We start from the raw sequence: 57671 nt of genomic DNA, 5'->3' as shown, positions 1-57671 counted from the left end.
CAACTTCAGCATCACTTGTTCGCCACCAGGGGCGCATTTATTGATTTTTTCGCCACCGCCAGATACCGCTTCAGCATAAGGCCGACAGCCGGGATAGCCACATTGCCCACACTGACTCTGCGGTAAGATGGCGTCGATTTGCTCGACAACCGGGTCTTGATCCACCTGGAAACGGCGGGCAGCAAAACCCAATACCGCACCGGAAATCAGTGCTAATGTGCTTAATGCGCCGATGGCAATCCATAACGACATCATTAGAACTTCACCAACCCGGTAAAGCCCATAAAGGCTAATGACATCAGCCCTGCGGTTATCAGTGCTATGGAAGAGCCGCGAAAAGGCGCAGGGACGTCAGCGACCGCCAGCCGCTCACGGATAGCGGCAAATAGCACCATAACCAGAGAGAAACCGGCTGCGGCACTAAAGCCATAGACCGCCGATTGCATAAAATTGTGAGATTGATTGACATTAAGCAAGGCCACACCCAACACCGCACAGTTTGTGGTGATCAAGGGCAAAAATATCCCCAGCAGGCGATAAAGCGCGGGGCTGGTTTTGCGCACCACCAACTCAGTAAATTGCACGACGACCGCAATCACTAAAATAAAGGCCAGCGTCCGTAAATAGACCAGGCCCAGAGGCAGCAAAATAAAGCTGTTAACCATCCAGGCGCAAACTGAGGCCAATGTCAGTACAAAAGTGGTCGCCAGCCCCATACCAATGGCGGTCTCCAATTTTTTGGAGACACCCATGAAAGGGCAGAGGCCAAGAAATTTGACCAGAACGAAGTTGTTTACCAAAACAGTGCCGACAAACAGGAGCAGGTATTCAGTCATTGCGGAGCCTAAAAAAATAAAAGCCGCCTATTATCCAAAATTGGCGGCCTAAGGACAACAGATGAAATACAAGGTTATTACGATTTTATCCGCCATTTTGCAAATTGCAGGCATTGCAGGAGAAAATGCGCAATGCCCTTAACGTTCGACAAAGGTGTGCTTCACTCGCTGAGAACGTTTGATATAGGGCACAAAAACAGCCGCGGCCAACAGCGGCCAACCCAATGTGCGCAAGGCGATATCATCAGTAATTGGCGAGAAAGCAAACGCCTTTAATGCTAATAATACGGTGAGTAATAACCACAGAATAAACCATTTAGGGAAACGCTGTGAGCGGCTGCAAAACAGCCAAATGACCCATAAAGTATAAAGCCACATCACCACCGTGGTGACCACCGAGAAATACCATTGCAGAGTAAATGCCTGTGAGTTGGTGGACAGATATTCTCTGGATTCTGGCGTGAAAATCGCCATGGCATAGAGCGCCAGCATCAAGCTGGCACTGAGCAATGTCACAATCAGATAGGCCAGCGGAGCCAATAGCCAGCCGCCAATTCGTTGATATTCCTGCTGTTGAGACATAATAAACCTTATTTATCTTGTTAACTTATCACTGCTGGTATCACTCTAGCTTAACCCGTGAATATGCCCTTCGTCATCTATATCAATATGATAATACGCTGGCTGTGTGCCAAGGCCCGGCATGGTCATAATATCCCCTGCATAAATGCGGACAAACCCGGCACCGGCTGATACCGCGCAGGAAGTGACCGGTAACACAAAGTCTACAGGAACATTCTTCAGGCGGGCATCAGCACTGATGGAAAGCGGCGTTTTAGCCATACACAGCGGTAAATGACCAAAACCTGCTGCGGTTATCTCATCAAGCTGCCGGCGCGCCAGTGGCGTAAAGGTGATGTCCCGGGCGCCGTAACGCTGTGCCAAAACCTGTATTTTTTGCACCAATGTGGCGTTATCAGGGTAGGGCAATGTTGGCGCGGTGGCTTGGGTGCAGGCGGCAATAACGTGCTGTGCTAAAGTGGCCGTGCCCGCACCGCCTTTCGCAAAGGCATCACTGATTTCGCAGGCAACCGCCCCGGCGGATAGCGCATAGTCATTCAAAAATGCCAGTTCCTCGGCACTGTCGTCAGGAAAACGATTGACAGCAACCACCACCGGCAAACCATAACTTTTGGCATGTTGAATATGCCATTTTAGATTGGCGCACCCTTGCCGCAATAAGGGGATATGAGTATTAAGAATTTCGGCGGGCAGCGGCTGTCCCGGTTTGATATCAAAAACACCACTATTGGCTTTCAAGCTTCGTATTGTGGCAACTAAGACCACACAGGATGGGGCGATACCGGACTGACGATACTTAATATTAAAGAACTTTTCCATGCCCATGTCAGAGCCAAAACCTGCCTCTGTGACCACATATTCCGCTAATTGTAATCCCAGCCGGTCAGCCAGCACTGAGGAGTTCCCATGTGCAATATTGGCAAATGGCCCTGCATGAATAAGCACCGGTGTTTGTTCAGTGGTTTGCATCAGTGTCGGGTGAATCGTCTCTTTCATCAGGGCGGCCATGGCACCGGCAACGCCCAAATCATCAGCCGTAATGGCCTGCCCGTCAGTGGCGTGGGCCAAAATTATCCGACCAATACGCTGGCGCATATCGCGCAAATTTTCTGACAACGCCAAAATGGCCATGAGCTCTGAGGCGGCGGTAATTTCGACATGATCAGCCCGCTCCACGCCATGAGTTCCCCCGCCAATGCCGACTCTAATCTGCCGCAGCGCCCGATCATTATGATCAACCACTCGGGGCCAGAGGATTTGTTGAGCATCAATATTCAGTCGCGGCATGCCGGTTTGTGGGCTAAAGGCCGGCCCCAAGCGCTGTTCGTGATACAACCGTGCATCCAGCGCCGCTGCCGCCAGATTATGAGCCGCACTGATAGCATGGATATCGCCTGTCAGGTGCAGGTTCAATTTCTCCATGGGCAACACTTGTGCCGCGCCGCCGCCTGCGGCTCCTCCTTTAACACCAAAAACAGGGCCAAGACTGGGCTGGCGAATACACGCCACAGCGCGAAAACCTAAGTGGTTGATTCCCTGACTTAAACCAATCGTTGTGACGGTTTTACCTTCTCCCATCGGTGTCGGCGTAATGCTGGAAACCAGAATCAGTTTGCCCTGCGGACTGCCGGGGCGCAATGCACTGATATCGACTTTCGCCATATGATGCCCGTATGGGATTAAATCATCAGCGCTTAGGCCTAATTGCTGAGCAACTCGCTGAATTGGCAGCAAATTTGCTTCAAGATTCACATCAGATAAGGGGGGGCGAGCATCGGCAGTAGGAGGTGGTGTCGGTGTCATGGTGAGGAAATTCCTGTTATCAGTGATAAAACGGCGGCGGCCAATCACAATGGCTATATGCCCGTCATGCTTCAAGTTGCATGGGCGCTGGCTATGTTCAATCACCCAAATGACTGACCACATAAGCTCATCGGGCACATTCACTTGCCGTCTTTCTGCTACTCGAATTATTTAGGCTATAAATCACCGTGAAATTATCACACAAAGCGATAAAAAATTGGCGATACAAATCAATAAATGTGAGGTGCCCGTCGCGGGTAACACTGCGGATTTTACAGTATAGCCAGTAATACCCGAGTTTTGATTTATATTTTCGACTTTATGATTACACCGCGAATTCTGTTTTTTTAATAAAATTAAAGAAATTTTGAGATTGAATTTATTATAAAACCTTACTTTATAAGACCGGTATATAAAAGGGACGATACAATTTCATGGTTATATTCTATGGCTATAGAAAGTTATTTGACTCTGACGATGAAAACATAGGCAATGCAATTTATGGAAAATCACATTCATTCTTCTTTAGTCTGTGCAGCACAGTTGCTGCGTTTAGCCGGGATTAATGCCGAACCTGTGGAAATATTTGGCCGCAAAGCTGCAATTGATATCACGATAAGGGTAACATTCACATCATTACAACGCTATTTATCACAACTGTCGCGCGCGACATCCGTTCGTTTCACCGTAAAAAAGCAACCCTTAAATAAAATTAAAACAGGGCAATTGCCACTGGCATTTCGTGATACACAAGGCCGGTTTATTTTATTGGCCCGGCTGAATGATCAGCAGGCTTTGATTCAACACGCTGACAGTGATAAGCCAAAAATAATAAGTTATCAAGAGCTTAGTTTGATGTGGGGCGGAGTTGTCCTCTATTGCAGCCATTCGCGTTTTAACATCCGCTGGTTTATCCCGGTTTTATTACGTCACCGTAAATCACTGGTTCAGGTCTTGGTATTATCAATGCTATTGCAGTTCCTGGCATTGATATCTCCACTTTTCTTTCAGGTGATTATGGATAAAGTCCTAGTCCATAATGCGCTGACGACTCTCGATGTGTTAATTATTGTATTATTAGTGGTGGGAATATATGAAGTTGTACTAAAGCTCTTGCGGGAATATATTTTTAGCCATACGACAACGCGGGTGGATATTTTACTGGGCGGCAAGCTATTTCAACACTTAATTAAGTTGCCACTAAGTTATTTTAAGCAGCGACATGTGGGGAATATTGTCGCCAGGGTGCGAGAATTAGATAGTATCCGTGAATTTATTACCGGTTCGGCCCTGACATTATGTGTGGATGTTGTTTTTACCTTGGTATTATTTATCGTGATGTGGTGTATTTCGCCGCTGCTGACATTCATTGTTTTGGGTACGCTACCGCTTTATTTGTTATTAGCCGCCCTGACCACTCGACCATTGCAAAAAAAAGTCGAAGTGCTGTGCAGTTGCGCGGCACAAAATGGCGCATTTTTAACCGAAACTGTCGCAGGAGTCGAAACCGTAAAAAGTCTGGCATTAGAGCCACAAATGCAACAGCGCTGGGAGACCCAAACTCGTGATTATGCCCAAGCCAATTTTCAAGTGCAAAACGTGCAAAGTTTCAGTAGCCAATGCGCTCAGTTGCTGCAAAAACTGGCTGGGGCGCTGGTTATAGTCATCGGAGCCTATCAAGTGATGTCAGTGCAACTCAGTATCGGCCAATTGATTGCCTTTAATATGTTGGCGGTACAGGCATTAATGCCCATGAGTAAACTGGTTGATTTGTGGCAACAAAGTATACGGGCGCAGATTGGGCTGATGCTGATATCCGATATTTTGAGCTTGCCTGTCGAGCAAGCCACGGGTGCCGCACCGTCTGACAAGCAAGTTAAGGGTGATATCACACTGAAAAATGTGACTTTTCGTTATCGTCCTGACCTTGATCCGGTCTTGCGCGATTTTTCATTATCACTGTGTGCCGGAGAGCATATCGGGCTGGTGGGGCCATCTGGCTCAGGTAAAAGCACGGTAGCTCGGCTATTACAGCGCCTTTATATTGCTGAACAAGGCAAAATTAATATTGATGGTTGCCCGATAAACCATTTTTCGCCTGAATATTTACGCCGTCAGGTGGGGGTGGTGATGCAGGAAAATTACCTGTTTAACCGAACTGTTCGTGAAAATATCGCACATTCTCGGCCAACAGCTTCGCTAAATGATGTGGTCACAGCGGCAGGTTTGGCCGGCGCACACAGCTTTATCCTCGCCTTACCATTGGGATATGACACGGTATTGTCAGAGGGCGGAGCCTCACTTTCTGGTGGGCAACGCCAGCGCATTGCTATTGCCCGGACACTGCTGGCTAACCCACGAATTTTGATTTTTGATGAGGCGACCAGTGCTCTGGATGATGAATCACAGGCCGAAGTGCAGAACAACATGGCTCGTATCATTGCTAATCGCACTGTTATCACTATCGCTCATCGTCTCTCCACGGTACGACACTGCCACCGAATTGGCGTCATAACCCAAGGCTGTGTGACCGAACTGGCCAACCACGACGCCTTATTGGCGTTAAACGGTGTTTATGCACAACTTTGGCGGCAGCAGGCTAATTTTAGCCATGGAGAATCAAAATGAAGTTGATGCAATATCTGGTTAAATTTCCGTTACTTAATGCCGTAAAGCGCCGCTGGCAACACTCTGTTTCCTCGGGCCGCACCCGTGATGAGTATGATTTCCTTCCCGCCTATCTGGATATTGTGGAGCGGCCAGTGGCACCGATGGCGCGGCGCACGGCCTGGTTCTTGGCGCTGACATTACTACTGGTATTGGCTTGGTCAATTGTTGGCAGGCTTGATATCCATGCATCAGCTCATGGCAAAGTGATCGTTTCGGAACATTCAAAAGTTATCCAACCTCTGGATCCGGGGGTGGTGGCGAGTATTAATGTGCGTGATGGTGACAGGGTAACGGCAGGCCAGGTTTTGATTGAATTAAATCCGATTGGCATTGATGCAGAGCTAGGCAATGTCAACCAGCAGTTAATTCACCGCGAGCTTGAAGTTGCGCGAATGATGGCATTGCTCACAGACAACCCGCTGGCCCATTTTACTCCGCCTCGACGTAGCCCTAACGGGTTAGTTATGACTGCTAATTCACTGTTGGCGAAAGAGAATGACGAGGTCAATGCGGAGTTAGCGCGTCAGGATAGCGAACAGGCCGTCAATCAGGCTCAGATTCAGGCCGGGATCACCAATATTATCCACCAAGAAGCCTTGATGAAAAACATTCATCAGCGGCTACAAGCATTGCAAACACTGGCTAAATCCAAGTCTATCGCTGCCGTCGAACTCTTAGTGCAAGAGCGGGAATGGCTAAATGCGGGAGCTGACGCCGGTCGATTGGCAAGTGAACAGGCCATTTTACAGGCTAAAGCGCGTCAGTTGATGCAAACTCGACTGCACTATTTGGCCGAGAAGCAGCGAAGTTATCAGGAGCAATTGAATAAAGCGCACGAAATTATCAATCAATTGCGGCAAGAACAGATCAAATTGAGAGACAAACAGCGCCAGCAAAGTTTGCGCGCACCAGTGGCCGGTGTTATTCAGCAATTAGCCGTACATACCCTTGGTGGCGTTGTCACCAGTGCTCAGCCACTGATGGTCTTGGTGCCAGAAAATCATCAGCTAGAGCTTGATGTCATGATCCTCAACAAAGATGTTGGTTTTGTTCTGCCCGGGCAGGCGGTGGAGGTCAAAGTCGACAGTTTCCCCTATACCCGATTTGGCACACTGTCTGGTGAAGTTAAGCATATCTCCCGTGATGCGATGGAAGATCAACAGCAAGGCTTAGTCTTTCCTGCGCGAATTCGGCTCAATAGTGACACGCTAACCATAGAGGGGAAACCGGTACGGCTGTCGGCGGGGATGGCTGTCAGTGTCGAGATTAAAACCGGCCGTCGACGGGTTATTGATTATTTGCTCAGTCCATTACAGCAATATCAATCAGAAGCTATGAGGGAGCGCTGAAATGACGAACTCAACATTAACTCAGTCTATTCAGCCACTTGAAGCACTGGCGCGCGCCGCGGCGTGTTTTGATCTGGCGGTCGAGGCACCGTCACTCGCCCATAAACTCGGGTTATCGCCTAATAAGATAGATAACATTGCGCTATGCCGTTGTGCTAGCTGGATTGGCTTGCGCGCCAGAACTGTCCAACAGCCCTTTGCGCGACTGGGCAATCTTATGTTCCCCATTGTGTTTAGTGATGGCGTCCAGTGGTATGTATTGCTGGCCCTCAACGAGCAAAACGCAATGGTGTATTTCGCCGCAGATGGCCGGCAACAGCAAATAAGCCAGCAAGAATTGGCCAACTTGTGGCGCGGTGAGGCTATCTTGTTGGCCAAAGCTGATCCGCAAGAGCAGAAGAAAATCGCTTTTGGTTTTAGTTGGTTTATGCCGGTTATCAGCAAATATCGCCATCAATTACGTAATATCATCTTGGTTTCATTGCTGTTACAGGGCATTTTGCTGGTGACACCGATGCTGTTTGAGACGGTGATAGACAAAGTCTTGGTCAGCCGTGGTGTGGGGAGCCTGGCGGTGCTCGGCACGGCCATGATTGCGCTGGCAATTGCTGAACCCTGTTATACCTTTTTGCGCAGTTGGTTATTCGCACATTTATCCAGCCGGGTCGGTGCGGAGCTGAATACGCGACTTTATCGCCATTTACTGGGGTTACCTCTGGGATACTTTGGCTCGCAACAAACTGGGCAGACGATTGCCAAAATGCGGGAAATGGAGCAAATCCGCAGTTTTATGACCGGTTCTGCTTTAACAATGCTGCTGGATTTGGTGTTTGTCAGTACCTTTATTGCCGTGATGTTTTGTTATAGCCAACAATTGACGTGGATAGTGCTGTTCTCGCTGTTGTGCTATCTGCTGTTTTGGTGGGCTGTGGGGCGAGTATTACGTCAGCGGGTTGAACGCCAATATGAAACCAGCGCAGATAACACCTCATTTTTGACAGAAGCCATTAGTGGGTTAGAAACCATCAAAACTTCGGCCACCGAAAGCCACTTTATCCAGCGCTGGCGGCAATCATTGGCGAGTTATGTGCGAGCCTCATTTGCTTGCGCCCGGGCTGCAAATATAGCCGAGCAGGGCATCACACTCATCAATAAAGTCACCTCTGCGATTGTCTTGTGGTTTGGCGTGACGCAGGTATTAGCGGGGGAGCTTAGCCCTGGGCAATTTATCGCCTTTACTCTGTTCTCTGGCTATGTCACTCAACCTATCTTGCGAATGGCGCAGATCTGGCAAGATTTCCAGCACACGCAAGTCGCCTTAACACGTATTGGCACCATTATGGATTATCCAACGGAACCGGGCAGTGCGGGGTTGGTTTCGCACAATAGTCGGGCGGGGAGTTTGGCCTTTAAGCAAGTCCGTTTCCGCTATCGGCCCGATACCGCTGAGGTGATACAGAATCTCAGTTTGGATATTGCCAGTGGGGAATTTATCGGCATTACCGGGCCATCGGGCTGTGGTAAATCAACATTGACTAAGTTGCTCCAACGGTTGTACACACCGCAGCATGGGCAGATTCTGGTGGATGGGCAGGATTTGGCTATAACTGATGCGACTTCATTGCGCTGCCAGATGAGTGTGGTGTTACAGGAAAGCGTACTGTTTTCCGGCACGATACGGGACAATATATGTCAGTGCCGGCCCAATGCTGAGGATACTCAAGTTGAATATATTGCCCGGCTGGCCGGGGCACACGACTTTATTAGCGCATTGCCACAAGGCTATCAAACGCAAGTCGGTGAGCGAGGGGGCATGTTATCAGGCGGTCAGCGCCAGCGCGTTGCTTTAGCTCGAGCATTAATGGCAGACCCTAAAATACTGATTCTTGATGAAGCAACCAGTGCATTAGATTATGAATCTGAGGCGGCTATTATGCGCCAGTTACCGGAAATTACCCGCAATCGGACGGTGATTTGCATTGCTCACCGTTTAAATACATTGCGCCAATGCCATCGCATTTTGGTGTTAAAAGATGGGCAAGTGTTGGAGCAAGGCAGTCATCAAGAATTGCTAACTCAGTCAGGCGCTTATGCACGTTTGTGGCAATTACAGACAGAATAAAGAAAGGGGCGGTTAAGCCCCTTGGTTTACTGATGAATGAATGTAATGTGCTGATAAACCAGACTTAACGGTTCAGATGGTAATACACTTCATTCCAGCGAATTTCGTTTTTAAATGCCGGTAATGTGGTGTCGTTATCGATAAGCAGGAATTCAATGCCGTGCATTTCGGCGTACAGACGCAATTCATCTACCCCGATGGCTTGTGAGAATACGGTATGGTGTGCGCCACCGGCAATAATCCAAGCTTCGGCCGCTGTTGCCAGAGATGGCTGTGCTTGCCAAATAGCCCGTGCGACGGGCAGTTTTGGTAACGGATGCGGTTGCTCAACAGTGTCGACCACATTGACCAACAGGCGGAAGCGGTTCCCCATATCGATAAGGCTGGCATTCAGTGCCGGGCCAGCGGGTGTCGAGAAGATCAAGCGGGCAGGGTCAGCTTTACCGCCAATACCTAAATGCTGAACATCCAACAGCGGTTTGTCTTCTTTGGCGATAGACGGGCACACTTCGAGCATATGGGAGCCGACCACCAGATCATTACCCGGCTGGAAATTATAGGTGTAATCCTCCATAAAGGAGGTGCCGCCTTTCAGACCGGTGCCCATGACTTTCAGAATGCGCAATAATGCCGCGGTTTTCCAATCGCCTTCGCCACCAAAACCATAGCCTTGTTGCATCAGGCGTTGAACTGCCAATCCGGGTAACTGTTTCAATCCATAGAGATTTTCGAAGTTAGTGGTGAAAGCTTTAAATCCACCCTGTTCCAGGAAGCGCTTCATTCCCAATTCAATCCGTGCGGCATCTAGCAGGTTTTCGCGCTTATTACCATTGAGCTTCACCGCGTCAGTCAGTCGGTAAGTGGCTTCATACTCCTCAACCAAAGTGTCAATGTCACCTTTGCTGACTGCATCCACCACCGTGACCAAATCACCAATGCCATAGGCATTCACGGAGTAACCAAACTGGATTTGCGCCGCGACTTTATCCCCTTCAGTCACTGCCACTTCGCGCATATTATCGCCAAAACGAGCCACTTTTAGTTGTTGGCTTTCTTGCTTGGCTGCGGCAACGCGCATCCATTGCCCAATACGTTGATGTGCTTCTTTATCTTGCCAGTGGCCAGTGATAACACTGTGTTGTTGACGCATTCGCGCGCCAATAAAACCAAATTCACGGCCACCATGGGCGGTTTGGTTCAAGTTCATAAAGTCCATATCCATGGTTTCCCATGGGATCTGAGCATTGAACTGAGTATGGAATTGCAATAAAGGTTTATTCAGAATGCTCAGCCCGCCAATCCACATTTTGGCCGGAGAGAAAGTATGCAACCAAGTCATGACACCGATACAGGCGGTATCATAGTTAGCCTCGCGACATAAAGCAGTGATTTCATCTGGTGTCGTCACTAAAGGTTTCAACACCAGTTTTACCGGTAAACCCGCTTCGCTATTCAGGCTATTGACGACATGATGGGCATTATCCGTCACTTGTTGCAGGGTTTTAGGGCCATACAGGTTCTGACTGCCGATCACAAACCACACTTCTGACTGTTTGAATACGTCCATCGGATACTCCATTTAATCAATTTTTATAAAGCATACAGTGATAAATCAGCCGGAGCATCAAGGTCATAACGTCGCTTCGGTTACCGGTGCGTAGTGTGGCTCAGCGGATAAACACCACTGTTGATAGCGTTGATAAAGCTGTTGATAGCGAGCCACTTGTGCAGCATTGGGTGTCAGGGTTCGTTCAATTTTGCACGCCATGTGGCGCTGTGCAGTTGGCACGTCGTCAAAGATACCGGCGGCAACCGCTGCAAAAATAGCAGCACCCAATGCACAGCATTGATCCGATGCCACAATCTGGAGCGGCCTGTTCATGACATCAGCACAAACTTGCATAATAACCGGCGATTTACGTGCAATCCCGCCTAATGCCAGCACGTTCTCAACCGGAATATCTTGCTGCTCGAAACATTCCATAATAGCGCGAGCGCCAAAGGCGGTGGCAGCAATAAACCCGCCAAACAGCGTCGGGGCATCCGTCCCCAAGTTCAGGTCAGCAATCACGCCTTTTAGCCGCTGATTGGCATTCGGGGTGCGCCGGCCATTGAACCAATCCAACACCACGGGCAGGTGGTCAAGTGAAGGATTTTTAGCCCATTCGGTTGTCAGCGAAGCCAGTAGGGTAGACTCAATCTTTTTTAACTGCGGCTGTAATTCGGGGTGTGCCAGTGCGGCCTGATGTAATGGCCAGCTCAAGAGACGACTAAACCAGGCATACATATCGCCAAACGCCGATTGCCCGGCTTCCATACCAATCCAGCCAGGGACCACGCTGCCTTCTACTTGGCCACAAATCCCTGCAATCGCTCTCTCGCCGACTAACTTTTCGTCCGCAATCAAAATATCACAGGTGGAAGTGCCGATAACTTTAACCAATGTATAAGGTTGAGCTCCTGCGCCGACTGCACCCATATGGCAATCGAATGCGCCACCAGAAATAACCACCGTAGCGGGCAGCCCTAACCGCTCAGCCCATTCCGCGGTAATTGACCCCACCGGCCGCTCAGCCGTATAGGTATCAGTGAACATCGGATAGTCAAGATTGTTGACCAAACTGCTATCAAGGGCTGCCAAAAACTCACGTGGTGGCAAGCCCCCCCACGAAGGGTGCCATAAGCTTTTATGCCCCGCACTGCACCGGCCTCGCTGAATATCCTTAGGCGCGGTGGTGCCTGAGAGTAGTGCCGGGATCCAGTCGCACAGTTCAATCCATGATACAGCCGCATCACGAACCGCTTTATCCGCGCGCGTAACATGCAGAATTTTCGCCCAAAACCATTCGGAAGAGTAAACCCCTCCGATATAACGCGAATAATCATCAAATTGACCACTGCGGCATAAGCGGTTGATTTCTTCTGCTTCTTCAATGGCGGTATGGTCTTTCCAAAGCACAAACATGGCATTGGGGTTTTCAGCAAAATCAGGGCGTAGCGCCAAAATCTGGCCTTGCTCATCGATTGGTGCAGGAGTCGAGCCGGTGGTATCCACACCAATACCAATGATGTGTTGACGTTGTTCTAAAGACAGGCGGCTGACGACTTGGCGAATTGCCTGCTCCATGGCTTCGATATAGTCGAGGGGATGATGGCGGAACTGATTTTCTGCGGCGTGGCTGTAAAGACCTTTCTGCCAGCGAGGGTAGTAGACAACTTCAGTATCTATCTCGGTGCCATGTTGACAATCCACCGCCAATACCCGGACTGAATCGCTGCCAAAATCCAAGCCGAGCGCGATAGCCTCTGGTGTCAATAAAGGGCGGTCTGCCGATATAACGTCGCCTGTCATGGTGGTTGCTCCTCACTAATTGCTGAAAACAAGAATTCATTGGCAATTGCCTATTAATTGCTAACAAAGATAGGAGTGAGTGACAGCAAGCGGTGAGGAGGCAATAGCTGGAAGTATGTACTTTCCTGCTTCCTATAGCATTTTTGTGATGTCAGTCAAAAGTTAGAAATAGGTTAATTTTGCTGAATACATGGATAAATAAACTGTAATCCCTGGATGTGATAGCGCTCTACATTCCGATACAAAATTAACGTTAAAACTGTCTCCGTCTTACCGTGTAGGGTGAGGTTAAGTCGCTTTTAATATAGGCTGTAACCTTGCATAAGTTAAAAAATACCATTGATAACGTTTCCACTAAAAATCGACTGATTGCTGTGGCTGACGATTAAATAAACAAAAATTATCTCTTCCTACAAAAAAAGTCCGGAGAACACTATGCATAAATTAACTAAGGCGCTGGCAGTGGTAGGGTTAGCGGCAGTTATGTCACATTCAGCTATTGCCGAAAGCATGAAATTAGGCTTTTTGGTCAAGCAGCCTGAAGAGCCCTGGTTCCAGACCGAATGGAAGTTTGCTGATAAAGCTGGCAAAGATTTAGGCTTTGAAGTGATAAAAATTGCAGTGCCCGATGGCGAAAAAACCCTGAATGCCATCGACAGCTTGGCCGCCAGTGGGGCGAAAGGTTTTGTCATCTGTACACCGGATCCAAAGCTGGGGCCTGCCATCGAAGCAAAAGCGCGCAGCTATAACCTGAAAGTCATCGCGGTCGACGATCAATTCGTCAATGCTAAAGGCAAACCGATGGACAGCGTGCCATTAGTGATGATGGCGGCCACCAAAATTGGTGAGCGCCAAGGGCAGGAGCTGTGGAAAGAAATGAATAAACGTGGCTGGCAACCGGGGGAAACCGCCGTTATGGCGATCACTTCTGATGAGCTGGACACCGCCCGTCGCCGCACCTCGGGGTCAATGGACGCGCTGAAAGCTGCCGGCTTCCCTGAAAAACAAATCTACAAAGTACCAACCAAATCCAATGATATTCCCGGCGCATTCGATGCAGCTAACTCCATGTTAGTACAGCATCCTGAAGTGAAAAACTGGCTGATTGTCGGAATGAATGACAACACCGTATTGGGTGGTGTGCGTGCAACTGAAGGCCAAGGCTTTAAGGCACCAAATGTAATAGGCATTGGTATTAATGGTGTTGATGCGGTCAGCGAACTGTCTAAGGGTCAGGCGACTGGCTTCTATGGCTCTTTGTTACCAAGCCCGGATATTCATGGCTACAAAAGTATTCAGATGCTGCATGACTGGGTGACCAAAGATGTTGAGCCAGCGAAGTTTACTGAAGTGACTGATGTGGTGCTTATCACCCGCGATAACTTCAAAACCGAGCTGGAGAAAAAAGGCTTGATGTAATCCGTTAAACGCTATGGCGCACTGAGGGCAAGTTACGGCTTGCCCCAATGACCACGCAGTCAGTGGTGTTGTGCAACCCAAAATCTATAAAGGAAGCCATCATGTCAGCACTCCATTCTGCGTTACAAGCCGAGCTGGAAGCCGAACAGTCACCTTATCTGGCTTTTTGTGGCATCGGAAAAAGTTTCCCCGGTGTTCAAGCGCTGGATGACATCAGTTTTACCTGTCAGGCCGGGCAAATTCATGCCCTGATGGGGGAGAATGGCGCAGGGAAATCGACCTTGCTAAAAATTCTCAGTGGCAATTACACCCCAACTCAGGGTGAAATTCGCATTAAAGGCAAAGCGGTTAATTTTACCAATACCACTGAGGCGCTGGACGCCGGCGTGGCCATTATTTATCAGGAACTGCATTTGGTTCCCGAAATGACCGTGGCAGAAAATATCTATCTGGGCCAATTGCCGACCAAAATGGGCATGGTTGACCGCAAATTGCTGCGCTATGAGTCCAGTTTGCAGCTCTCACATCTCGGACTGGATATTGACCCCGACACCCCACTGAAATATCTCTCCATCGGCCAATGGCAGATGGTGGAAATTGCCAAAGCGCTGGCCCGTAATGCCAAAATCATTGCTTTTGATGAGCCGACCAGTTCGCTCTCCGCCAGAGAAATTGAACAACTGTTCCGCGTCATTCGCGAATTACGCGCCGAAGGGCGGGTCATTTTATATGTTTCTCATCGTATGGAAGAAATATTTGCGCTGAGTGATGCCATTACCGTGTTCAAAGATGGCCGCTATGTCCGGACTTTTGAGGACATGGCTCAGGTGAATAATGACTCACTGGTGCAAGCCATGGTCGGGCGCAATCTGGGGGATATTTATGGTTATCAGCCCCGTGATATCGGGCCTGAGCGCATGACATTGCAAAACGTCAAAGCCATTGGTGTGAAATCTGCCATTAGCTTAACCGTGCATCAAGGCGAGATTGTCGGCTTGTTTGGGCTGGTTGGTGCCGGGCGCAGTGAATTGCTTAAAGGGCTATTTGGTGGCACCAAACTGACCAGCGGCCAAGTGTTGTTGGATGGCAAACCACTGACTATTCGCTCGCCAATTGATGCGATTACCGCCGGGATCATGTTATGCCCGGAAGATCGCAAAGCAGATGGCATCATTCCGGTGCATTCGGTACAGGACAATATCAATATCAGCGCCCGACGCAAAACACTGACGGCAGGTTGCCTGATTAATAATCGTTGGGAGCGGGAAAATGCGGCGATCCGCATTCAATCACTGAATATCAAAACACCTGGCCCCCAGCAGTTGATTATGAATCTCTCCGGGGGGAATCAGCAGAAAGCCATTTTAGGCCGCTGGTTATCCGAGGATATGAAAGTGATTCTGCTGGATGAACCGACGCGCGGTATTGACGTCGGGGCCAAGCATGAAATCTATAACGTCATTTATACGCTGGCGAAACAGGGCATTGCGGTGCTGTTTGCGTCAAGTGATTTACCGGAAGTTCTTGGTCTGGCAGACAGAATTGTGGTGATGCGTGAAGGGGCTATCTCCGGTGAGCTAGAACACGGTGATGCCACTGAAGAGCAAGCGCTCAGTTTGGCAATGCTACGTACCCCAAATATTGCGACGGACACCGCACCTGCGGTGGCCTGATTGTGAAGGAGATTGTAATGAATGCACCTATATCCAGCGTAACATTGAATTCAGATAAGAAGAGCCCGTCGCAGCCACCTCAAGACACTGCCGCGCGAGGGGGATTCGGCCTTTCGCGTATTTGGGATAGCTACGGCATGCTGGTGGTCTTCGCGGTGGTATTTATCGGCTGCGTCATTTTTGTGCCTAACTTTGGCTCCTTTATCAACATGAAAGGGCTAGGGCTGGCCATCTCGATGTCGGGGATGGTGGCGTGCGGCATGCTATTTTGCCTGGCATCGGGTGATTTTGACTTATCCGTCGCCTCCGTCATTGCTTGTGCTGGGGTTACCACCGCGGTAGTGATCAATATGACCGAAAGCTTGTGGCTGGGGGTCGGTGCGGGGTTATTACTGGGCGCACTGTGCGGCTTGATAAACGGCTTTGTGATTGCCCGACTGAAAATAAACGCCTTGATAACCACATTAGCCACCATGCAGATTGTGCGCGGACTGGCTTATATCATCTCTGATGGTAAAGCGGTGGGGATTGAAGATGAGCGTTTCTTTGCACTCGGCTATACCAACTGGCTGGGTTTACCTGCCCCGATTTGGATAACCATTGGCTGTCTGGCGCTGTTTGGTTTCCTGCTGAACAAGACAACTTTTGGGCGTAACACCTTGGCGATTGGCGGCAATGAAGATGCGGCCCGCTTAGCCGGCGTTCCGGTGGTTCGCACCAAAATTATTATCTTTGTGCTGTCTGGTTTAGTGTCTGCCGCTGCGGGGATCATTTTGGCTTCGCGGATGACCAGCGGCCAACCGATGACCTCGATTGGTTACGAGTTGATCGTCATTTCAGCTTGCGTACTCGGCGGGGTATCACTCAAAGGTGGGATTGGTAAAATTTCCTACGTTATCGCCGGTATTTTGATTCTGGGGACAGTGGAAAATGCCATGAACTTGCTGAACATTTCGCCGTTCTCCCAATACGTGGTGCGCGGCTTAATCCTACTGGCGGCGGTTATCTTCGACCGTTACAAACAGTTGGCTAAACGGACGGTATAAGCGCTTGAGTGACAGAAACGTCCATAAAAATCCACTCTGGCTCACAATTCTGTCATCGCTATCGGGCAGTCTGACATCTGCCCGATAAACTGAAGTATGGTGGGTATAAGCGCATATCCACCAGAAAAGGACGCTAAGGAGACTCAATGTACCATCGAATGGTTCAGGAACCGCAACCCAATCCCTTGCTGCCAGGCTACACCTTTAATGCATATCTGGTCGCAGGATTAACCCCGATTCTGGCTGACGGACCACTCGATTTCTTTATCGACCGGCCCGGTGGCATGAAAGGTTATATTCTGAATCTGACCATTAAAGGTCAGGGCAAGATTTTTGATGGTGAAAACACATTTTACAGCAACCCCGGCGACTTGCTGCTCTTTCCCCCTAAGGCGGCTCATTATTATGGTCGCTCACCCAACAGTGATTGCTGGTATCACCGCTGGGTATATTTCCGGCCTCGGGCATACTGGGCAGATTGGTTAGAATGGCACAGCAAAACCCATGAAGTCGGGCGTTTATCCTTACCTAACAACAATTTGTTGCTGGAATTCGATAGGCTGTTTGCCAATATAGAACAAACTCAAAAGTCGGGCCGACGTTTTGGTGAAGAGTTAGGCATGAATTTGCTGGAGCGGCTCTTACTGCGCGCCATGGAGGAAGACCCCCTCAGCCCGCAGCGGATTATGGACCCACGCGTTATCGAGGCATGCCAATTTATCACCGGTAATCTGGCGGGCGAATTGCGTATTGATGAAGTGGCGCGGCATGTCTGTTTGTCACCATCGAGGCTGGCCCACCTGTTTCGCGAGCAAGTTGGCATTAATATCCTGCGCTGGCGCGAAGACCAGCGGGTTATCCGGGCTAAGTTATTACTGCAAACTACGCAAGAACCCATTGCAACCATTGGGCGCGTGGTGGGGTATGACGATCAGCTCTATTTTTCCCGTGTTTTCCGCAAGCGCGTAGGGGTTAGCCCTAGTGACTTCAGGCGTCGCAGCATTGAAACCAACTACCCGCAACGCAGTCTGCGCCACCCGGAATGGCGGGATGATTCAGAAGCAATTGTGCGGGTTTAGCGCCGCCAATAACGTTAAGTAAAAAATTACCTCTTGTCGCGGGAATCATCATGGTGTCAAATCGACTAATCGAGTGATATCAATAGCGGATATTCCGGGCAAGAGGAAATACAATGTCTGAACAAATAAAAGTAGGTTTACTGGGTTATGGCTACGCCAGTAAAACGTTCCACGCGCCACTGATAATGGGGACGCCGGGGCTGGAGCTGGTGGGCGTTTCTAGCAGTGATGCTAGTAAAGTTCATGCTGACTGGCCGTCGATGACAGTTGTTTCAGACCCGCAAGCTTTATTTGATGACCCTTCTATTGATCTCATCGTCATTCCTACTCCTAATGATACCCATTTCCCTTTAGCGCAACAGGCGCTAGCAGCCGGCAAACATGTCGTGGTGGATAAGCCGTTTACCGTGACACTGTCACAAGCAAATGATCTGAAGAAACAAGCAGATGAAGCTGGGCTGCTCTTATCGGTGTTTCATAATCGCCGCTGGGATAGTGATTTCCTGACATTAAAAACGCTATTAGCAGAAGGGGCGCTGGGGAAAGTGGTCTATTTCGAATCCCACTTTGACCGCTATCGCCCGGAAATCCGTCAGCGTTGGCGTGAGCAAGCCGGTGCTGGCAGCGGCATTTGGTACGATTTGGCACCCCATTTGTTGGATCAAGCGCTGCAACTGTTTGGTTTACCAGACACCCTCAATGTTGATTTAGGGATGCTGCGCCCGGGTGCGCAATCCGTTGACTATTTCCATGCCATCCTCAGCTATCCGGAACAGCGTGTTGTGCTGCACGGCACGGTTTTGGCGGCGGCAGAAACCGCGCGCTATATTGTCCACGGCCTGCAAGGCAGCTACATCAAATTTGGTTTGGACCCACAGGAAGACCGGTTGAAAGCCGGTGAACGTCTGCCGCAAGCGGATTGGGGTTATGATATGCGAGATGGCGTAGTGACACTGTCACATGACGGTGTTCTGGCGGAGAAACCTTTACTGACATTACCGGGCAATTATCCGGCTTACTATGCTGGAGTGCGCGATGCCATTTTGGGGACTGCCGCCAATCCGGTTCCGGCATCTGAAGCCATCAAGGTGATGGAGCTGATTGAGTTGGGTATCGCCTCTGATCAACAGAAAAAAGCGCTGCCAGTGAGCGTGCGTAGCTAACACCCATGCAGTTTGAAGTATGACGGGTATCATTAAAGGAATACTGTGGCATGTCTTGGTTACAACGCTTACGGATAGATAAGTTTTTATTAGTACTGATATTGGTTGTTATTATTGCCTCAATATTCCCCTGTGAGGGGGAAGTTAAGGTGTGGTTCGAGCACCTGACAACTGCGGCCATCGCGTTATTATTCTTTATGCACGGGGCCAAGCTTTCCCGCGCAGCAATAGTTTCCGGCATGGGGCATTGGAAACTGCATTTGGTGGTATTCCTCAGCACATTCGCGTTATTCCCATTATTGGGTTTGGGCATGAATGTGTTAGTTCCTGGCGTGTTAACGCCCACGCTGTATCTGGGATTCCTCTATCTGTGTGCGCTGCCCGCTACGGTTCAATCGGCTATCGCCTACACCTCGGTGGCGGGGGGGAATGTTGCCGCCGCGATATGCAGCGCCTCGGCGTCCAGTATTCTCGGTGTGTTCCTCTCACCGATTCTGGTTGGCATGTTGATGCAAACACAGGGAGGGGACACTGATACTTTGCATGCTATTGGTTCTATTGTCATGCAATTGATGGTGCCATTCATTGTTGGTCATTTATCACGCCCACTGATTGCCAAATGGGTTGAGCGCCATAAAAAGCTGGTTAATATTACTGACCGGTCATCCATTTTATTGGTGGTTTATGTCGCCTTCAGTGAGGCGGTGGTGCAGGGGATTTGGCATCAAATCGATGGCTGGTCTTTGCTGGCAATATTGGTTTGCTCAATGGTATTGCTGACCGTGGTGTTGGTTGTCAATATATTTGCTGCGCGCTGGTTAGGTTTTAACACCGCCGATGAAATTACCATTGTGTTTTGCGGCTCGAAGAAAAGCCTGGCAAATGGGATTCCAATGGCCAATGTGCTGTTTCCTGCCTCTGTAGTGGGGGTTATGGTATTGCCATTGATGATATTCCATCAGGTTCAATTGATGGTTTGCGCGGTATTAGCCCAGCGCTACGCCAAACGAGTCGCCAGAGAGCGTGCTGAAGCCCACACGGCGGAGAGAAGCGAAACATCGTAATAATGAAAGAGAAACGCGCCGTTGGATTCACCCTTGGTTTTAAATGCCTTGGGTGAGCCGTCGACGCGTTCCTTTAATCACGCCAGTAAACATCATGCCTGCAAACATCACACCAGCAAGCGCGCAGCACTTTTTAGTCATGCGCGCTCTTTTATCTCCGGCTGCTTAGCCGCGAATTTTATCGCGTAGCGCCTGTTTCTCTGGTTCGCTGATAAATGCCATGGTCAGGCCATTTTCCTGTGCTTGACGAATTTCTTGTGCCGTTAAGCCCGCCGCGGGCGCCGCTATCTGGTATTCATTAGCAATTTCAATTCCTTGAACCGCAGGATCATCCGTATTGATTGATGCCAATACGCCATGGCGCAAGAAAGTGGCGAGGGGATGCGTGGCCAGCGATGCGACGGTGCTGGTCTGGATATTAGATGTCAGACAAGATTCAATACCAATGTTGTGCTCAGCTAAATAATCCATCAGCTTAATATCTTCTATGGCTTTAACACCGTGGCCAATGCGTTCTGCACCTAACTCACGGATAGCCTGCCAGATACTTTCGGGGCCTGCGGCCTCGCCAGCATGGACGGTAATTCGCAAACCAGCATCCCGCGCGCGGTTAAAGTGGCTGCGGAATAAACCACCGGGGAAACCCAGCTCATCACCGGCTAAATCCAGCGCAGTAATACCATCCCGATGCGCCAGTAACCCATCCAACTCTTGCAAGCAGGCTTGCTCACCAAAAGTTCGGCTGAGAATGCCGATGAGGCGAATATCAATATCAAAATCACGGCAACCAGATTGAATACCGTCAATGACCGCCTCTACAACACCGGCGACAGGTAACTGGTGTTTCATCGCCATATAAAATGGAGAGAAGCGCAGCTCGACATAATGTAAACCGGCGTTGGCAGCATCTTCGACATTTTCATAAGCCACTCGACGGCAAGCTTCCAGAGAACCTAAAACGGCGACGCCCCAATCTAATTTTTGCAGAAAACTGACTAAATCGGGTTCAGTTTGGATGATTTGGACATGGGGGCGCAAAGCCTCTAACTCATCAGCAGGAAGTGACAGATTGAACTGGCGACCCAAGTCCAAAATAGTTTGCGCACGAATATTGCCGTCAAGGTGGCGATGAATGTCAGTCAGGGGAAGGCGGGAGTCAATCATATGTGCACTCACTTTTTAAAATAGGTTCTTGTGGGTAAAGTGCAGAACATTATAAAAACAAAACAGTGAAAATATCCACCGTGTTGCATAAAAAAGTGATTAATATCTCATTTCAGCGCCTTTTACCTGATCAAAGGCGCTGAAAATAGGGCGATATTGACGGCGAATGGTTTGCTATTTTCCTTGTAAAGTCTGAATGCCGTGAATGAGTTTATCCATCCCGGCTTCAACTTTACTGCGTGAACAGCCGACATTGAGGCGCAGGAAGCCACGGCCTTCTTCGCCATAAGTGAAACCGGGCATAATGGCGACTTTTTCTTGCTCGATCAGGACATTTTGTAATTGATGGTCATCAATATTCAGTGGGCGCAAATCTATCCACGCTAAGTAAGTTGCCTGAGGTGGCAGCCAGTTTAATGCGGGAAAGGCTTCATTGAGTCGCTGTGCCACATATGCCAGATTTGCTTGCAGATAACTGCGCAGCTCATCTAACCAAGGCTCTGCCTGCCGGTAAGCGGCGATATGCGCGACAATGGCTAATACTGCCGGAGAAGAGAGGCCATCGCGGCTTTTGAGCATTTGGGTGTAGGTATCACGAGTCACGGCATCACTGATAAAACCGTAAGCCCCTGTTAATGCGGGAATATTAAATGTTTTGGAACCGGAGGTTAGCAAGGCCCACGGTGTTTGCCCCACTTGGCTCCATGGAGTATGAACCTGATTATCCCAGGTCATGTCCATGTGAATCTCATCACTGATGACTTTCACGTCATGGCGCTCACACAGTTCAGCCATTTGCGCCAACTCGCCCGGTGTCCAGACTTTACCCGTTGGATTATGCGGACTGCATAATAATAATATTTTGGTTTGCGGACGTGCCAGTAATGCTTCCAGATGTGCCATATCGCATTGCCACTGATTATCAATTTTATGCAATGGGCAGCTCAACAACTGGCGTTGATTGCCGAGGATCACTTTATAAAAAGCATCATAAGCCGGAGTGTGTGTGACGACGAAATCACTGGGTGCTGACCAACAGCGGATAAGCTGAGCCACCATATAGATAACCGACGGGCCATAGACCGCCATCGAGGTATCAATATGACACTGAAAACGCTGCTGATACCAGTGACGGACAGCACCGAGAAAATCTTCATGTTGCCAGCGACTGTAGCCCAAAACGCCGTGTTCAATTCGCTGCTTAAGCGCTTGTAAAATAACCGGAGCGGTAGGGAAGTCCATATCTGAGATGGTGAATGGCAGCAAATCAGCGGCACCAAAGCGGTCGGCAATATAGTCCCATTGGGTACACCAAGTGCCATGGCGATCAACCGGGGTGGAGAAATCGAACATCAGTATCTCGCTTATTAATCACGGGGCACCTGAGTACCCCGTAGAGGTTAATGACAAAACGGCTTAAGCTCAGTGAGTGAAGGATTGGCCTTTGACTTTATTCATCCCTCACAGCGCTTAGCGGATAACAAAATTATGCCGTGGCAAATTGGCCACTGCCTATCAGTGAGTCTAATTCATCTTTCACTGATTGCACTTGTGGGCCAATAACGACTTGAAGATTGTGGTCGTTGAGCTGAATAATGCCGATGGCCCGATTGGCTTTAAGTGCTTCTTTATCCACCAACCCCATATCTTTCACCGACATCCGTAAGCGCGTGATGCAGTTGTCCAGAGAGACAATATTATCGGCACCGCCCAACGCGGCCAAGATAGCAGGGGAGTTATAGCCGGACTTACCGGTCACTCCGCTACTGGCGGCTTTTTCCGCTTGACTGCTGGCGGTGGTTTCATTCTCGCGACCTGGCGTTTTGATATTGAAGTGCTGAATGGCAAAACGGAAAATACAGTAGTAAGCAACAAACCAGATCCCGGCAACGACGGGCACCCAATACCATTTGGTTGCTGTACCGTGCAGGATGCCAAACACCACGAAATCAATGATATTGCCATCCGTATTCCCGATGGTCACGCCCAGTAACGCCATCACGGTAAAGCCCAAACCCGTCAGGATGGCATGGATCAAATACAGGAACGGAGCCACAAACAAGAACAGGAATTCAATAGGTTCAGTAGTCCCGCCGATAACACAAGCCACCACGCCGGAAATCAACAACCCTTTAATTTTATGACGATTTTCTGGCTTAGCACAGTGATACATCGCCAGTGCAGCCCCCGGCAGACCGCCGAGAAACGCGGGCATTTTACCTTGTGACAAGAAGCGAGTGGCGCTTTCTGAGAACCCGGTGGTAGTAGGGCAAGATAATTGCGCCTGGAAGATGGTCAACGCGCCACTCACACTGTGGCCACATACGTCCATAGTCCCGCCCGCCTCGGTAAAGCGGATCAGAGCGACCAAAATATGATGCAAGCCGAACGGCAGTAATAAGCGCTCGCCGCTGCCGAAGATCATGGGGCCGAACATGCCCGCACCATTAATCAAACGGCCCAGACCATTAATGCCGGCGGCGAACCAAGGCCAGATCAACGGGATCAATAAACCCACTAATCCCAGCACCACAGTCGTGACAATTGGGACAAAACGCGTACCGCCAAAGAATGCTAATGCATCAGGCAGGCGAATGGTATTGAAGCGTTCATGCAGCAAATAGACAATGATCCCAACAATCACCGCCCCTAAAATACCGGTATCGATGGACTGAATACCTAAAATATTCTGAATGTTATGGGTTTTAAGCACCAACGGATCGGTTGTGGGTAACACACCGCTGGTGGTGAGATAAAAGTTGGTGGCCAAATTCAGGACAGCAAAACCGACGAAGCCGGAGAATGCCGCGACGCCTTTGTTTTCGCGTGCCATGCCCAACGGGATCGCGATGGCGAACATGACGGGCAAGAAGCTAAAGGCAAATGAACCGACCTTACTCATCCAGGTGAACAATAGCTGGAAAGCAGGGTGGCCAATAAATGGCAAGAGGGTAATGACATCTTTACTGCTCAGTGAACTGCCGATCCCCAGCATGATCCCGCAGAAGGAGAGCAAGGCGACCGGTAGCATGAAAGTTTTCCCTAAACTCTGAAAAAACTCCCACAGCGTAATTTTTTGTTTTTTTGCCGCTGACATAGTGACTCCTGTACTGACACACCTGATGTTAAAAACGCCGTTGCAGAATTTTGATGATAAATAACGGCGACTATTTCGTCTCCCTGTCTGGAGGTAAAATAAGATAAAACGTTTAACCGAGATAATATGAGTGACAAGTCACAATTACGGATCCTATTTCTGTATTAGAGTAAATCATCAGATTAAACGTTTAACTTAGCTTGTTTCGAGGGATAACTTGGGTGTTGTGGGTGTAATATTTGCTCAGAGATATTGGACTTCGTGCTGAGGTGCGGAGATTGACAAGGCTACGTTAACAATGCTTATCAGCGGTTATGACAACTAAAAAAATGACAATCACCGATGTGGCTAAATTGGCTGGCGTCTCCGTGGCGACTGTCTCATTAGCTATCAGTGGTAAAGGACGTATTTCCCCGGCAACCGCCGACCGGGTCAATCAGGCCATTGAACAATTAGGTTATGTGCGAAACCGCCAGGCCGCGCAATTACGCGGCGGGGAGTCGGGTGTGATTGGCTTAATTGTGCGCGATATTGGCGATCCCTTCTACGCAGAAATGACTGCCGGGTTAAGTGAGGCGATTGAGGCCGAAGGTAAATTGCTGTTCCTGACGCAAAGCGGCCGGGAAGGAAAGGGGTTACTGCGTTGTTTTGATACACTTATTGATCAAGGCGTGGACGGTTTGGTGCTGGGCGGCGGCGCAAAACGGGAGATGGGGCTGCAAGAAAAGGCCGCAGAGCATGATATTCCCCTGATTTGTGCGGCACGGTCAAATGTGTTGGATGGGGTGGATGTGGTGCGCCCAGATAATATGCAAGCCGCTAAAATGGCGACCGAGTTTCTGATTGGCCGAGGTCATCGGCAAATAGCCTATCTTGGCGGACATTCGCACTCATTAACGCGGGCTGAGCGGCTCGGGGGATTTTGTGCCACGCTGGTGCAGTATGGTTTACCGTTTCGTTCGGAGTGGGTTGTCGAGTGTGAGGGTCAACAACAGGCCGCAGCCGATGCCGCTGAGGCGCTATTACGCCATCATCCCAATGTCAGCGCCATAGTATGCCATCAAGCTTCTGTTGCGCTGGGGGCTTATTTCGGTATTTTGCGTACCGGCAGAACAATTGGCAGCGCCGGAGTGGATACTTATCTCGATCAGCAAGTTGCATTGATAGGCTTTGGTGATGTCCCTGAAGCAGAACTGACAGAGCCGCCATTAACCTTTATCACCAGTTCGGCCCGGGAAATTGGCTACAGTGCTGGGCAGCGGTTACTTCAGCGCATCGCGGGTGTCGACTTACAACTGCAAAACGTCATATTACCGCCGGTGTTGATCCGCCGTGGGTCGGCGTGATCACGGCCGATCACTGTCGCGAGCCGCGAATACCCAGACTTCTTTAGATAAAAAAACGGAGCCATCAGGCTCCGCTTATTCATGTCTTGAATGCCATGATGTTAAAACTTATTTTACTGCTGGTGCCGCAGGGGCTGCTTCTTCAGGTTCCGCACCGGTATCTTCATCAGCAGGTACACCGCCGAACATACCGAACAGGCCAACGAATTCTTGCAGTGACATTTTCTGGCCATTCAAGTCGACTTGATTATCAGCAAAGTGGAAACTGCTGCTGATCACATCATCTTTGGTGGTGGTCAGTTTAAACATCTGGCCCATGGCAGCAATGCCCTGCACCTGCTGTTGTGCCAGTTTTTGTGCTTCTTCCGGGCTGTAACCTTGCAGACGGGCTGCTTGAGTTGTCATCTCGGTCGCCATTGCCATCGGGATGGTCAGCGTGGCATCAACTTTTTTCACAAACTGCGGCGCGAGCTGTGGTTCTGCACCCACTTTGGCTTGAGTGGGGTCAGTCAGCGCAATATCCAGAGTGAAAGTACTTTCACCTTTGGCATTTTTCCAGCTCAGTGGCGCAATGCTTATTGTCGGGTTGCCTTTGAGCAACGCCGGCAGGTTCGCCAGCAGCATTTCGGTCATTTGTTGTTGATAGGCTTCTGGATCCAGAGTTTCACCCGCCTGAATCGCTTTTAAAGCTTGCTGATTATAGGCACTGGAGAACTGTTTCAGGCTTTGACCATCCAGATGATTAAACGCGAAAGCCAATTTGCCGGAACCAAAGTCATTATCCTGAATTTTTAATGCATCCAACTGGTAGGTCAATTTACCATTCAGGTCTTTATCGGTTTCACCTAGCTGGGTATTAAGATTAAAGCCAACCAGTGTCGCGGTGTCTTTACCATCAATGCTCAAACCGATTTGTTTGATATTGAGTTGTTGGGAGCCAATGCTGAGATCGAACTTGCCAATGTTGGTATCACTTTTAATCACCAACCCTTGCAGGCTAAATTGCTCAAGCTGATCCCACTGATTTTTGCTAGCGAAAACAAGGCTGTCGCTGGTGCCGCTCATTTTAACATCACGCAGATCACGGGAGACATCAGCATCAATTTTAGCCCCAGAGAACTTCATATTGGTGGTGTTTTGCTGATAATCAATAGGAATAAACGTGATGGCGGAAGAGGTATCACCGCTGTAGGAAATGCGAGAATCCGCAGTAAACGGCGACTGACCTTTGGTGACTTCAAACAGTTTTTTCAATGCTGGAGTATTCGCAAGCTCGGTATGTACTGAGGCCATGCTTGGGATCAGATTGAATTTTTTCAACTGCGCCAGAGGGAATGGGCCGTGATCGATAGTCTCGATGAATGCCACTTCCTCACCGTCTTTTAAGGCTTTTTCACCCGCGACAGTGCTATCTGATTGTAATATATAGCGAACCTGGCTACTGAACAGGCCGCGTTGGTAATCTTTATAGGCGAACTTCACACCTGCTTTAGGCAACAAAGTTCTGATCTGGTCGTTTGCGTTATTAACCAATTCACCCATACGTTGTTCAATTAATTTGCCGGTATACCATGAGGCCCCAGTCCATGCTGCGCCAAGTACGACAATGACGCTGACAGCCACTAACGATTTTTTCATTGTTCTGTTCATCCTTTTCTAATACACCCAATTCACTATGTTGAACGCGGTAATGAGTTACTGGTTAAAAAATACCCGTCATACTTCAAGTTGCGTATGCGTTGGCTGCTCTTATGACTCGGCCCGTCCATGGAGTCACCTCGTTGAGGCCGCTATAGAATATGTGAGGAAACAACATTTCCCAAATAAATATAGGCGTAGATTAACCGTACACAAACATTATTGCGACGTTAACGACTTATTGCGATATTGAAATCTAACCATCGCTGCATCAAAAGGCCAGCAATAGACAACAAAATGAGTCACTTCGTTCACCCTGCGTTGTAAACTCGGGCAATTGAACCCACTCCTTGTACCGTAACGGGCGATTCATTTGCGGGAATAAAACAGGACTCACCCGGTTGCAGCGTGATTTCTTGTTGCTGTTTGTGCAAGACCGCCTGGCCTTGAATACAAAACACGATAGCAGCACTGTTTTGTGCCAGCGGCTGTGGTTCCGGCGTTAATGTATGCAGGGAGAAAGCAAAATCCTCAACCGGGATGGGGAATACCAGCTCGTGACCTTGCTGTTGCGGTGTGGTTAGCAGGGTGGCCGCAGGTTTAGGAATAAATTGCAGGTTAGCCATTAACTCAGGGATATCGATAAACTTAGGTGTTAGCCCTGCGCGTAATACGTTATCAGAGTTGGCCATCACTTCCAGCGCCACGCCGTTCAGATAAGCATGGGGGGTTTCGGCATACAGAAACATGGCTTCGCCCGGCTCAAGTGTGACCACATTAAGCAAGAGTGGCGAGAACAAGCCGCTATCATCAGGGTAAAAACGCGAAATACTGCGAACAGTATCCCATGGCTCACCCAATTGATTATTTAAGGCCGCTTTCAATATAGCCAAAGCGCGCGTTTTCTCTTCGCCAGCCATACTTAACAAACTGGCAAATAATGTGGCTAAGTGTTCAGTGTCAGGATCTCGTAGAAACGCCGCGATATCGGGATGAGCGGCGGATAATGGCTGGAGCAGGGCCTCGATATCATCCAACGTGCGGAAACCATTCATTGCCTGGAAAGGGGTAAGAGCATAAACCAACTCCGGTTTATGATTGGCATCTTTATAATTTCGTTCGGCGGCATCCAGCGCGATACCGGCCTGATTCTCTTTGGCAAAGCCAATTTCTGCCGCGGCCTTGCTGGGGTGTACCTGAATTGAGAGTGGCTGCGCGGCACACAGTACTTTGAACAGGAATGGCAATTCGCCGAAGCGTTGGAAAACATCGTGGCCTAAATTGGCCTCTGGGTTTTGCTCAATAACCTCACGCAATGAATGCCAATGACCCTTTGCATCAGCAACTTCAGAACTACTTTTAGGGTGTGCGCCCATCCATAATTCTGCCATGGGTTGACCTTGTGGATTTTCAATACCATAAAGCTCGGTGAGCGCATCGGTACTGCCCCAGGCGTAGTTTTGTACTGCATTCTTCATTTTTTGCATATGGGTCATCTGCCATCAAGATTGGCGAAACTTATCGCCCGAATAAAAATAGTCCCTTAGTAAACAATGGGGCCAGAGGGGTTGCAAGTGGTAATGCAATTCACCCTTAGCTAAGGGCAACTAAATGATAGAAATGCGAATCAATCGCATAAAGGTGACGATAAATATGCCATGATAAGCGTAATGCTGCCAATGCGACTGGCATGACATACCTCAACTTTTGTTCTACGTGCTAAGGAGACAGTGATGGTGACCACCCGCAGTGAAAAAGACTCAATGGGGCCTATCGATGTACCGGCAAATCAATTATGGGGCGCACAAACCCAGCGTTCACTGGAGCATTTCCGTATTTCACAAGAGAAAATGCCGACCGCACTGATTCATGCTCTGGCATTGACCAAGCGGGCAGCCGCACAGGTTAATATGGATCTGGGGCTATTGGCCGCTGAGCGGGCGAAAGCCATCATGCGAGCGGCTGATGAAGTCTTGAGTGACCAACATGCTGGCGAGTTTCCGCTTTCTATTTGGCAAACCGGTTCTGGCACTCAAACCAACATGAATATGAATGAGGTGCTGGCTAACCGCGCAAGTGAATTATTAGGCGGGGAGCGGGGTAATCATCGTCTGGTTCACCCTAATGATGATGTTAATAAAAGCCAAAGTTCAAATGATGTATTCCCAACCGCAATGCATGTCGCCGCAGTTATTGGGTTAAGGCAGGACTTACTGCCTGAGCTGAAGGTATTGCAGCAGACGCTGGCCGATAAAGCCGAAGCCTATCGCGATATTGTGAAGATTGGCCGAACACACTTACAAGATGCAACACCACTGACTCTGGGCCAAGAGATCTCCGGCTGGGTGGCTATGCTGGCCCACAATCTACAACATATTGAAGCCACTATTCCCCACCTGTGTGAATTAGCGCTGGGCGGCACGGCTGTCGGAACGGGCCTGAATACCCATCCGGAGTATGCAGTGCGCGTCGCCAAAGAGATTGCGACACTGTCGCACCAACCTTTTATCACTGCGCCGAATAAATTCGAAGCATTAGCAACGTGTGATGCATTAGTTCATGGTCACGGCGCATTGAAAGGTTTAGCCGCCTCACTGATGAAAATCGCCAACGATGTGCGCTGGTTATCTTCTGGCCCTCGCTGCGGTATTGGGGAAATTTCTATTCCCGAAAACGAACCGGGCAGTTCTATCATGCCGGGTAAAGTGAATCCGACCCAATGTGAAGCCATGACCATGTTATGTGCGCAGGTCATGGGGAATGATGTTGCCGTCAATATTGGCGGGGCGTCTGGTAACTTTGAATTGAATGTGTTCCGCCCGCTGGTTATTCATAACTTCCTGCAATCTATTCGTTTGCTGGCGGATGGTATGCGTGGTTTTAATGAGCATTGCGCCGTGGGTATTGAGCCTAATCGCGACCGTATTACGCAGTTACTGAATGAATCGTTGATGTTAGTGACAGCACTAAACACCCATATTGGTTATGACAAAGCGGCTGAGATTGCCAAGAAAGCCCACAAAGAAGGGCTGACACTTAAAGCGGCAGCGCTGAAGCTCGGCTATCTGACTGATGAACAATTTGATGAATGGGTCAAACCAGAAGATATGGTTGGAAGCATGAAGTAACCCACATTTGAACCTCTCTACTCATGCCGGGATCTGTTCCCGGCGTGAGTTTATTCCTCTATTTCGAGATGTAAATGCAATCTGGGCACCAGCAGACGCAGCGGCTTAGCCTCTGGCTTATATTTATGCTTAATTTGGCTGGCATCATAATCGGTTAATTCACCTAATTTAGGCAATTCAGCATCTGACTGCATTTGGCAAAATGCAATCAATGGCATAGGGCAGGGGTGTTGTACTTGTTTCTGTTGCTCCTGATACCAAATTCGCGCAATAGGTTGCACTTTGACTGGCCGTTTGATTTTTAAGCGGGCTTTTTCTGGCAATTGCAGCACATCATTAATTTCTTGATTAATCATCTCCGCCCACTGCTCACAAGTCAATGGCGGAACCGCGCGGCCTGCATTCAGGCTTTTGTTTAGCTGAGCCAGGATTTCTTCGCGAGTCACATTTTTAATAATATGTTTGTTAGCCCAACCAAAACGGACTGAACTGGGATTTATTAGCGGCGTAATGGTGCGATAGGTATTTAATGTTATCAACCCATGCAAGTGGGTGTGAATAAACTCAAAACGTTGTTCACTCGGCAACCCAGACTCAACGGTAACAATATGTTCTAACTCAGTTTTTAATTGATTAATGTGTTGAATACTTTTTTGGCAAGCTGTTAATTGACTCTCTGTCACTGAAAAACAGAGCACCCCAGGCAGGCGAAGGGCGGCTTTGCTGCTGATATTCTGGCCTTGGTGATGAATAAACAACCGCTGATAATGCTGCAACGCCAAATCTCGTGCTTGAGTCCCCACCGTTGTGCGCACGGAAATATGATTTATCGGTTGATGCTCAGTTCCTTTGGCTATCTCGGGCAAGGAAAAAACACGGGCGGCAAGTAAAGGTAAATCCTCAAGCTGCTGGTGGAGATCCTGCAAGCCGACTTCCAATAAAGCAAAGCGGTTATTTAGTCGGTCTATCAAATCATATTTATTCATTATTATTTCAAATAAAGCCATTTTAGTTACAACATACATTAAGGTTATATCAGTAAAAAGAGATATCTGAAAGCTCGAAATCTCCATCAATCATCGGGGATCTGCACGACCGAAGAGCATCTTCAGGAATGAACAGTAAAAGGGCGGGTGATAACACCCGCACAGGACATCAGGATAACTGAGACAACATTATTTTGGTGGCGGAGGCTAATACATCATGGCGCGGTTTCGCGTCTTTTTCTCGTTGCGTGAAATACACCACTAAAACCACAGGCGCTCCCTGAGTTGGCCAAAGCACGGCGATATCATTTGTCGTGCCGTAGTCGCCACTGCCGGTTTTATCGCCCACCACCCAATCCTTTGGTGCGCCCGCGCGGATAGTCGCGTCGCCGGTGGTGTTTCCTTTTAACCATACTGCGAGTTGATTGCGTTGAGCGGGGAGTAATGCATCACCCAACACCAGTTTATTCATACTCATCGCCATAGCCGCTGGGGTCGTAGTATCACGCGGATCATTGGGTACGGCAGTATTTAAATCGGGTTCCCAGCGGTCCAATCTGAACATCTGATCACCAATACTACGAGCAAACTGGTTAACAGCCTCTACACCACCCAACTCTTTGATTAACAGATTCGCGGCAGTGTTATCACTATATTGAACTGTTGCTGCACATAACTGCGCAACCGTCATGCCATGAGCAAGATTTTTACGCGTAATTGGCGCATAAGATAACAAATCACTCTCATGATAATTTATATGTTTATCCAGCAAATTGGGCTGGGATTGGCTTTTGCCCAGAACAGCTGCCGCCAGCATAAACTTAAAAGTGCTACAGAATGGGAAGCGCTGAGTTCCGCGATACTGAATTTTGGTGCCATTGGCAGTATTAATCATCGCGATACCTAAACGGCCATTAGCGCCCCGTTCAAGTTCAGCCAGTTGCTTATCTAATGTTGCAGATACAGCGCCAGCCCAAGCGGGCAAAGCAAAATGGGCTAAGGGAAGTGTAATACCGGCTAATAATAGCGAACGCCGCAGCGAAGAGTGTTTCATTTCTGAATCTCGCAAATAATAAACATAAGGCAGCGATTATAAACTCAGTGGCAACTGAGCACCACTGCCTATTATTTTTTCGATTGAATCATCGTAATAAAAAAAGGCCAAATGCCAGGGTGAGTGACATTTAGCCTTGCGTGATAAAGCAGAATATCAGGACAGCGCTTTCGCTTTTAGCTGCTGGTATTCGCTTTCGGTAATAGTGCCTTCATCCAATAATTTTTTAGCATCAGTAATCTGTTCTGCTGGAGATTTACCCGCAACGTGACGGATATACTCGTTAGTATCAGAAACCGATTTTTGCACTGACGCCCGATAGCGTTGTGCCATACCTTTACCGCGGGTAATAAGATACACGAGAGAGGTTAATAGCGGGATGAAGAGTAAGAACAGGATCCAAATTGCCTTATAAAATCCACCCAGTTCATGATCCCTGAAGAGGTCAGAGATGACCTGGAACAGAATCAGCAAGTAGGCGATGAAAAAGAAAATTGAAAACGTTGTCGCCAATATGTCCCAAAGAGTAAGAAAGTGGTTTGTCATATTTTCTCCTGACATTAAATAAATTAAGGAAATATCGCGTAATAAAATCCCTTAATACATTAGATACTTAATTTATATTTCAAGCAACTGTCACCTAGAGTCGTTAGGTTCGTATTAATAATAGGTACACAGGAGAGAGGACGTCAAATTGTAATTTAGCATCCTACAGGATTTAGCTAATTTGAGATTAAATTCTTGCCGCTTCGGGCAATTTACGTAATCGCTGGCCAACATACAATGCGATCAACAGCAGGGTGGCGATAAATGAAACCACACCAATCCAACCTAAATTAAGCCAGAAAATACCGCCTAATGTTCCTGCAACACTGGAACCCGCGTAATAGCAAAATAGATAAAGTGATGAAGCCTGTGCTTTAGCACGGCGAGCGCGGCGGCCAATCCAACTGCTCGCAACAGAATGCGCGGCAAAAAAACCGGCAGTAAATACCATCATACCGATAAGAATTGTTATCACCGGAGAGAATCCAGTAATAATAACCCCAATTAACATCATGCCTATCGATGCCATTAATACCGGCCCACGGCCATAGCGGCTGGTTAATGCGCCAGCTTTGGGTGAGCTATAAGAGCCTGTCAGATAAACTATCGATAATAAACCGACGATGGCCTGACTGAGATAATAGGGCTGCGCTAACAAACGATAGCCAATGTAATTAAATAAAGTCACAAAGCTGCCCATGATCAAAAAACCTTCAGCAAACAACAGAGGCAAACCGGGATCTCGCCAATGTAATTTGAAATTGATCGCCAGTGTTCTGGGGCGCAATGAGGTGGGGCGGAAATGTTTGGATGGCGGAAGGATACGCCAAAACATACACGCGGCGGCTAATGCAAATAAACCAATTACCGCCAGTGCAATGCGCCAGGAAAAGAAATCGCTCAGCACCCCAGTAATTAAGCGGCCGCTCATCCCGCCGATAGAATTACCACTGATATACAGCCCCATCGAGAGCGCAACAAAACTGGGGTGAATCTCTTCACTAAGATAAGTCATCGCCACGGCAGCAACGCCACTGAGGGATAAGCCAATCAACGCGCGCATGAGCAAAATCCCCTGCCAACTGGTCATAAATGAGCAGATTAGCGTACAGATAGCCGCCAGCATCAAGGCCACAACCATAACTGATTTGCGGCCAATCGCATCCGATAATGGGCCGGTAAACATCAAGCCAAAAGCCAGCATCCCGGTGGCGGCCGAAAGCGATAAACTGCTGCCCGCAGGGGAAATAGCAAAGTCCTGCGATAACATTGGCAGAATGGGTTGCACACAATAAAGCAACGCGAAAGTGGCTAATCCAGCAGAAAAGAAGGCGAGGGTAACACGGATGAATTCTGGCGAGCCGCGTTGAATATAAGGTTTTTTAGTAAAGCGAGTGACTTTTTTATCCACGATAATGTCAGCGGCATCATCATTTGCTGCGGGGGTTGGCACCACGGAATCAGGAGTGCGCAAAGAGGTGGTCACGGTATTTCCTTATCAATAACACAGTCAAAAACGATTTGTTCACCGCAGGCGCAATGGCGCAGCGGTTATTCGGCCCAATAAACAGATCATAGAAATAGCTAAGTTTTTTGTCTAATATATTAATTATTCATAATAAGACGTTAAAAGTATCAATGGAGTTAGATGAGTATTGAACTCAGACATTTACGTTATTTTATTGCGGTAGCAGAAGAGTTGCATTTCGGCCGTGCAGCCGAGCGTTTGCGTATTTCTCAACCCCCACTGAGCCAGCAAATTCAAATTTTGGAGGAGCAAATCGGGGCTCGGCTATTGGCTCGGAATAATCGTAATGTCAGTCTGACTCAAGCTGGAACCTTGTTTTTAAAAGAGGCTTACCAAATCCTCGCGCAAGTGAGTTCGGCATCGGAAAAAGCGGCGCGCTTACATCGTGGTGAATCTGGAGAGCTGACCATTGGCTTTACCTCGTCTGCACCTTTTATTAGTACCGTCTCGAAAAATTTGCGGGCGTTTCGTCAGTTACATCCGCAAGTTCATATTAAAATGCAGGAAGTTAATACCAAGCAGCAAATTGAACCTTTACTCGATGGACAGCTAGATCTCGGGGTCATGCGCAACACCCGCTTGCCCGATGCATTGCAATACCGTTTGCTGCTGCGCGAACCCTTAGTTGCGGTCGTCCATGAAGACAGTCCGTTAGCTGCCTTGCCGTATGGCAGTGTCAAATTTAGCGCGTTAGCAGAGCAACCTTTTGTTTTCTTTGCTCGTGAGGTGGGAACGGCGCTTTATGACGAAATCCTCACGCTGCTCGCGCGTGCAGGTATCACGCCCTATATCACGCAAGAAGTGGGCGAGGCGATGACAATTGTTGGTTTGGTCTCCTCCGGTTTAGGAGTTTCTATCTTGCCGGCGTCCTTTACTCGGATAAAAGTGGACGGGGTGAAATATTTACCCCTCGCGGAGGCCAGCGCCACAACTGAGGTGTGGTTGGTTAATCATAAACATCGCCCCGTGACCGCGCCCGCGCAAGCATTGATTCGCCTGATGGTCGCTGATACTCCGCCCTGCAAAGGGTGATGGTGTTTTGACCGCGAAAAGCAAATAATTATGATGGGCGTTTTTTGTACTTATTTCGGCTAAATAACCCGCATGATGTTAAAGGATATCGGTGATTATGTGCAGTAAATCACATAACTAATCAAATAGTTGACGCCATATACTAAAAGCCCCAACATAGCCGATAATCTTTATTTAGAAGCGCGAAAAATACTCGGTGACACAGAAGGAGCCGGTTTAGTGATAACGGATGGACAGCCTGGGCATATTGATCAAATCAAGCAGACCAATGCAGGGGCCGTTTATCGGCTGATTGATTTATTCGGCCCGATATCGCGTATTGAACTGTCTAAAAAGGCGCAACTGGCCCCCGCCAGTATCACCAAAATTGTGCGGGAATTGGTCGAAGCTCATCTGGTGAAAGAAACCGAATATCAAGATGTTGGTAGCCGTGGGCGGCCTGCAATTGGTTTGGTTCTTGATACCGAAGCCTGGCACTATGTCTCGGGGCGCATCAGCCGAGGCTCGATTACTCTCGCGCTACGCGACCTCAGCAGCAAACTGGTGGTCGAGGACCAAATCCCATTACCTGATAGTCATCCCGAACCTTTACTCAATCGCATCCTGAGCGAAGTAGATCTGTTTTTTATCCGTCATCAGGAAAAACTTGAAAGACTGACAGCCATCGCCATTACCATGCCCGGCATCATTGATGCGCCTGCGGGTATCGTGCATAAAATGCCATTTTATGATGTCGATGAGATGCTACTTGGCCCGGCGTTAGAGCAACGAACGGGATTGCCCGTCTATTTGCAACACGACATTTGTGCCTGGACAATGGCGGAGGCTTTATATGGTGCTTCGCGCGGTTGCCAGAATGTGATTCAAGTTGTAATTGACCATAACGTGGGTGCCGGGGTGATTACTGCGGGCCGGGTATTACATGCGGGAAGCCGCAGTGTGGTTGAGATTGGCCATACTCAAGTTGACCCTTATGGCAAACGTTGTTATTGCGGGAATCATGGTTGCCTTGAGACAGTTGCCAGTATTGAGAATATGCTTGAAATTGCCCAGCAAAGATTAAATGGCTCCATGAGTTCGTTATTACACGGCTCACCACTGAGTGTGGAGTCTTTATGTGATGCGGCTTTGGCAGGCGACCAATTAGCCAAAGATATTATCTTGGGCGTTGGCCACAGTGTGGGCCGGATTATTGCCATAATGGTCAATTTATTTAATCCGGAAAAGATTCTGGTCGGTTCTCCATTAAATAAAGCGGCTTCTATTTTGCATCCGGCTATTGCATCTTGTATTCGCCAGCAAGCGCTACCTGCTTACAGTGAACATATTCTTGTTGAGCCGACGGCATTTTTTAATCAGGGGACAATGCCAGGCGCGGCGTTAGTAAAAGAAGCATTATATAATGGCTCTTTACTGGTGAAATTATTGCAAGGATAGGGCGCCACTAATAATTAAGAGTTAATTATTAGTGAGTATATTGGGAGTATTCCGCATATTATTGGCCGCTATCTGTTAAAAACCTCGCTCAGTTCGGCAAAACATTGCGCTAACGCAAGCTGTCTGTTGTCGGCATCGCCTAGACTTTTATCCATGTTACCAATTTCGCTAATATTAGGCGGAAAGACGTGAGTCGAAGTGGCCAGATTGCGGAGTATTGTTATGTTAACGCGTGTTTTTGTGACGGGAACCGACACAGCTGTTGGTAAAACCGTAGTGTCACGGGCCTTACTTCAGGCCTTAAGCCAAAATGGCAGAACAGCTGTAGGCTATAAGCCGGTAGCGACAGAGAGTAAAGAAACTCCGGATGGGCTGCGCAACCAGGATGCACTGATTTTACAAGCATCATCCTCAATTGAACTTGATTATCAGGAAGTTAACCCATACCCGTTGGCCGGGGATGTTATCCATGCCTGTTCAGACACCCTCATTAATTACAATAAAATGACGGAAGGATTGCAGCGATTATCAGCGAAAGCCGATACCGTTGTCGTCGAAGGATGTGGCGGCTGGAAAGTCATGATGAATGACCAGCGCTTTTATTCTGACTGGGTGATACAAGAACAATTACCGGTAATTTTAGTCGTCGGAATTAAATTAGGCTGTATTAATCATGCCTTATTAACTGCTCAAGCTATTATCAATGATGGTTTACCATTATTAGGTTGGGTTGCTAATCGTATTAATCCGGGACTGGCGCATTATGCTGAAACAATCGCAATGCTACGCGAGCGTTTACCTGCACCACAATTGGGGCAATTACCTTATCTGCCGCATCCTGAAGAAAAGCCCTTGGCAAAATATTTAGACCTAACAGCCATGGCTCAATAATATATTTTTGCGTTAGCTATTAGGTCGGTAACAACCATTTTCTGTAACAACAATACTGGCTCTGGAATAACGCTATTATCAGCCTATTTTAGCGTGAGTGATATACAGAGTCAGGACGCAACCAACGGGCTATTGTTGTTGAAATAACACAGGATAATAGTAACCCCGGCAATAAGGTATATGCGCCAGTCATTTCACACACCATCAGCGCGGCCATAATGGGCGCGTGAGTGGTCGCAGCCAGCAATGTCGCCATTCCCGTCAACGCCATTAATAATGCAATATTGTCACCAAACAGGGGCCACCAGGCAAACATCTGGCCGCACAACATCCCCAACGCCGCGCCAACAAACAGTGTTGGGGTAAACACCCCGCCGGGTGCCCCCGAACCACTGCTGGCCAGTACAGCCAATAGCTTGCAAATCAATATTCCCCCAATCAATAAAACTCCCGGAGGAGTGGTCAATAGTGACTGCACGACGCTGTAACCATTCCCCCAAACTTCGGGGAAAATGAGTGATAATAGCCCGACAATGATCCCGCCCAAGGCTAGCTGTAGCGGCGGTGATAGGTTCAAGGAGCGGAAAGCGCGGCCACTGGCAGACATCCCTTTGAGAAAAAGTGGCCCACTGAAACCGGCTATTAGCCCCAATAATGCCATCAAGAGATACTGTATTGGCCAAGGAGAGGGCAGCGCCTCAACTTGATAAAGCGTTTCTTGCCCACCGTGTAACAGGTTTGTGGTGAGTAATGCAGTGACAGCAGCAATGACCACCGGCCCAAGGGACGCCAGCATTAATGTCCCAAACAGAATTTCTGCAATGAATAAACTTCCCGCCAATGGCGCATGATAGGCACTGGCCATCCCCGCGGCGGCACCACAAGCTACCCAAAGTTTCCATTCTTTGGGTTTTGCGTAGCGCTGCGCGATTACAGAGGCAAATAATGCCGCCAAAAGCACCATTGCACCTTCTCGGCCAATGGCACTGCCGCTGGAAACAACTAATAGTGACGCCAGGGATTTGACCAGACTGGCGGAAATATCTAATCGGCCATCACCTGTTTCGATAGCTTCCATATAATCGGTGGGGGCACTGGGTTTACGATGTTGATAACGCTGATAAATCCACAGTAGAGAGCCGGCAACTAGCCCGCCCAATGCCGGTGTTAAGGCTCGCCGCCAGCCGGTAATGGAAGACGCTGCGGCAACCAAACTGCCGTCAGTTCGAGCAAATAACACCCACTCAATCGCCAGCATTGCCTGATGGAATAACCAAACAATCACAGCTGACATTATGCCCAGCATGATAGCCATCATCAGCCGACGCAGCATTGCACGGTAGTAATACAAATGGGCAGGCCGTTTCATACGAAGCAATTTAATCCGAGCACATCGACGAAAGATGAAGGTAAACAGTAGGGTGCATTAAAATACACCCTAATAGGAATCGAAATATTATTCGCTGTCAGTTATGCGGGTATAAACAATCTTCTGAGTGTCATTTTCACAATGGCCAACGACTTGCCCACCGGCTTGTTGAACCTGATCGTTAGGGACAATATCCAGTTTAAAACCAGACTCAGGCACTCCATTATTGATAATCTTTTGCGTAATATCTGCCTTGACACTTTCACACGACGCCAGTGCAGCTAAAGGGGCCAGAGATAATAATAATGTACTGATAATAAGCGTTTTTTTCATCATAAAATCCTTATGTGGATGAATAGCTTGCCTAAGCTAAGGATAGCTCTGGTTCACATAACCTCAAGTAAATCCGAGCCATTATGGCCAATTACGGATTAATCTGGCGACCGGACAAACGATCCAGACAACGTTCAGTGTTAGGTTCCCAGTAGGCATTGAGATTTTCGCTGCGATCACAATTATCTTTTGCATCTTCAGCGCGATCATATTTATCAAAATTCTTTTCTACGCGATTATTCACTTTATTACGCAGGCGATGGGTATCATCCCATTGCTGTTGGTTTTGGCGTGCTTGCTCTTTTGACATGGGATCATTATTCGCACCAACAGAAACACAGGTGCTGCCCTGAGTACAGGTTGCCGATTGCGCCAATGCCGGTGTCTGCCAGGCCAGCGGTAAAGCAAGCACTGCGACTGGCAGAAAAGCGCGCATCAGGCGTGGCAGGCTAGTTATTTTCATCGTCTTAAGTCCTTTATGAGTCGGTGATATAAAATCATTATGTCATTATCAGTCAGTAAAAAATTATATCACTGCTCATAGCAGATAGACTAGTTAGCGACAGGTTTGTTGATAATCTGTAGAGTAACCTAATGTTAACTCCCATGACTATTTGTGGGGTAAGTCATTGTCTACAATAAAAGAGATCTGGACGTGTTAAAGACATCGTTACTGTTTTTTGTGACGGCATTGGCCGAGATTATGGGTTGTTTTTTGCCTTATTTATGGCTGCGCAAGGGTGGGGCAATCTGGTTATTACTGCCCGCGGCCGCCAGTTTAGCCATGTTTGTCTGGCTATTAACCCTGCATCCGGCTGCCAGTGGGCGTGTTTATGCGGCGTACGGCGGCGTTTATGTTGCGATGGCCTTAATTTGGCTGCGAGTTGTTGATGGTGTGAAGCTATCAGTATTTGATTGGGTTGGTGCTGGCGTGGCGCTAGCCGGGATGTTAATTATTGTCGCTGGGTGGCGGGTAAATTAAGCGTGGGGCGGTAAACGCCCCTGGCTATATGTCTACAAGTCCATATTTCCACAAATCAATATTTCTACAAGCCTATATTTTCAACAAATTAACTTTCGCGATGAATACTCAACCCGGCAAAAGATTGGTTGACTGGCATCATTTCCAATGTGTTGATATTCACGCGAGCCGGTAAGGTTGCCACCCAATATACTGCTTCAGCGACATCTTCTGGTGTTAATGGGTTAGCGCCATCATAGGTTTTATTAACTTTATCGCCATCGCCTTTAAAACGAACCGCAGAGAATTCCGTCCCCCCAACCATACCTGGCTCAATATCAGTGACCCGAACTTGAGTGCCATGCAAGTCTGCGCGCAGACCTAAACTAAACTGTTTAACAAACGCTTTGGTCGCTCCATACACATTCCCCCCGGCATAAGGCCAGTTGGCGGCGGTAGAGCCAATATTAATGATATGGCCGACACTCCGTGCCACCATTGCCGGGAGCAAAGCGCGCGTCATATTCACCAAACCTTTGGTATTGGTGTCAATCATCGTGTCCCAATCTTCAACATTGGCTTTGTGAGCCGGCTCTAACCCTAATGCTAACCCCGCATTATTAACCAACACATCAATGTTTTTCAGCTCGGCAGGGAGTTCATCAATAACTTGTTGAATAGCCGCACGATTACGGACATCTAACCGCACGATATGCAGTTGTTCGCCAAGCTCGGTCTTTAACGCGTCCAGACGTTCTTGACGACGCCCCGTCGCGATAACCTGATGACCGTGGCTGATGAATTTGCGGGCAATAGCCTCACCAAACCCGGAGGTCGCGCCTGTGACGAAAATGATCATACGCATTCCTTGTATTTCGTTGCCAATAATATAATTGATATGATTAACATACTCTTCAATACAGCAGGGCGCTATGCGCCATAACCTATACCTATCATTCACTTCAGCTTGGACGGTCTCTTACGCACTTCATCACCCGCATTGGGGCTTAGTGTTAATGTATCCACTATCGATAGTAATGCGACCACCCCAATAACCACAAATGCTATCTGGAAATTTTCCAATGGGATAACACCCGCGCGATAAGGGTGGAACCATTCGGCAATCCGCAGTGCTAACGCGCCAATCGCTATCCCTAACCCCATAGCCAGCTGCTGAATCATATTGGAAAACGTATTTGCGCCCCCCATTTTAGGGCTGGGAATTTCAGAGTAAGCCAATGTATTGAGCGCCGTAAATTGCATTGACCGCGTTAACCCACTGATAAACAACAGCAATATAATCAGGACATGCGGTGTTTCCGGTGTAATCAGCGCACACGCGAAGATAGTCACTGCATTCAGTATGCCATTAACCAGTAATGTCGAACGAAACCGGAAGCGATATAAAATAGCGGAAGTAAACGGTTTCATTATCAGGTTGCCAGCAAAGACAGCCAGGACTAATAAACCGGCATTAAACGCGCTCATTCCAAACCCGAGTTGAAACAGTAATGGCAATAGAAAGGGCACGGCACCGATAGCGATACGGTATAAACTGCCGCTCCAAATAGTGACGCTGTAACTTTTTATTCGCAGCGCCCACAGGTCAACTAACGGAGAAATCTGCCGTCTGGCGTGATAGACCGCCCAAAGACCCAACATCAGGCTTGCGGCAATACACAGCAAAGGAACCCAGTGTGACAGGCTTTGGTGATTAAATAACTCCAAACCAAACATCAGACTAAAACAGGCGGAACCGGTTAACACGAAGCCAAGCATATCGAAAGGTGTCACTTTCTGCGGTGGCTCCAGTGGAATCAACCGCCATGCCAACCATAGCCCAAAGATCCCCAGCGGGACATTTAAGATAAATATCCAATGCCACGAAGCATAGGTGGTCAGAAAACCGCCCACGGGAGGCCCAAGAATAGGGGCGACTAATCCCGGCCAGGTAATCGTCGCGATGGCTTTAATCAGATCCGCTTTGGTGGTATTGCGCAATACAATCAAACGGCCGACGGGCACCATCATGGCACCGCCAATACCTTGCAATATTCTTGCCGCAGTGAATGTCGTGAGATTAGAACTTAATGCGCAAAACACGGATGCCAATGTAAAAATAACCATAGCGGCGGTAAAAATATTACGAGCACCAAAACGATTGGCAATCCAGCCACTGGCAGGAATAAATACGGTCAGGGTAAGAATATAAGCAGAAATACCGATATTCATATCAATGGGATGTACGCCAAATGCCGAGGCCATCTGTGGCATCGCCGTGACAATAACCGTCCCATCAAGGTTTTCCATAAAGAAGGCACCGGCGACCAATAACGGCAGAGCAGAGCTGCGTAATGCAGTTCTGTTCATAATACGCACCGGGCGGAGGTTATATAATCAATTGATTTAAAGATGGATAATCTGGAAGGCTCGCGTACTGAAATCACGTTTCAAATCCGTAAAATCGATAATATCTTTTGAGCATACCGGATTCAGCAGGGATTAAAAAGTACCTATCTTTACCTTGGTGCGCATAATGTATATTATGTTAAATTGAATATTAATATACGCACCCGCTATTTGGATTGGCATACTTAGGCCCATCACCTCTCCTTCTCTATCATTTGCTCGCGATCGCGCTACGTGAATTCTGTGTTTTTATCAGTACCGTAGGTCAGCAGAATTCACGTAGCGGCGTTTAAAAATGGCGACTCCCCGCCCTTTAACTCATCATGATTTTGCTACTAACTCGGCTACAGTGGCTCATTACATGGTTTCACTGTCGGCCTGTTATCGAGTTGCCTAATCGCGGGTGCAAAACTGGCCGCGATGGTTGCTATCACAACGGCAATTGCTGAAGCTAGTAAAACAGGCGTGTTTCCATATTGCATAGCAAGTGGCCCCGCAGCAAGTTCTCCGACGGGAATTGCCACAAATGAACCCATCGCATCGTAGGCATAAACACGAGCGAGTTTATCGGGAGGAATATGAGTTTGTAGTGAATTTGCCCAAACAACACCGAATTGCCCAAAACCGATGCCGGCAATAAAAAAGCCCCCCATAAGAACGAAAACCGAAGAAACCATACTGAGCAGAACGATGGGCACAGCGCAAAGCGAAACCAGCATCACACCAATCAGGAGATCGCGTCTTGGACGCCAGCGCAATGCAATAAAAGAGCCGATAATCAAACCAATACTTTGTGCGGCAACAATAATGCCCCAACCCGCTCGGCCAAATGAAGCATCGGCCACAATTGGCCCAAGAATCATCACTACACCACTGAAAGCGGCATTTATAATGGTGAACTGAGCAACAATCGCCCAAACCCATGAGCGAGCAATGAATTCTTTCCAACCATCGCGCAGATCCTGCAAAATGTTGGTGTTCGATGATAAAGCTGATGCTGGATTAGTCCGAATAAAGAAATAGAGCGGTGCAGAGGCCGCAAATCCTAAGGCATCGACGGCCAATCCCCAGCCCGGCCCAATCGTGCTGATCAAAACGCCGCCCAATGAGGCCCCAATCACTGTTCCTGCATAGATGCCGACTTGAATAAATGCGTTGGCTGCCCTGAGGTTATGCGCGGGGACGGTTTGAGGAACCATTGCCGAAGATGCCGGTAGCGCGATGCCCGCCGCCGCACCATTAATGGTTCCCAGCACGGCCAACGCCATAACAGTTGCGGTTCCGTCAAGCACCAACCAGGCAACAACCCCCTGGGACAGGGCTGCAATCGTCGATGAAGACAACAAAACAAGACTTCGGGAATAGCGGTCGGCAAGCACCCCACCAATCAATAAGAAAGCCACATTGAAAATTGAGCGCGATGCCACCACCAACCCTAAATCAGTGGCGGTTCCGCCGATGTCCAACACGGCAAAAGCCAATGCAATGGGGGCAATTCCATTGCCTAATACGGTCAGAAGCCGGGCGAAAAATAAGTTTCTAAAAGGCGCGGAATGAAACACATGCCGGGGATATGAGACTGCGGTCGTTGCATTCACTCACTTTTCCCCAAACTGATTGGAGTCTCTTTTCGAGTCTGACAGTGACATTGGGTTGCCCCACGATCACAATCTTTTGGTTTATTCATTTTGGCAACTTTTGGTCACGTTTCATTTGGTTAACGGCTGGATTTTACGTTTTTTAAAACGCCATTTCAATATTTTCACAAAGCCATACTTGCACCCTATTCAGCTTAACGCTGTGTTTCAGGCCAGCAAACACGCTAAATTAGGTTAATGGTCGTGAGACAGAATTCAGCCGCAGTATTAAATCGCGGCTCCCTGCCCTTTAATTCATTCAGATTTTGTCGCCAGAGCGTTGAATGTGATTTATAGCACATGCCGGTTTAACTATCTTACCTTCCTGACGAGATCTGCCCTCATTCATCTGGAACAAAGTGAAGCCGTTGTTTAGTATGTAGGTAACCTGTCTACGCTATCAATAAATCCTATACTTATGAAAAAACTCATTAAACGGCTGGAGATCATTAAAAGCGGTATTGAGCTTGAAGATGACGACATTATTCGCAATCAACTCCCTTATCTTAAAAGTGAGACTCAGGACGCGGTGCTTGTTTTTATCGTCATGGCGATTGAACAGGGGAAATTTACCCATGCATTAGAGGCTATTTCCGCATGGCTGGGAAGCAAGCAAGGGGTTACGCAGTGGCAAGATATTGAATTGTCGGCTTGCAAACTCGAGCTGAAAGCGCTGGAGCAACAATTAAGTGATTTAATTGATAAACGTAATGAGCGTATTCAGTTGCTGGATGATTTTAATGATCTTTATCTGGTGCGCCTTGGCCCGTTGATGAAACAGATCCTCAATTTACGCAAGCTGTTGGCCGAAAGTACCTTGCGTAAAGCTGAGGCGGAAACTCGCCGCAGAGAGCGTGATTATCGCCACTGCCAACAGTATATTTCTCAAGCCATAGATGAACTTGCCGCGTTAAAACTGCGCTGGTTGGCGTTTTCGACCATCTCTAGTGAAACCATTGAAATTCGGAACAAAATTCAGCAGCAAACAGAATTAATTACCGCCTTGCTGGCCGAGATAAAAGAGCTGGAAAATAGTTTTTGTACCCGCAATACCGAGTCCACACGCAAGGCTCGTGAAGAAGCAAAAGAGAAATACGAAAGTTATCAAGAACAACAAACTGATGCCGAGCGGCGACTCAATAATGATAAGAAACTTTCGTCTGAGCAGCGCCAGGAGCTTAAACGATTGTGGCGGCAAGCCAGCCGACTTTGTCATCCAGATTTAGTGGCCGATGAGTTTAAAGAAAAAGCACATCAACTGATGGTTCAGCTTAATCAAGCCCGTCAACGAGGCGATTTCCCGGCAATCCATGCTTTATTGGCGAGTTTGAAGCAAGGGCTTGAGCCGCTGATGGCAAGTGATCTTATTGATGACTTGGGTCGGCTTCGCAACAAAATTGACGAAGTCAGAAAGCAAATTGATGCCATTTTGCATGAGCTGGAAGCTCTGGAAGACGAAGAGTCATGGCGGCTAGCCACTTCTTTGCCTGATAAAGATAAATGGTTCAAAGAACAAGAAAATGTTCTCTCCAAGACACTTAATCTTCTTGAGCGGCAAGTCAAAGAGGCCGCTATCTAACCGTTTGTATTGGTTGCGGTGTCATTAGTTAGCCAGAGTTTAAGGGGGGTTTAATTTTTACGTAGTACATTAATGAATGGCCTTTCTTTGCTTTTATTGATAAGACTCTCATGAAAAAATTCTGCGGTAGCCTGATTTTTATTGCCACTCTGCTCCATCTCTCCCCTGTCAGCGCCGTAGTGTTGCAACAGGGGAAAGTGCAATTCAATATTGACCCCGCCACACTACAAATCAGCACTGGCGCGGTCGTGGTGAATAATCCTCAGCAGACACAAAAGGTCAGTGAACTCCAAAACTCCGCCACACAAGCAAACTGGCGATGGCCGGAACGCAGTATTCGGATTACGGCAAAAGCCAATGGTAATGACCTCCGCCTTACCATTAGCAGTGAGCGTCCTCAAACTCTCAACTGGTTCAGTCTCCCCCCCGATTTTAGCATGCTGCAATTACCTATAGGGGAAGGCAGTCGAATACCGATTGATAATGCCCAATGGTTGTCTTATCTGACCAGCGAACTTTCCAGTATGGATACTAATTTCGATTTGAAACTGCCCTTGTGGGGGCTGGAGCAAAAAGGAAGCACCTATAGCTGGCTGCTCCTGTCCCCCTTCAGCAACCAAGTTTCTTTTGCGAAGGCGGGTCAGCAATTAATGATGCAAAGCTCGCATGAGTTCAATCGATTTAATCAGCGGCAGCCCTTCGATGTTTTGTTACATGTGGGAACCACACCGTTGTCGGGAGCCATACGCTACCGTGAATATTTGCAACAAACCGGTCAATTCAGTTCACTGCGCGATAAAATTGCAACCGCTCCCGATGGAAATAAACTGATTGGCGCAACGCATATCTATTTGTGGGGCAATACGTTATTGGCTGAGGAAGATGTAAAAAACTGGCCGGGTCTTACCCATTTTTTGCAGTCTGCGGCGGGAGTGGATCTCTGGCGGAATATTGTTCCGGAAGCCAGAAAAACGATACAGCAATTACCGAGGGGTGAACCTGAAGGCTGGCAGAAGCCGTTCCTGACGGAAGCGATTAATAGCGCATTGATGGCACTTGTTCCGCTGAGTCCTTCCCCCGACAGCCCGTCATTTTTGGTGGCACAGCAACAGCAAGCGGTTAAGGTGCATCAGCTGGCTCAGCAATTGCTGGGGAGTTTTCTTACACCATCGGAACAATGGGGGCCGGGTCTGTCTGAAACGGTGATTAAATCATTACATCAGGCCGGATTATCACGTCTGTGGCTGGGAACCGATAACTGGACTGCTGCTTTTCTGCACCCGCAGGCGGTAACGCGGGCCAAAGAGGCGGGTTATTTGATTGCCAGCTACGACTCTTATGATACCGGCATTCCTCAGGGTCTCAATGACAGCTGGCTCACTGCTCAGTTACCCGGTGAGTTAACGAAAAAATGTGCGATCGTACGGGCTGATGGAACAAAAAAACCGGGGTTCGGGGGGCAAGGTTACTATCTTAACCCCGGCTGCGTTCTGCCTTTTTCTCAGGTCAGAATGCGTGAATTGATTCGGTTGGCCGGGCTAAACAGTCTTTTCCTTGATGTCGACGGAACAGGCATGGTTCAGCAATACTCTCAAATTACCGCTGGGCTCTGAAGATGGGAATGCCGTTACGGCGCGCCATATCATGTTTGCCCACGGTATGGAAACCTGGGGGTTTGGCTGGGGTGACAAAGATATGCGGCATAATAAAGAGTCGCCGTATTATCTGGGAGCCTGGTGGCCCAACGCGCAACCGGCCACATTTTTCACCCCAGCAAAAGTAAAAACACTCTATCGTACTGTCGCATTCGATCCCCGCTATCGTCTGCCTCTGTATCAGGCCGTTTTTCATGATTCAGTCATAACCACACATCACTGGACGTTTGATAACCTCAAATTCAGCGATGTCAAAACAACACGTGCGCTACTTAGCCAGTTGTATAATACCCCGCCATTGTTCAACCTCAGCCGAAGCACCCTGAAAGCAAGGTTACCTGAAATGATTAAAGCGGATGCCAGTTTCCGCGTTTTACATCAGGCGTTGTGGGATAAAGCCCTGACAGGGTTTCGCTGGTTAGATCGTGCTGGCTGGGTGCAGCAAACAACATTCAGTGATGGCTCAGTGCTCACTGCAAACTTTAGTGACAGTGCATTCAACGGCATCGCGGCACAAACGCTGAGGGCCAATTTGGCAGATGGCCGTACTCTGAATTTCACACAAGAGTAATGACCGGCATTCACTTTAGGGCGCCGGAGTGACAGAAATATTATCCCTGTTATTCTTTATGATTGAGGCATAATCACTGTGAGTATTATTAAGTTCGTATTCATTCTCAAATAAGGTCATCCATGATGAAAGATAACGAATATCAGCCACCAAAAGTCTGGACCGAAAACAATGCCAGCGGCGGTGTTTGGTCCAAAATCAACCGCCCGACGGCGGGAGCCAGACATGAAGCAACCCTGCCCGTAGGCAAACACCCCTTGCAGCTCTATTCCATGGGTACGCCGAATGGCCAGAAAGTGACTATTTTGCTGGAAGAGTTGTTAGCTTTGGGCGAAAAAGGGGCGGAATATGATGCCCATCTGATTCGTATCAGTGACGGTGATCAGTTCTCGAGCGGTTTTGTTGCCGTTAATCCGAACTCAAAGATTCCGGCGCTGATGGACCATTCAACTACCCCGCCGATCAGAGTGTTTGAGTCTGGTGCCATTTTGCTTTATTTAGCGGATAAATTTGGTCATTTCTTGCCGAAATCCCTAGCAGGAAGAACTGAAGCGCTCAATTGGCTGTTCTGGTTACAGGGCGCGGCCCCTTATTTGGGCGGCGGATTTGGTCATTTTTATCACTATGCGCCAGTGAAAATAGAATATGCCATCGACCGTTTCACCATGGAGGCCAAGCGCCAGCTCGATTTGCTCAATACCCAGCTCGCGACACATGAATATATTGCCGGTGATGAATATTCCATTGCGGATATGGCTATCTGGCCATGGTACGGCAATCTGGTATTGGGCTTGCAATATGAAGCGGGTGAATTCCTGGATGTGAAATCATACACCCACTTGATACGTTGGACGGAAGCTATTGCCAAACGCCCTGCGGTTCAGCGCGGGCGTATCGTCAATAAAACGTGGGGCGAGCCAGAAGAGCAGTTAGCTGAGCGCCATGATGCATCAGATTTTGACCGTCTCATCAAGTAAATGAAATCGCCCTCAAGCCCTATTTTATTGGGTTGGGGGCATTTAAATTCATAAAGTGGTCATCGGGTCAACACGGCCCTTTATGGCTTTATTCCCAAGCGCTTGGCAAGTCGATGAAGGTTACCGGTATCAAGTTCAAGTGCGCGGGCGCAGGCCGACCAATTCATATCATTTTCTTTTAGCACGTTAGTAATTAATTGCCGCTGAAAATCACGGGTCGCGGATTGTAGGTTTTGCCGGGGCAGATTCTGATTTTCGCTGAGGATTTCCCGTGAAAGGCTCGGCAGTGCAGCGGCGGCAATATTAAATACCTCAGGATGCAAAAAGTATGACTCCGACGAGTATTGCGACGCGCGGGCTAATACCGCAGCACGATAAATAGCATGCTCCAATTCACGAACATTCCCCGGCCAGCGGTAATTTTCAAGCATCGCTAATGTCTCTGAAGGAATGCTTAATTGCTTGATTCCTAATTTCTTTCTTATCCGCTCGGTAAAAAATCCCGCCAGTAGGACGATATCCCCTTTTCTTTCTCTCAGTGGCGGAACATGCAGTGGGAATACACTGAGTCGGTGGAATAAATCAACACGAAAACGCCCTTCAATAACGGCTTGCTTCAGGTCACAGTTAGTGGCGGCAATAATGCGCACATTGACCCGTTTAGTGCTGTCATCACCGACTCTTTGCAGGTCACCATATTGGATAACACGCAGCAATTTGGCCTGAAGTACCAAAGAAAGTTCGCCAATTTCGTCCAGAAAAAGGGTTCCATTATCCGCAATTTCAAACTTACCGGTTCTGTCATGTATCGCGCCGGTAAATGCCCCTTTAACATGGCCAAATAACTCACTCTCAGCCACATTTTCAGGCAATGCCGCGCAGTTTAAATAGATAAGTGCCTTGCTGGCTCTGGGGGATAAATGGTGAATTGCCTTGGCAACCAGCTCTTTCCCTACCCCCGTTTCTCCGGTGATAAGCACATTTAGCTCGGAGTCGGCAACTACCCCGATTTCATGCTTAAGTTGCACTATCAACGGCGATAAGCCAATCATCTCCTCTTCCGCATGCTGGGTTGTCTGTTTTTGGATGTTGATGGCGTTCACCGTCGGCACCGCCTGTTTCTCTAAAACATCCACTAACAGCGCATTATTGAGCGCCGATGAGGCCAAGACTCCAATCAGTTTAAGTTCTTCATCACTAAATCGATCAAATTGGGCCGGATTGAGACTGTCGAAAGTCAAAGCGCCGATAAGTTCTTGATCAGCAAATAAAGGTAAGCCAATGCAGGCGTGGACTTTAAGTTCATCATGGCCGGGGATCAGTCCATCGTAAGGGTCCGGGAGGTGGCTATCGGTCGGGAAACGCACCACATTACCCGCGCGGGCAATTGCTTCAAGCCGAGGGTGAGATGACAGCGAAAAACGCCTTCCCAGCACATCGGGTGATAATCCATCAATCGCGAGTGGACGAAATAATTGATGTTCATAGCGCAGCAGTGCCGAGGCATCACATTGTAATAATTGACGTAAGCTGCTGATCAATTTCTGAAAACGGTCTTGGCCAGATAAACCGCTTTGCAATTCAATGGCTATCTTCGCGAGCGACTGAATGGATAAATTCATGCTTTGTCATTCCGACATAGTTGTTAGTCATTATGACAATATGCTAATAGTGTCATAATGACAAATTATAAAATTTAATATAATAAAATCAATTAGATAATTTCTGGCATGACCTTTGCTAGCTACAGTGAGGTAATTCATTCATTTTAGTAAGGAACGGTTCATGGCTATTCAGGTTAAGAATAATATTAAATGGGTTGGGCAGCGTGATTGGGAAGTCCGTGATTTTCATGGGACAGAGTATAAAACCCTGAAAGGCACTAGCTACAACAGCTATTTGATCTGCGAAGGGAAAAACGTGCTGATTGATACTGTTGATCAGAAATTTGGCCGAGATTTCGTTGCCAATCTAGCACGGGAGATAGACCTGGATGCGCTCGACTACATTATTATTAACCATGCAGAAGAAGACCATGCGGGTGCTTTAACCGAATTAATGGCGCGCATCCCCCATATCCCGATTTATTGCACCACCAACGCGATTGATTCTATTAATGGGCATCATCACCACCCTGAATGGAATTTCATCACGGTGAAAACCGGTGACACATTAGATATCGGCAACGGCAAGCAACTGATTTTTGTTGAAACGCCAATGCTGCACTGGCCTGACAGCATGATGACTTACATCACTGGCGATGCGGTGCTTTTCAGTAACGATGCTTTTGGTCAGCATTATTGTGACGAGCACTTGTTTAATGATGAAGTGGATCAGATTGAGCTGTATGAGCAATGCGCCCGCTACTACGCCAATATTCTGACGCCCTTCAGCCGCTTAGTCACACCCAAGATCAATGAAATCCTTGGATTCAACCTGCCGGTGTCAATGATTGCTACCTCCCATGGCGTGGTTTGGCGCGATAATCCGACCCAAATTGTGGCGCAATATCTGGCATGGGCAGCAGATTATCAGGAAGACCGCATCACAATTTTCTATGACACCATGTCAAACAACACCCGAATGATGGCTGATGCTATTGCCCAAGGTATTCATGAAACCGACCCCGGCGTGGCGGTGAAAATCTACAATATTGCTCGCCACGATAAGAATGAAATATTGACTCAAGTATTCCGTTCGAAAGGTGTTCTTGTCGGTTCCTCCACCATGAACAATGTGATGATGCCCAAAATTGCTGGCATGCTGGAAGAACTGGCCGGGTTGCGATTTCGTCATAAAAAAGCCGCAGCGTTCGGCAGTTTTGGTTGGACTGGGGGCGCGGTTGACCGAATTCAAACCCGACTGATGGACGCGGGTTTTGATATTTCCCTTTCATTAAAAATGAAATGGCGGCCGGACAGTGATGGATTGGAGGAGTGCCGCGAGCACGGGCGTAAAATTGCGCGCGAATGGGCCTTACACCCATTGGATTGCCCTGCGCCACCAGAGGCTGAAACCCCATTAATCACCCCTGAAGATAGCCGCGCCGCGCCAGTTGAATTGGGTATATCAATGCAATGCAGTGTTTGCCAGTGGATTTATGACCCTGCACTGGGGGAGCCGCTTCAAGATATCAAACCAGGAACTTGCTGGGATGCGGTGCCGGACTTCTTCCTCTGCCCGGAATGTGGGCTGGGTAAATCCGTATTCGACCCACTTTAATGGAGAATATCATGGTAGAGAATATTGTGATTGTTGGCTCCGGGTTTGCTGCCCGTCAGGTGGTCAAGAACATCCGCAAACTCGACTCGCAGGTGTCAATTACTATGATAGCCGCTGACAGTGGTGCGGATTATAACAAACCAGATTTAAGCCATGTTTTCAGTCGCCAGCAAAGTGCTGATGACCTGACCCGACAGCCAGCCGAACAGTTTGCGCGGGAAAATAATCTGACTTTACATACCGATACTCGCGTGACTGCCATTCATCGGCAGGATAAGCAGATTTTGTGCGGTAATCAGGTTTTTCAATATCATAAGTTGGTATTGGCCATGGGGGCGGCCGCCATGTTGCCACCGATTGCGAATAACACGCTGATATGCCCATTTAACAGCCAAAATGAGTACCGCCAACATCAGGAAACCTTGCAAAAAGCACGGCGCATTTTGGTATTAGGCGGCGGGTTAATCGGCACGGAGCTGGCGATGGATTTACATCGCGCAGGTAAACAGGTGATTTTGGTCGATAAAGCACATAGCCTGCTGGCCTCCGTCCTGCCCGTAGAGATAAGCAGCCGCTTGCAGTCCCGTTTCAGTCAGATGGGCATCACCCTCGCCTTCAATAATGGCTTGGACAGTGTCGAAAAGGTCGCTGATAAGTTACGCGTGACACTTTGCTCTGGTCACCATTATGTTGTTGATGCCGTTATTGCGGCGATGGGATTGAAACCGGAAACGGCTATTGCGCAAGCCGCCGGCCTTGATATCGGACGGGGTATTAAAGTGAATAACCAGTTACAAACCACTGACCCGCACATCTTTGCCATTGGTGACTGTGCGGAGATTGAGGGAAAAGTGCTGCCTTTCTTGCAGCCCATTTTGGTCAGCGCCATGACATTGGCGAAAAACTTATTGGGCGGGGCCGACGGCCTTAACCTCCCTGCGATGCTGGTCAAAGTCAAAACGCCGGACTTACCCATATATTTCGCGGGTGAAACCCATCGCCATGATTTGCACTGGGAAATAAGCCTGACACCGCAAGGTATAAAGGCGCACGGCAGAGACAGCGAAAGCCAGTTACGGGCGTTTGTCGTCAGTGAAGATTACACCCAGCATGCTTTTGCGCTGCTGCGCGAACTGAGTCTGTAAGTTAAGATGCCAGCCCCCCACCGCCTGCGTAGGGGGTTTTCCCGGCAATTTTCATGATTTCAGCGCCCAAGGTGACAAAAGGTGCGCGCCGGCTGGCATAGATTATTCCACCGGCTTTTGCCCGGACCGCTTGCACGGTATCTGTAATGGGATCAATGATTTCCGCCACCATTTCATCTTTCGCCACCCAGTCGCCCGGTTGGCGTAATAGCAGTAACAGCCCGCTGGCCGGGGCATTGACGATTTCACCTGCGGCAAAAGGCAGCATAATAACGTCTCGCTGCGGAATATCCGCGCGCTGGCCGAGAATGGCCCCGCGATATTGCAGATACTGATAAATACGTTCGGCATCAGCACTGGCCAGTGAGTGACTGACATCCTGCTGCCCGCGTAATTCAACGGTCACGGCCAGACAGGCTGGCGCAAGGTTCGGGTAGTGCGCCGCCAGCCGATGCCAGGGTAGACCACAGGCTTCATCAAAAGAACCTCCGCCGCTGTCTTGTGATAGCAGCACGGTGTCGATATGCAAAAAACGCGCGAGAACTTCCACTGATTCTCGCCAGGCAGGATCAGCATACAAATGCAAAATGGCGTTGTCATCGCAATGCAAGTCCAGCACCAGATCGGCATCACACGCCAGCATAAGTAAATGTTGGCGCACTGCATCAACTTCACTCAGGGCGGGTAACTCTTGTAATGCATCGACCATAGCTCGGCGTATTTTTTGTCGCGCATCCTGTTCATCACTGAATGCCAACGGCCCTAACCGCCGCTGGACACAGTGGGCCAAATCGGGGAAATCACGATTAAAATTGCGCCCACTGACCAAATCAAAGCGGCCTATTCCACTGTTAAGTAGCACTTGTGCAATACCGACAGGGTTAGCTATTGGCACAATAATTATTTCACTCTGAATTTCTCCGCGCCGTTCCGCCTGGCTCAGTAATCTTTTAAGATAATGTAATACCAACATACCGGGTCGTTCATCGGCATGTAGGCCAGCCTGTAGGTAAATTTTCTCGCCCACACCCGGTTGGCCGAAATGAAAACTGGTTAATTGACGCTGCCCACCCAGGGCATGTTCAGGTAACTTATGATTATTGATTTTCATTGGACGTCCTATCTGTGGAAAAGAAACCTCGGCTTGACCGAATTGACAAAAAAATCCTGGAAATCCTGAGTCAGGATGGCCGCATCTCTTATCAGAAGCTGTCTGAGCAGGTCAATTTGACCGCCCGCCCCTGTTTGGAGCGCGTTCGGCTGCTGGAGCGCGCCGGTATCATTCGGGGTTACAGCGCCATTATTGAGTTGCCCGAACCCGAGCATGCTTTCGTGATTCAAGCGCAAATTGCCCTGGCTGACCACGGCCATTCTCAAGCGGCCTTCGAGCAAGAAGTGCGTAAAACGCCAGAAGTGCTGGATTGCTGGCTGGTCGGCGGTAGCTTTGATTTTCTGGTGCGCATTGGGTGCCGCAATATGGAACACTACCGGTTACTGGCCGACACTTGGCTGACCAGTAAAAAATTCCGTGTTGATAAAATCGTGACCATCACGGAATTACAGGCTATCAAACGCGCCTGACACTGGCCTTGCCCACCTGACATCAATCGTGGCGGGCAAAGGCCAACCAACGCCGCTCTGCGCGCGAAAACAAAAAAATCAACACGAAGGTACACAGCAAGTAAAGTGCGGCCGCCATCAGGAATGGGATAAACGGCGAATAAGTAGCCGCATAAAAAGCCCGCGCCACGCCAGTGATATCTAACAGGGTGACCGTACTGGCGAGGGAGGTCGCATGCAGCAAGAACACCATTTCATTATTCAGCGCCGGAATGCCACGGCGCAGTGTCGCCGGCAGTACCAAACGGCGAATGATTTGCCATTGACTCATACCGAACGCCTCGCCCGCCACCCACTCTTGGCGGGGGAAAGTTATCATCATGCCGGCCAATAACTCCGCGACATAAGCACTGGTATTGAGTACCAAAGCCAATGTAGCGCAGAAAGTGGCGTCACGGAACAGCAGCCAAAACGGTTGGTCGTCCTGCCATCCCATCTGCACGATATCAAACTGCGAAAGACCATAATAAATCAGCATTAATTGCAGATAGAGCGGCGTGCTACGAAAGAAATAAGTCACACTGCGAATCAACCAGGCGAGCGGTCGTGGGCCAAATGCTTGCCCGATGGCCATCAATAACGCCAGTAATAACCCGGGCACCACGGACAGTAAAAATAACTTGGCTGTCATGGCTAAACCGGTGGTATCAGAGCCGTCGCTGTACAAAAATGTCGGCATGGCTTCCAGTATGGTTTGCAGATTCATTAGCGCGCCCTCGCCGCAGTAGAGGTTGACAGCGCATAGCGCCGCGCCAACAGGCTAAAACCCCAACTGGACAGCGCGGTAATGACCATATAAATCATTGCCACTAAGAAGTAGAACAAAAAAGGTTTTTGCGTCGCTCGCCCCGCCTGCTCAGCCAACCACACCATATCTTCCAGCCCGAGAATGGATATCAGTGCTGAAGCTTTCATCAAGCCGAGCCAGTTGTTATTGATACCAGGAATGGCAAAGCTAAGCATTTGCGGCAGCATAATACGGCGAAACACTTGACCAGGGCGCATACCGTATGCCACCGCCGCCTCTAACTGACCGCGATCCACAGTTTGAAATGCCCCACGGAAGGTTTCGGTGTAATACGCGCCAAACACGATGCCAATAGCCAGCACGCCAGAGACAAAGGTATTGAAACGCACCGGCCCCAGCCCCAGTAAGCTGAGAAAACCATTGACCAGCATTTCGCCACCAAAAAACAGCAGTAGCATAATGACTAATTCAGGAATGCCGCGCACCAATGTGGTGTAGCCCGTCGATACCCAACGTAACCAGCGCGGGCCAAACAGTTTGATAACCGCATTGATAAGCCCGAGCGCGAGCGCCACGGCCAGTGAAAGCAGCATCACACACAGTGATAACCCCGCCCCTTGTGCCAGTAACGGCAAATAGTCTGCAACCATTATCGGCCTCCCGATGCTGACAAACGGCAACCGGGCGTGTCAGCCAGCGCCCGGTTGTGGCAACAATAACCGCAAGAAATCAATTGCCGTAAATATCAAAACTAAAATATTTTTTCTGGATAGCATCATAGGTGCCGTCCGCGCGAATCGCTTTAATCGCCCCATTAAGGGCATCACGCAATGCCGGGTTATCTTTGCCGACAGCGATACCGACATCAGAGGAGATAGTCTCGTCTTGAATGACCGGGCCGGCAAAAGCAAATTTCTGCCCGCGCGGGGTATCAATAAAGCTGCTGGCGGCCTGAATGTTATCCTGTAATGAGGCATTGATACGCCCGGACATCAGGTCCAAATACACATTGTCTTGGTTGGCGTAAGAGACAATTTTCACCCCCTGCCCACCCCAATGTTTTTTCGCATAAGTTTCATGAATAGAACCGGTCTGAACACCGACGGTTTTACCTTTCAAACTGGCGACATCTGGTGACAGCGGGCTACCTTTGCGCGCCACTAATTGTGCGGCACTGCGGTAGTAGCGATCAGTGAAATCGACTTCTTTTTTGCGTTCATCAGTAATGCTCAGTGACGCAATAATGGCATCAAATTTACGTGCATTTAGGGCGGCAATCATGCTTTCAAAGGGCTGTTTGACGAAAACACATTTGGCATGCAGGTTGGCACATAATGCATTCGCGATATCAATATCAAAGCCCGTTATCTCGCCGCTAGGAGCAAGAACGTCAAACGGTGGATAGCCGCCGTCCACACCAAAACTGATAGTTTCTATCGT

46 protein-coding genes and 1 pseudogene (2 of these 47 running past the window's edge) are annotated in these 57671 nt (G+C 48.6%); 21 read left to right on the top strand and 26 right to left on the bottom strand.

The genetic code is table 11. The annotated features are described in order from the left end of the window. The 4 genes from rsxB to F0T03_RS10865 form a co-directional block, all read right to left on the bottom strand. Positions 1-255 carry the 5' end (the start) of an electron transport complex subunit RsxB gene (rsxB, locus tag F0T03_RS10880; RefSeq protein WP_159678319.1) on the bottom strand. 369 nt of this gene lie to the left of the window's left edge, so 255 of the gene's 624 nt are visible here — the first part of the coding sequence; it begins with the start codon at positions 253-255; its stop codon lies off the left edge, out of view. After that, positions 255-836, bottom strand: coding sequence for an electron transport complex subunit RsxA (rsxA, locus tag F0T03_RS10875; RefSeq protein ID WP_013649928.1), 582 nt, complete (start codon positions 834-836; stop codon positions 255-257). The genes rsxB and rsxA overlap by 1 nt, the downstream gene beginning before the upstream one ends. A 138-nt stretch (positions 837-974) precedes the next feature. Beyond that, positions 975-1418 (bottom strand): DUF2569 domain-containing protein, encoded by a 444-nt coding sequence (locus F0T03_RS10870; protein ID WP_145553385.1) that lies wholly within the window; start codon positions 1416-1418, stop codon positions 975-977. 45 nt (positions 1419-1463) lie between these two features. Next, a complete protein-coding gene (locus tag F0T03_RS10865) occupies positions 1464-3221 on the bottom strand; it encodes a formate--tetrahydrofolate ligase (protein ID WP_162527029.1) in 1758 nt (585 codons plus the stop codon). Positions 3222-3722: 501 nt separating this feature from the next. Here F0T03_RS10865 and F0T03_RS10860 point away from each other — a divergent pair. Genes F0T03_RS10860 through F0T03_RS10850 form a run of 3 tightly spaced genes read left to right on the top strand, consistent with a single transcriptional unit; the run spans position 3723 to position 9362 of the window. Next, positions 3723-5849 carry a peptidase domain-containing ABC transporter gene (locus tag F0T03_RS10860; protein WP_159678317.1) on the top strand — a complete coding sequence of 709 codons (2127 nt, stop codon included), beginning with the start codon at positions 3723-3725 and terminating at the stop codon, positions 5847-5849. After that, positions 5846-7240: an HlyD family type I secretion periplasmic adaptor subunit gene (locus F0T03_RS10855; protein WP_159678314.1), complete on the top strand. Its 1395-nt coding sequence runs from the start codon at positions 5846-5848 to the stop codon at positions 7238-7240. The genes F0T03_RS10860 and F0T03_RS10855 overlap by 4 nt, the downstream gene beginning before the upstream one ends. Before the next feature lies 1 nt (position 7241). Further along, on the top strand, positions 7242-9362 hold the full coding sequence (locus tag F0T03_RS10850) for a type I secretion system permease/ATPase (protein ID WP_159678311.1): 2121 nt from the start codon (positions 7242-7244) through the stop codon (positions 9360-9362). A gap of 64 nt (positions 9363-9426) precedes the next feature. On the opposite strand, the gene araA is transcribed toward F0T03_RS10850, so the two are convergent. After that, positions 9427-10929 carry an L-arabinose isomerase gene (gene araA, locus F0T03_RS10845; protein ID WP_145553394.1) on the bottom strand — a complete coding sequence of 501 codons (1503 nt, stop codon included), beginning with the start codon at positions 10927-10929 and terminating at the stop codon, positions 9427-9429. 63 nt (positions 10930-10992) lie between these two features. Next, positions 10993-12714, bottom strand: coding sequence for a ribulokinase (locus tag F0T03_RS10840; RefSeq protein WP_145553396.1), 1722 nt, complete (start codon positions 12712-12714; stop codon positions 10993-10995). Between the two features lie 435 nt (positions 12715-13149). On the opposite strand from F0T03_RS10840, the gene F0T03_RS10835 reads away from it, so the two are divergent. The 6 genes from F0T03_RS10835 (at position 13150) to F0T03_RS10810 (ending at position 20158) form a co-directional block, all read left to right on the top strand. Further along, on the top strand, positions 13150-14133 hold the full coding sequence (locus F0T03_RS10835) for an arabinose ABC transporter substrate-binding protein (RefSeq protein WP_145553398.1): 984 nt from the start codon (positions 13150-13152) through the stop codon (positions 14131-14133). Between the two features lie 101 nt (positions 14134-14234). Beyond that, positions 14235-15806 (top strand): L-arabinose ABC transporter ATP-binding protein AraG, encoded by a 1572-nt coding sequence (gene araG, locus F0T03_RS10830; RefSeq protein WP_159678309.1) that lies wholly within the window; start codon positions 14235-14237, stop codon positions 15804-15806. A 29-nt stretch (positions 15807-15835) separates the two neighbouring features. Then, entirely contained in the window at positions 15836-16852 is a 1017-nt protein-coding gene (gene araH / locus F0T03_RS10825; RefSeq protein WP_159680821.1) for an L-arabinose ABC transporter permease AraH, read from the top strand. 146 nt (positions 16853-16998) lie between these two features. Continuing rightward, a complete protein-coding gene (gene araC, locus F0T03_RS10820; protein WP_145553402.1) occupies positions 16999-17931 on the top strand; it encodes an arabinose operon transcriptional regulator AraC in 933 nt (310 codons plus the stop codon). A 113-nt stretch (positions 17932-18044) separates the two neighbouring features. Then, entirely contained in the window at positions 18045-19094 is a 1050-nt protein-coding gene (locus F0T03_RS10815; RefSeq protein WP_145553404.1) for an oxidoreductase, read from the top strand. A 50-nt stretch (positions 19095-19144) separates the two neighbouring features. Next, on the top strand, positions 19145-20158 hold the full coding sequence (locus tag F0T03_RS10810; RefSeq protein ID WP_159678307.1) for a bile acid:sodium symporter family protein: 1014 nt from the start codon (positions 19145-19147) through the stop codon (positions 20156-20158). Between the two features lie 165 nt (positions 20159-20323). Here the strand turns inward: F0T03_RS10810 and add are convergent, their stop codons facing one another. The 3 genes from add to malX all read right to left on the bottom strand — a co-directional run bounded on the left by add (position 20324) and on the right by malX (position 24419). After that, positions 20324-21322, bottom strand: coding sequence for an adenosine deaminase (add, locus tag F0T03_RS10805; protein ID WP_159678305.1), 999 nt, complete (start codon positions 21320-21322; stop codon positions 20324-20326). A gap of 174 nt (positions 21323-21496) precedes the next feature. Then, complete coding sequence (locus tag F0T03_RS10800; RefSeq protein WP_159678303.1) at positions 21497-22675, bottom strand: MalY/PatB family protein; 1179 nt, start codon at positions 22673-22675, stop codon at positions 21497-21499. A 133-nt stretch (positions 22676-22808) separates the two neighbouring features. Continuing rightward, entirely contained in the window at positions 22809-24419 is a 1611-nt protein-coding gene (gene malX, locus F0T03_RS10795) for a maltose/glucose-specific PTS transporter subunit IIBC (RefSeq protein WP_145553412.1), read from the bottom strand. A 314-nt stretch (positions 24420-24733) separates the two neighbouring features. On the opposite strand from malX, the gene malI reads away from it, so the two are divergent. Next, complete coding sequence (malI, locus tag F0T03_RS10790; protein WP_159678301.1) at positions 24734-25765, top strand: Mal regulon transcriptional regulator MalI; 1032 nt, start codon at positions 24734-24736, stop codon at positions 25763-25765. Between the two features lie 108 nt (positions 25766-25873). Here the strand turns inward: malI and F0T03_RS10785 are convergent, their stop codons facing one another. Then, positions 25874-27403, bottom strand: a complete 1530-nt coding sequence (locus F0T03_RS10785) for a YdgA family protein (RefSeq protein WP_159678299.1) — start codon at positions 27401-27403, stop codon at positions 25874-25876. A 311-nt stretch (positions 27404-27714) separates the two neighbouring features. Then, entirely contained in the window at positions 27715-28890 is a 1176-nt protein-coding gene (gene manA / locus F0T03_RS10780) for a mannose-6-phosphate isomerase (protein WP_145553418.1), read from the bottom strand. A 246-nt stretch (positions 28891-29136) separates the two neighbouring features. Between manA and fumC the strand changes: the two genes are divergently transcribed. Then, entirely contained in the window at positions 29137-30531 is a 1395-nt protein-coding gene (gene fumC / locus F0T03_RS10775; RefSeq protein ID WP_159678297.1) for a class II fumarate hydratase, read from the top strand. A gap of 50 nt (positions 30532-30581) precedes the next feature. On the opposite strand, the gene tus is transcribed toward fumC, so the two are convergent. The 4 genes from tus to F0T03_RS10755 form a co-directional block, all read right to left on the bottom strand. Next, positions 30582-31517, bottom strand: coding sequence for a DNA replication terminus site-binding protein (gene tus, locus F0T03_RS10770; protein ID WP_215727478.1), 936 nt, complete (start codon positions 31515-31517; stop codon positions 30582-30584). Positions 31518-31686: 169 nt separating this feature from the next. Further along, positions 31687-32571 (bottom strand): class A beta-lactamase BlaA, encoded by an 885-nt coding sequence (gene blaA, locus F0T03_RS10765; protein WP_159678293.1) that lies wholly within the window; start codon positions 32569-32571, stop codon positions 31687-31689. A 156-nt stretch (positions 32572-32727) separates the two neighbouring features. Then, positions 32728-33117 (bottom strand): SHOCT domain-containing protein, encoded by a 390-nt coding sequence (locus tag F0T03_RS10760; protein ID WP_145553426.1) that lies wholly within the window; start codon positions 33115-33117, stop codon positions 32728-32730. A 187-nt stretch (positions 33118-33304) separates the two neighbouring features. Next, positions 33305-34603, bottom strand: coding sequence for an MFS transporter (locus F0T03_RS10755; RefSeq protein WP_159678291.1), 1299 nt, complete (start codon positions 34601-34603; stop codon positions 33305-33307). A gap of 162 nt (positions 34604-34765) precedes the next feature. On the opposite strand from F0T03_RS10755, the gene F0T03_RS10750 reads away from it, so the two are divergent. From F0T03_RS10750 to bioD, 3 genes are all read left to right on the top strand, one after another. Beyond that, positions 34766-35677, top strand: a complete 912-nt coding sequence (locus tag F0T03_RS10750; protein ID WP_145553430.1) for a LysR family transcriptional regulator — start codon at positions 34766-34768, stop codon at positions 35675-35677. A gap of 219 nt (positions 35678-35896) precedes the next feature. Continuing rightward, positions 35897-37114, top strand: a complete 1218-nt coding sequence (gene mlc, locus F0T03_RS10745) for a sugar metabolism global transcriptional regulator Mlc (protein ID WP_159678289.1) — start codon at positions 35897-35899, stop codon at positions 37112-37114. Positions 37115-37336: 222 nt separating this feature from the next. Beyond that, positions 37337-38005, top strand: coding sequence for a dethiobiotin synthase (bioD, locus tag F0T03_RS10740; RefSeq protein WP_145553436.1), 669 nt, complete (start codon positions 37337-37339; stop codon positions 38003-38005). A gap of 88 nt (positions 38006-38093) precedes the next feature. Here bioD and clcB read toward each other — a convergent pair whose 3' ends face one another. The 3 genes from clcB to F0T03_RS10725 all read right to left on the bottom strand — a co-directional run bounded on the left by clcB (position 38094) and on the right by F0T03_RS10725 (position 40170). Then, positions 38094-39374 carry a voltage-gated ClC-type chloride channel ClcB gene (clcB, locus tag F0T03_RS10735; RefSeq protein WP_159678287.1) on the bottom strand — a complete coding sequence of 427 codons (1281 nt, stop codon included), beginning with the start codon at positions 39372-39374 and terminating at the stop codon, positions 38094-38096. Positions 39375-39461: 87 nt separating this feature from the next. Further along, entirely contained in the window at positions 39462-39707 is a 246-nt protein-coding gene (locus tag F0T03_RS10730) for a DUF1161 domain-containing protein (RefSeq protein WP_145553440.1), read from the bottom strand. Between the two features lie 91 nt (positions 39708-39798). Next, a complete protein-coding gene (locus tag F0T03_RS10725) occupies positions 39799-40170 on the bottom strand; it encodes a DUF1283 family protein (RefSeq protein WP_159678285.1) in 372 nt (123 codons plus the stop codon). Positions 40171-40362: 192 nt separating this feature from the next. Between F0T03_RS10725 and F0T03_RS10720 the strand changes: the two genes are divergently transcribed. Then, entirely contained in the window at positions 40363-40689 is a 327-nt protein-coding gene (locus F0T03_RS10720) for a YnfA family protein (RefSeq protein ID WP_159678283.1), read from the top strand. An 88-nt stretch (positions 40690-40777) separates the two neighbouring features. Here F0T03_RS10720 and ydfG read toward each other — a convergent pair whose 3' ends face one another. The 3 genes from ydfG to F0T03_RS10705 form a co-directional block, all read right to left on the bottom strand. Then, the gene (gene ydfG, locus F0T03_RS10715; protein ID WP_162526936.1) at positions 40778-41527 is read right to left on the bottom strand and encodes a bifunctional NADP-dependent 3-hydroxy acid dehydrogenase/3-hydroxypropionate dehydrogenase YdfG; all 750 of its coding nucleotides are present in this window, start codon (positions 41525-41527) and stop codon (positions 40778-40780) included. A 98-nt stretch (positions 41528-41625) separates the two neighbouring features. Then, complete coding sequence (locus F0T03_RS10710) at positions 41626-43038, bottom strand: MFS transporter (RefSeq protein WP_145553447.1); 1413 nt, start codon at positions 43036-43038, stop codon at positions 41626-41628. Between the two features lie 383 nt (positions 43039-43421). Beyond that, positions 43422-44675, bottom strand: coding sequence for an MFS transporter (locus F0T03_RS10705; protein ID WP_159678279.1), 1254 nt, complete (start codon positions 44673-44675; stop codon positions 43422-43424). Between the two features lie 457 nt (positions 44676-45132). On the opposite strand from F0T03_RS10705, the gene F0T03_RS10700 reads away from it, so the two are divergent. From F0T03_RS10700 to yghU, 3 genes and pseudogenes are all read left to right on the top strand, one after another. Further along, positions 45133-46293, top strand: coding sequence for a DNA repair protein (locus F0T03_RS10700; RefSeq protein ID WP_159678277.1), 1161 nt, complete (start codon positions 45133-45135; stop codon positions 46291-46293). 110 nt (positions 46294-46403) lie between these two features. Further along, positions 46404-48519, top strand: a pseudogene (locus F0T03_RS21845) (glycoside hydrolase). A gap of 125 nt (positions 48520-48644) precedes the next feature. After that, on the top strand, positions 48645-49496 hold the full coding sequence (gene yghU, locus F0T03_RS10690) for a glutathione-dependent disulfide-bond oxidoreductase (protein ID WP_159680819.1): 852 nt from the start codon (positions 48645-48647) through the stop codon (positions 49494-49496). Positions 49497-49576: 80 nt separating this feature from the next. Here yghU and norR read toward each other — a convergent pair whose 3' ends face one another. After that, positions 49577-51118 (bottom strand): nitric oxide reductase transcriptional regulator NorR, encoded by a 1542-nt coding sequence (gene norR / locus F0T03_RS10685; RefSeq protein WP_145553455.1) that lies wholly within the window; start codon positions 51116-51118, stop codon positions 49577-49579. Positions 51119-51281: 163 nt separating this feature from the next. Here norR and norV point away from each other — a divergent pair, with 163 nt between their 5' ends. Together norV and norW are read left to right on the top strand one after the other, a co-directional pair. Further along, positions 51282-52718: an anaerobic nitric oxide reductase flavorubredoxin gene (gene norV, locus F0T03_RS10680; protein ID WP_159678275.1), complete on the top strand. Its 1437-nt coding sequence runs from the start codon at positions 51282-51284 to the stop codon at positions 52716-52718. 11 nt (positions 52719-52729) lie between these two features. Beyond that, complete coding sequence (norW, locus tag F0T03_RS10675; RefSeq protein WP_159678273.1) at positions 52730-53863, top strand: NADH:flavorubredoxin reductase NorW; 1134 nt, start codon at positions 52730-52732, stop codon at positions 53861-53863. Position 53864: 1 nt separating this feature from the next. Here norW and F0T03_RS10670 read toward each other — a convergent pair whose 3' ends face one another. Further along, positions 53865-54974, bottom strand: coding sequence for a succinylglutamate desuccinylase/aspartoacylase family protein (locus F0T03_RS10670; protein ID WP_159678271.1), 1110 nt, complete (start codon positions 54972-54974; stop codon positions 53865-53867). Positions 54975-54988: 14 nt separating this feature from the next. Between F0T03_RS10670 and F0T03_RS10665 the strand changes: the two genes are divergently transcribed. After that, on the top strand, positions 54989-55444 hold the full coding sequence (locus F0T03_RS10665; RefSeq protein WP_005165550.1) for an Lrp/AsnC family transcriptional regulator: 456 nt from the start codon (positions 54989-54991) through the stop codon (positions 55442-55444). 22 nt (positions 55445-55466) lie between these two features. Here F0T03_RS10665 and F0T03_RS10660 read toward each other — a convergent pair whose 3' ends face one another. The 3 genes from F0T03_RS10660 to F0T03_RS10650 form a co-directional block, all read right to left on the bottom strand. Then, positions 55467-56189, bottom strand: a complete 723-nt coding sequence (locus F0T03_RS10660; RefSeq protein ID WP_145553464.1) for an ABC transporter permease — start codon at positions 56187-56189, stop codon at positions 55467-55469. After that, complete coding sequence (locus F0T03_RS10655) at positions 56189-56881, bottom strand: ABC transporter permease (protein ID WP_159678269.1); 693 nt, start codon at positions 56879-56881, stop codon at positions 56189-56191. The genes F0T03_RS10660 and F0T03_RS10655 overlap by 1 nt, the downstream gene beginning before the upstream one ends. 79 nt (positions 56882-56960) lie before the next feature. Continuing rightward, positions 56961-57671, bottom strand: the 3' portion of a protein-coding gene (locus tag F0T03_RS10650; protein ID WP_145553468.1) for an ABC transporter substrate-binding protein. Its footprint extends 63 nt past the window's final position; the window shows 711 of its 774 coding nt (coding positions 64-774); the start codon falls outside the window, past its right edge — the gene reads right to left on this strand; its stop codon occupies positions 56961-56963.

It is taken from the genome of Yersinia canariae (assembly GCF_009831415.1).
In the GTDB taxonomy this organism is placed as follows: Bacteria; Pseudomonadota; Gammaproteobacteria; order Enterobacterales; family Enterobacteriaceae; genus Yersinia; species Yersinia canariae.
The sequence above is the reverse complement of the archived record's forward strand: the minus strand, read 5'-3'. Positions and strand labels throughout refer to the sequence as shown.

Excerpts from the sequence above, each read along its gene's own strand:
- F0T03_RS10840 (WP_145553396.1), bottom strand. The coding sequence starts at position 12,714 with ATGACAGGCGACGTTATATCGGCAGACCGCCCTTTATTGACACCAGAG.
- F0T03_RS10730 (WP_145553440.1), bottom strand. The coding sequence starts at position 39,707 with ATGAAAAAAACGCTTATTATCAGTACATTATTATTATCTCTGGCCCCT.
- blaA (WP_159678293.1), bottom strand. The coding sequence starts at position 32,571 with ATGAAACACTCTTCGCTGCGGCGTTCGCTATTATTAGCCGGTATTACA.
- F0T03_RS10760 (WP_145553426.1), bottom strand. The coding sequence starts at position 33,117 with ATGACAAACCACTTTCTTACTCTTTGGGACATATTGGCGACAACGTTT.
- F0T03_RS10855 (WP_159678314.1), top strand. The coding sequence starts at position 5,846 with ATGAAGTTGATGCAATATCTGGTTAAATTTCCGTTACTTAATGCCGTA.
- yghU (WP_159680819.1), top strand. The coding sequence starts at position 48,645 with ATGAAAGATAACGAATATCAGCCACCAAAAGTCTGGACCGAAAACAAT.
- F0T03_RS10870 (WP_145553385.1), bottom strand. The coding sequence starts at position 1,418 with ATGTCTCAACAGCAGGAATATCAACGAATTGGCGGCTGGCTATTGGCT.
- norW (WP_159678273.1), top strand. The coding sequence starts at position 52,730 with ATGGTAGAGAATATTGTGATTGTTGGCTCCGGGTTTGCTGCCCGTCAG.
- F0T03_RS10750 (WP_145553430.1), top strand. The coding sequence starts at position 34,766 with ATGAGTATTGAACTCAGACATTTACGTTATTTTATTGCGGTAGCAGAA.
- araG (WP_159678309.1), top strand. The coding sequence starts at position 14,235 with ATGTCAGCACTCCATTCTGCGTTACAAGCCGAGCTGGAAGCCGAACAG.
- F0T03_RS10815 (WP_145553404.1), top strand. The coding sequence starts at position 18,045 with ATGTCTGAACAAATAAAAGTAGGTTTACTGGGTTATGGCTACGCCAGT.
- norV (WP_159678275.1), top strand. The coding sequence starts at position 51,282 with ATGGCTATTCAGGTTAAGAATAATATTAAATGGGTTGGGCAGCGTGAT.
- F0T03_RS10655 (WP_159678269.1), bottom strand. The coding sequence starts at position 56,881 with ATGGTTGCAGACTATTTGCCGTTACTGGCACAAGGGGCGGGGTTATCA.
- norR (WP_145553455.1), bottom strand. The coding sequence starts at position 51,118 with ATGAATTTATCCATTCAGTCGCTCGCGAAGATAGCCATTGAATTGCAA.
- F0T03_RS10835 (WP_145553398.1), top strand. The coding sequence starts at position 13,150 with ATGCATAAATTAACTAAGGCGCTGGCAGTGGTAGGGTTAGCGGCAGTT.
- F0T03_RS10710 (WP_145553447.1), bottom strand. The coding sequence starts at position 43,038 with ATGAACAGAACTGCATTACGCAGCTCTGCTCTGCCGTTATTGGTCGCC.
- araA (WP_145553394.1), bottom strand. The coding sequence starts at position 10,929 with ATGGACGTATTCAAACAGTCAGAAGTGTGGTTTGTGATCGGCAGTCAG.
- F0T03_RS10850 (WP_159678311.1), top strand. The coding sequence starts at position 7,242 with ATGACGAACTCAACATTAACTCAGTCTATTCAGCCACTTGAAGCACTG.
- bioD (WP_145553436.1), top strand. The coding sequence starts at position 37,337 with ATGTTAACGCGTGTTTTTGTGACGGGAACCGACACAGCTGTTGGTAAA.
- F0T03_RS10810 (WP_159678307.1), top strand. The coding sequence starts at position 19,145 with ATGTCTTGGTTACAACGCTTACGGATAGATAAGTTTTTATTAGTACTG.
- add (WP_159678305.1), bottom strand. The coding sequence starts at position 21,322 with ATGATTGACTCCCGCCTTCCCCTGACTGACATTCATCGCCACCTTGAC.
- F0T03_RS10660 (WP_145553464.1), bottom strand. The coding sequence starts at position 56,189 with ATGAATCTGCAAACCATACTGGAAGCCATGCCGACATTTTTGTACAGC.
- clcB (WP_159678287.1), bottom strand. The coding sequence starts at position 39,374 with ATGAAACGGCCTGCCCATTTGTATTACTACCGTGCAATGCTGCGTCGG.
- ydfG (WP_162526936.1), bottom strand. The coding sequence starts at position 41,527 with ATGATCATTTTCGTCACAGGCGCGACCTCCGGGTTTGGTGAGGCTATT.
- F0T03_RS10700 (WP_159678277.1), top strand. The coding sequence starts at position 45,133 with ATGAAAAAACTCATTAAACGGCTGGAGATCATTAAAAGCGGTATTGAG.
- F0T03_RS10785 (WP_159678299.1), bottom strand. The coding sequence starts at position 27,403 with ATGAAAAAATCGTTAGTGGCTGTCAGCGTCATTGTCGTACTTGGCGCA.
- malI (WP_159678301.1), top strand. The coding sequence starts at position 24,734 with ATGACAACTAAAAAAATGACAATCACCGATGTGGCTAAATTGGCTGGC.
- F0T03_RS10800 (WP_159678303.1), bottom strand. The coding sequence starts at position 22,675 with ATGTTCGATTTCTCCACCCCGGTTGATCGCCATGGCACTTGGTGTACC.
- rsxA (WP_013649928.1), bottom strand. The coding sequence starts at position 836 with ATGACTGAATACCTGCTCCTGTTTGTCGGCACTGTTTTGGTAAACAAC.
- F0T03_RS10670 (WP_159678271.1), bottom strand. The coding sequence starts at position 54,974 with ATGAAAATCAATAATCATAAGTTACCTGAACATGCCCTGGGTGGGCAG.
- fumC (WP_159678297.1), top strand. The coding sequence starts at position 29,137 with ATGGTGACCACCCGCAGTGAAAAAGACTCAATGGGGCCTATCGATGTA.
- manA (WP_145553418.1), bottom strand. The coding sequence starts at position 28,890 with ATGCAAAAAATGAAGAATGCAGTACAAAACTACGCCTGGGGCAGTACC.
- araC (WP_145553402.1), top strand. The coding sequence starts at position 16,999 with ATGTACCATCGAATGGTTCAGGAACCGCAACCCAATCCCTTGCTGCCA.
- tus (WP_215727478.1), bottom strand. The coding sequence starts at position 31,517 with ATGAATAAATATGATTTGATAGACCGACTAAATAACCGCTTTGCTTTA.
- F0T03_RS10860 (WP_159678317.1), top strand. The coding sequence starts at position 3,723 with ATGGAAAATCACATTCATTCTTCTTTAGTCTGTGCAGCACAGTTGCTG.
- F0T03_RS10725 (WP_159678285.1), bottom strand. The coding sequence starts at position 40,170 with ATGAAAATAACTAGCCTGCCACGCCTGATGCGCGCTTTTCTGCCAGTC.
- malX (WP_145553412.1), bottom strand. The coding sequence starts at position 24,419 with ATGTCAGCGGCAAAAAAACAAAAAATTACGCTGTGGGAGTTTTTTCAG.
- F0T03_RS10865 (WP_162527029.1), bottom strand. The coding sequence starts at position 3,221 with ATGACACCGACACCACCTCCTACTGCCGATGCTCGCCCCCCCTTATCT.